Here is a 54,318-nt window from a genome sequence, read left to right as displayed (position 1 = left end):
GAACACAGAAGTTAAGCTCACTTGTGCCGAAGATAGTTCGCTGGAAACGGCGCGTGAAAATAGGTAGTCGCCGACTTGAACAGAAAGCTCTGAGAGAAATCTCAGGGCTTTTTTGTTGCGTTTTGGGGCAGAAAATAGTATCATAAAGAAAAAACTTATACTTTCTACAGATTTTCCTGCTACACTGAACGTATAGAGAAAGGAGATTCCGTATGGATAAACTGACGAAAAAAGGGCTGGACGGTACCCAGCTCAAGACCATTGCACTGGTGCTGATGGTGCTGGACCACATTCATTATTTCTTCGAGTTCACCGGCTGCATCCCGACGGTGTTCAGTATGCTGGGGCGGCTCAGTGCGCCGCTGTTTCTGTTCTGCACGGTGGAGGGCTTTGCCCACACCCATGACCGCAAGAGGTATTTTATCCGCATCTGGGCCATTGGCACTGCCATGGCGGCCCTGGAATTCTTTATGATCTACGCCAAAGCCTTCCGGCGCGGGGATGGCTTCTACCCGCTGAACGCGATTTTTCAGGATCTGATGCTGCTGTGCATCGTCTGGCAGGGCATCGACTGGCTGCGGGAGAAAAAGCTTGCAAAAGGCATTGCTGCCATTGCCGCCGTTTTGTGCTGGCCGTATGTGGTGGTAGTATTTCTGCTGCTCTTCCCCGGGGTACAGGAGATGCCCATTGCTTCAACGATCGTGGCCTTTGTCATTACAAGCCCGCTGCCCATGTGGACAACCATCACGGACGGCGGCTGGAGCTTTTTGCTGGGAGGTGTGCTGCTGTATGCCCTGCGGGGGCATCGCCGCGTACAGCTGACGGCATGGGCCGTGCTCATTTTCCTATGTGATTTTGTGCTGACCTTTGGGATGGCTTGCCGACAGGATGGCTTTGTCTGGACGCAGATGTTCACCGACTACTACGAGTGGTTCGGGGTGGCGGCGGTGCTGCTGATGCTGCTGTACAACGGGCAGCGCGGCAGCGGGCACAAGCAGTGGTTCTATTGGTTCTACCCAGCCCATGTGTATCTGCTTTACGGCGCTTCCTGCCTGCTTTATAACGTGTTGAGGTGATCTTGTGGCAAATATTCTGACGCTGGATGACAATCTGGAGCTCTGCAAGCTGATCCGCACCGCCTTGGAGCGGGACGGACACCGGGTAGAAACGCGGCAGGCAGGCGGGGAACTGACCGAGGCGCTTTGCCGCTGGGCAGACTGCATCCTGCTGGACGTGATGATGCCCGGAGAGGATGGCTTTGCGGTCTGTCGGCGCATCCGCAGCCTGACCGAAGTGCCCATCCTGTTTCTGAGCGCCCGCACCGATGAGGCCGCTGTGCTGGAGGGGCTGGGCATCGGGGCAGACGACTTTTTGTCCAAGCCCTTCCGGGTGGCTGAGCTGCGGGCGCGGGTTGCGGCACATCTGCGGCGGCAGAGCCGCACCCCGGCGCACCGGATGGTGCGCAACGGCGTAGCCTTTGACCTGACCGCTCGGAGCGCGGCGGTGGAGGGGAAGATGCTGCCCTTGACCCGCTCGGAGTATGCCATCTGTGAGTATCTGGCGCTGCACGCAGGGCAGACCTTTACCAAGGAACAAATTTACGAAGCAGTTTTTGGTATTGACGGCACTGCGGACGACACCGCCGTGACCCAGCACATCAAGAATATCCGGGCAAAGCTGCGGGCGGCGGGCGTGCCGGAGCCGGAAAAGCTGCTTAATACCGTATGGGGCGTGGGGTACCGATGGAAAAGCGAAGACTGATTTCTCTGCGCAGCGTGCTGCTGCAATATCTGGTGCGCACGGCGCTGGCCTGTCTGCTGGTCGCGGTGGGGTGGCTGCTGGTGCTGCTGTTGTGGATCCAGAACAGCGGGTTGTTTCTTCCCGCGAATCAAGCTGCACAGGCCTGCCAGAAAGCCGCACAGGACGTTTTGCCGGGCATGACCGCCGCTACTTTTGACGAGACGCAGCTGGACTCCTTGTGCCGTTACGCCCTGTTTGCCGCGCCGGACAGCAGCGAGGTGCTGGCCACCAACATGGATGCCGGGCACTTGCAGCGGGCAATGGAGAACCGGCAGGGGAAAACCCGCTGGCATTTTGGTTACACACAGTATTATATGACGTCGAAATTGCAGGACGGAACGGTTTGCCTGCTGCAATTTGACTATGCCGTGCCCTACTCCGACCCTGCGCTGCGGGGCGTGCTGCCGGATATGCAGACCGTGCACTGCATTCTGGGCATTCTGCTGCTGATAGGGGCAGTGGTGTGGAGCACCCACAGGACAGGGCGCTTCCTGACCCGGGAGACCGAAAAGCTGACCGCCGCAGCACAGGCGGTGGCACGGAAGGATCTGGACAGCGCGGTGTTTTCCGGCGCGAAGGTGCGGGAGTACGAGAGCACTTTGCAGGCGCTGCAAACCATGGGCGATGAACTGACCGGTAGCCTGCAGAAGCAGTGGGACATGGAGCAGCGGCAGCGGGAGCAGATCATTCGGCTGTCCCACAAGCTGAAAACGCCGCTGACCATCATCAAGGGCAACGCGGAGCTGCTGGCGGAGGATGACCTGACTGAGGAACAGCGGGCGCAGGTGGAAGCGATTCTGCAGGGCGCAGAGCAGACCCGCGCCTATCTTGGCAAGATCCGCGCCGAAGTGCAGACACCACTGAAATACAAAACGAAAAAGAATGACAAAACATGCCGAATCGTAGAAAACTGAACGGCAAACGGCAGCCCCGCCCGGAGAATGTTCCGGGCGGGGCTGCTTCGGGATTGCACGATGAGGCAGAATCTGGTATGATGGAAAAAAGCGGAAGAACCGCACGAAAAGGACGTCCCAAATCGTATTCCGAGTGAGGTGAGGAAGATGAAACTGCTTTTTAGACAGCGTGCATTCAGCTGGTTTGACAGCTACGACATCTACGACGAAAACGAAAACACCGTGTATGTGGTCAAGGGGCAGCTGTCCTGGGGGCACTGCCTGAAGATCTACGACCCGGAAGAACAGCAGGAGCTGGGCACCGTCAAGGAAGAGATCCTGACCTGGCTGCCCAAGTTTGAGCTGTACGAGGGCGAGACCTGCATCGGTACCCTGAAAAAGGAGCTGACCTTCTTCAAGCCGAAGTACAACATCGACTTCAACGGCTGGCATGTGGAGGGCGATGTATTCGAGTGGGACTATACCATCACCGGCCCGGACGGCGGCACGGTGGCTGCCGTGTCCAAGGAACCGTTCCACTGGACGGACACCTACGTTCTGGACATCACCGACCCGAAGGATGCGCTTTATGTGCTGATGTTCGTGTTGGCCATCGACGCGGAAAAGTGCTCGCGGAACTGACCCGGATCAACGAAAAAAAGAGGAACGACAGCTGTCGTTCCTCTTTTTGTATAGCAGATTCTTTACTTATTATCAGCCACCATCATCTTGCTGGCCTTGTAGATGTCGCCGCAGCCGAGGGTGATGACCAGATCGCCCTCCCGGGCGTTCTGCTTGACCCACTCGGCGGCCTCCTCCAGACTGTTCACCAGAACAGAGCCGGGAATCTGAGCGGCCAGTTTTGCACTGGTAATGGTGGGATCGTTGGGCTCACGGCTGCCCATGATCGGGGTCAGCACAGTGATATCGGGGATCTTGAGCACATCCACAAAGTCGTTGAACAGCAGCTTGGTGCGGCTGTATGTAAACGGCTGGTGGACGGCGATCAGACGCTTGTAGCCCATCTCCTTGGCAGTGGTCAGGGTAGCGCGCAGCTCGGTGGGATGATGTGCATAATCGTCCACGACCAAAGCGCCGTTACACTCGCCGTAGACCTCAAAGCGGCGGCCGGCACCCTTGAAGTTCAGGGCTGCATCGGCGCACTGCTCCACGGTCAGACCGACGAAGCGGCAGACGGCACACATGGCAAGCGCATTGTAAATGTTGTGGTAGCCGGGCACAGCCAGACGAATATGGCCGGTGACCTTGTTCCACTCCTTCAGGTCGAACTCAAAGAAGCCGGGCTTGTATTCGTTCACGTTCAATGCCTGATAATCGCCGTCGTTCTGGATGCCAAAGGTACGCACGCGGCGGTCTAGCGTGTACATGACATCCATGGTGTTCTTGTCGTCCGCATTGGCAAAGATCATGAACTTGGTCATCAGGGCAAAGCGCTTGAAGGCAAACTTCAGTTCGCCCATGCTGCCGTAGTAATCCAGATGGTCGTTGTCGATGTTCAGCACAACGGACAGATAGGGGGTCAGCTTGAGGAAGGTCTCGGCGAACTCGCAGGACTCAATTACGATATCGTCGCCCTTGCCAGCCTTGCCGTAGCCATTGATCAGCGGAAGCTTGCCGCCGATGACGGCAGACGGGTCGCGGCCTGCCAGCTCCAGCGCAGTGGTGATCATGGAAGTGGTGGTGGTTTTGCCATGGGTGCCGGAGACGCAGATGCTCTGCTTGTACAGGCGGCTCACATAACCCAGCAGAACGCTGCGCTCGATGGTGGGGATGCCGTAGGAGGCAGCGGCATTCAGTTCCACGTTATCTTTGGAAATGGCGGCAGAGTAGACCACCATGTCGGTGCCGATCACATTATCGGCGCTGTGACCCAGGCTGACCTTGACACCCATCTCACGCTCGTAGCGGATGATGCTGCCATCCAGCACATCGCTGCCGGAGATCTCGTAGCCTTTTGCGGCAAGGATCTGGATGAGCGGATACATGCCGCTGCCGCCGCAGCCGATGAAGTGGATCTTTTTTACATTGTCCAGCAGGTGCTGGTTGTAATCGGTGTACATGAACATATAAGGCAACCTCCAAATAAATAACGGCCGCAGAGCAGACCGATTCAATCCATTCTATTAGGATACATCTTATTATATAATTTTTGGCGGACAAAATAAACAGGTAAACCCGAATTTTCGGAAAGAACCATAAATCCAATTCGGAATTTGTGATAAGTGTACAAGAAAACCGAAACCGGGAACTTCTTCATAAAAGATTTACATTTGCCTTTACAAAATACTTAACAACTTTGAATCATCTGTGGTAAAATAGAAAAGGACAATTTTTTAAGGGATCGTCGGTGCAGCCGACAGAGGATGCAGAACGGTTTTATAAAAGGAGAAATAATGTGAGAATCAAGATCACAGCGGACAGCACCTGCGACCTGTCCGAAGAGCTTTTGGCACAGTGGGACATTGCCCTGATGCCCATGCACATTCTGATGGGCGAGGATAGCTATCTGGACGGCGTAACGATCCACCCGGCAGATGTGTTTGCCTATGTGAATGCGGGCGGCAAAATGCCCAAATCCGCCGCCGCAAATCTGGTGGAATATACCGAATTTTTTGAGCCGTTTGCCAAAGAGTGCGATGCGGTGATCCATATTTCGGTCAGCAGCAAGCTTTCGTCCTGCTTCCAGAATGCGAAGCTGGCGGCAGGCGAATTCGAGAATGTCTATGTGGTGGACAGCCAGAATATCTGTACCGGGCAGGGCTATCTGGTGCTGAAAGCGGCCAAGTGGGCTGCAGATGGCCTGACCCCCCGCAACATTACGATGCGGCTGCAGAGCCTTGCCAAACGGGTAGAGCTGAGCTTTGTACTGGACCGGCTGGACTTTATGGCCAAGAGCGGCCGCTGCTCCGGTGTGCTGGCCTTCGGGGCAAACCTGCTGGGCATCAAGCCCGCACTGGAAGTGATCGACGGCGAACTGAAGGTAGTCAAAAAATACCGCGGCAGCCTGCCCATCTGCGTGGGCAAGTACATCACCGACCGTCTGGTGGAACGCGACGACATCGAGGACAGCCTTGTGTTCATCTCCTCCTGCCAGCCGAAGCCCGGCTGCATGGACGCAGTGAAGGCGGGGCTGAAGAAATACGGCAGTTTCAAGGAATGCCACGAGACAAACATCGGCACCACCATCGGCGGCTATTCCGGCCCGGGTACCATTGGCATCGTGTTTGCACGGAAGGAAAAATAAAAAAGTGGCTGTTGCACATGCGACAGCCACTTTTTCTCACTGGGAACGGCGTTTTAAAATTTCATCCAGAATGGCATCGGCCACATCGGCCTTGCTCATCAGCGGCAGCTCACGGGTGCCGTCCGGGGTAATGAGGGTGACTACATTGGTGTCCACACCAAAACCGGCACCGGCCACTTTCAGGTTGTTGGCAACCACCATGTCCAGATTCTTTTTGGCCAGCTTTGCAGAGGAGTTTTCCACAAGATCGCGGGTCTCCATGGAAAAACCGCACAGGAACTGGTGGGTCTTTTTGGGGCCGATGGTGCCCAGAATATCCGGCGTGCGTTCCAGAGGGATGGACATGTCGCCGTCCTTTTTTTTGATCTTGTCGTTTGCCACGGCAGCGGGGCGGTAGTCGGCCACGGCAGCGGCCATAATGAGCACATCCGTAGCATCAAAGCGGCTGGTGACGGCTTCGTACATCTGCTGAGCAGTGGTCACGGGCACATCGGTGGTAAACTTGACCGGCTGCAGGGCAGTCTCGCCGTGGATGAGGGTGACATCCGCGCCGCGCATGGCGGCGGCACGGGCAAGGGCATAGCCCATCTTGCCGGTGGAATGGTTGGTGAGGTAGCGCACCGGGTCCAGCGGCTCCTGCGTGGGGCCGGCGGTGACGGCAATGCGCAGACCGGCAAGATCTTTGGGCCGGGCAATGGCATGCAGGATATACTCGATCAGCACATCTTCCTTAGGCAGACGGCCGCTGCCAACATCCTTGCAGGCCAGCACGCCGCTCTCGGAGGGGATCACCGTGAAGCCGTAGCGTTCCAGCGTGGCGATATTATCCTGCGTGATGGGGTTTTCCAGCATTCCGGTATTCATGGCCGGAGAAACGAGCTTGGGACACTTCGCAGCCAACACTGTGGTGGTGAGCATATCATCAGCGATGCCGTGGGCCATCTTGGCGATGACGTTGGCAGTGGCCGGGGCGACAAGGATCACATCGGCTTTTTTTGCCAGCGAGATGTGGGTGACTTCAAACTTGAAATCCCGGTCAAAGGTATCCACCATGCACTTGTGGCCGGTAAGCGTTTCAAATGTAACAGGGGTGATGAACTGGGTCGCATTTTTGGTCATGATGACCTCCACATCGGCTCCCAGCTTGCGCAGTGCGCTGGCCACGTTGGCCATTTTATAGGCGGCAATGCCGCCGCTTACGCCCAGAAGGACGCATTTTCCGTTCAGATCCATTGGTAAAACCTCCTGCAAAAACGTACTGTTTCCACATTTCTTACCTTAGTATAATGCAAAAGTTCCGCCAGCACAACAAAATCTTTGTACAGGCTTGTAATTGGGGACAAAATGCGGTAAAATACAGCTTGACAAAGAATAGATGAACAACCCGTTAGGGTCGGTGTGCCGGCAGCTTTCTCTTCGGACACGAGTCGGGCCATTCCATCGCCCGCCCTATTGCCTGACGGCAACAGGGTCCCACCCCAGCGGACGGTCCTCAGAGAAACTACCGGCCCGCCGTCTGGATAAGATGCCGGCCTGCCGTTACTCAAACCTTTAAAAAGGAAAACAGAATTATGATCTTAGCCATTGATATAGGCAACACCACCGTCGCCCTTGGGGGCATTCGGGACGGACGTGTATGCTTTGTGGCGCGCATGGACACGGTGCGCACCCGCACGGCTGCAGAATATCGTGTCGAAATGGATAAAATTTTTGCGCACCGCCGCCATCCTGAGCGCCCCATGCGCTTTGAGGGCGCTGTGCTCACCAGCGTGGTGCCCCAGATCACCGGGGCACTGGCCGAGTGCGCCCGCCATTATACGGGCAGGAAGCCGGTCATCGTTTCGCCGGAGATCCGAACCGGACTGACCATGGGCGTGGATGAACCCCACGCTGTGGGCAAGGATCGCCTTGTGGATGCGGCTTATGCGGCGGCAAATTTTCCGCTGCCGGTGGTCACGGTGGACCTTGGCACTGCCACGACCTTTAATGTGGTGGACGAGAACCGCGTGTTCCGGGGCGGTGTCATCTGCCCGGGGCTTTCCACCGGGCTGCGGGCACTGGGCGACCGCTGTGCCCAGCTGCCGCAGGTGCATCTTGGCTCGCCCAAAAGCGCCATTGGCACCAACACCGAAAAATGCATGCTGTCCGGCTCCGTGATGGGCACGGCTGTGCTCATTGACGGCATGGTGCAGCGCATTGAGGAAGAGCTTGGCCGTCCGGCCACTCTGGTGGTAACAGGAGGACTGGCAAAGTATGTGACACCGCTGTGCCGCCACCCGCTGACCTACGACCCGGAGCTGCTGATGAAGGGACTTGCCCTTTTGTACCAGCTCAATGCGTCCCAGCCGCAGCACCACGGTGCGGGCGGCGGCAGGCACTATGGCCGGCAGAACCAGCACGGCCATGCAAAACAGCGCACCTACTCCCAAAAGCGCACCCGCCGCGAGCCGGAAGCGCTGGTAGGCTGACCAACGACAGGATGGGGAGAAAAATCAGATGAAATTAGGCATTCTTGGCACGGGCAAGATCGTGCGGGAATTTTTGCCATGGCTTGCAGAGCACACGCCTTTTACGGTGCAGGCCATCTGCAGCACCGAGCGCAGCGCCGAGCTGGCTCAGAGCCTTTGCGGCCAGTACGGCGTGCCGCAGCACACCACCAATTTTCTGGAACTGCTGCAGTGGGTGGATGTGGTGTACATTGCAGTGCCGAACCTGCAGCATGTGCGCTATGCCCGCGTGGCGCTGGAAGCAGGCAAACATGTTATTGTGGAAAAGCCGCTGGCACCCACGGCGGCCCAGACAGAAGAACTGGTAAATCTGGCACGGCACAAAAAGGTGTTCCTGTTTGAAGCCATCACCACCCAGTACCTTGAAAACTACGCAAAGATCCGGGAGCTGCTGCCCCGCATTGGCACCGTGAAGCTGGTACAGTGCAATTTCAGCCAGTATTCCAGCCGGTACGATGCCTTCTGTGCAGGCGATGTACAGCCTGCCTTTGACCCGGCCTGTGCCGGCGGTGCCCTGATGGATCTTGGCGTATATAATGTAAGCTACATCGTGGGCCTGTTCGGGGAGCCGAATCAGGCCAAATATACCGCCAACATGGAGCGCGGCATCGACACCAGCGGCATCCTGACCATGGATTACAGCGGCTTCAAGGCCGTGAGCATCGCCGCCAAGGACTGCGCGGCCCCGGCCCGGTACATCATTCAGGGCACGAAGGGCTATATCCTGCAGAAGTCCACCGCCAACTGCTGCGGCGGCATCACCTTCCACCCTAACGAGGGCAAGGAAGAGCACTATAACCTGAATGGCGGCAGGCCCCGGCAGGCGGCAGAGTTTGAAGCCTTTGCCCGTGCGCTGGAGAGCGGAGATCAGGAGCTGTGCGGCCGGATGCAGGATACCACCATCGCGGTGAGCCGTGTGCTCACGGTGGCCCGCCGCAATGCGGGCATCCGCTTCCCGTGCGACCACTGAAAAAGCTTTTCCCATTGGAACACGCCCTGACAAAAACGCGCTCCAAATTGTTTGAATATTTACTTTAAAACCCGCATAGAGCGGGCAGGTTTGCGCCGTATCCGACGTATAGGGCGGAACGGCAGCAGGAGGAAAACTGAATATGAAAAATACGAAAACTCTTACCCGTGTGGCGCTGCTGGTTGCCATTGAGCTGGTCATGAAGATGGTGGGTCTGGGCAGTGTGCCTGTGGGCCCGCTGTACATGAGCTTCCTGACCCTTCCCATTGCAGTGGGTGCCATCACCATGGGCCCGGCGGTGGGCGCACTGCTGGGCGGTGTGTTCGGCGCAGTGAGCTTCTATGACGCTATCACTGGTGCTTCCGCCATGACCGGCGCACTGTTTCAGGTGAGCCCCGTCAACACCTTTATCCTGTGTGTGGGCATGCGTGTGCTGATGGGCCTGTGCTGCGGCCTGATCTTCAGCGGCCTGAAGCGCTTTGATAAGCCCGGCACTTGGAGCTACATCCTCAGTGCCATGAGCGCCCCGTTCCTGAACACGGTGTTCTTCATGGGCTGGATCGTGCTGGCCTTCTACGGCTGTGACTACGTGCAGAACCTCGTGTCCGTCAAGGGCGCTGCGAACCCCTTCATGTTCGTGGTGCTGCTGGTCGGCGTGCAGGGCGTGGCCGAGTTCCTTGTCTCCGGCATTCTGGGCGGCATCGTAGCCCGTGCCGTGGCAAAGTTCGTAAAATAAAAGATGTGCCGGATGTCAGGGCGGCGCATTCTATAATCGTGATAAAAAACTCCTCCGGCGAAAGCTGGAGGAGTTTTTTCACAACAAATATTTCTCCTGCATAGGATGGCCCACGAGCAGGCAAAGGGGGATGCGGCATGGAAGCGAAAAAGCTGTTTGCGGTGGTGGGCACCGATGCCCGGCAGGCGGCGGCAGGCCGGGTGCTGGAACGGGCAGGTTATGCGGTGGGCGGAGCCGAGCAGGTTGCACTGGCAGATTATATCCTGCTGCCTCTGCCGCTGGATGCGGCCCGCACCCCGCTGGCAGAGCTGCTGCGGGCCGCAAAACCCGGCGCGGTGGCACTGGGCGGCAGGCTCTCAGTTCAGGCAAAGACCATCGCACAGAAAGCTGGCGTGGAGCTGGTGGATTACTTTGCCCGACCGGAGCTGACGGTGTACAATGCCATCCCTACGGCGGAGGGCTGCATTGGCATCCTGCTGGCCGAGCGCACCCGTACCCTGTGGGGCACAAACCTTCTGCTGCTGGGCTTTGGCCCGGTGGGGCAGGCGCTGGGGGCGCGGCTGGCGGCACTGGGGGCAAATGTGACTGTCTGTGCCCGGCGCGCCGAACAGCGTGCGCTGGCCGAGAGCCTTGGTCTGCGGGGTGCAGAGCTTGCCCGGCTGGCCGCGCTGGCTCCGGCCTTTGATACGGTGGTGAACACCATCCCGGCCCCGGTGCTGACCGAGCCGGTGCTGGCGGCTCTGCGGCCCGGCAGCCTGATCGTAGATCTGGCATCAAAGCCCGGCGGCACCGACTTTGCTGCGGCGCAGCGGCTGGGCTGCAAGGCCATCCATGCGCTCAGCCTGCCCGCCGCCTGTGCGCCGGACACGGCTGGGGAAGCGGTGGCGCGCACCGTGCTGACCATTTTGCGGGAGCGGGAGGAACACACATGAGCACGCAGAAAAAAGGACGCATTGCATTTGCAGTGTGCGGTAGCTTCTGCACACTGGAAGCGGCGCTTGCGGCAGCGCAGCAGCTGACAGAACAGGGCTGGGAGCTGCTGCCCATCATGAGCTTTGCCGCAAAGCAGGATACCCGCTTTGGCACCGGGCAGTTTTGGCAGGAACGGCTGGAAGCCCTTACCAGCCATGTAGTGCTGGACACATTGCAGGCCGTGGAGCCGCTTGGCCCTAAAAAGCTGGTCAGTGCACTGGTGATCGCGCCCTGCACCGGGGCCACGCTGGCACGGCTTGCGGCGGGGCTTTCCGATACGCCGGTGACGCTGGCGGCAAAGAGCCTGCTGCGGGTGGGGTGCCCGGTTCTGGTGGGCGTTTCCACCAACGATGGGCTGGGAGCGTCGGGGGAGAACATCGCTCGACTTTTCCAACGCAAGCATTACTACTTTGTGCCCTACGGGCAGGATGACCCCACCCACAAGCCCAACAGCCTGAAGGCGGACTTTGCCCGTCTGCCCGCTGCACTGGACGATGCGCTGGCCGGGCGGCAGCTGCAGCCCGTTCTGCTGCAAAACAACGTCTGAATGGCTTTTCAGCCGGGGTAAAGTGTGGTATACTATTATCTGATGCTTTGCCGGTGCAGTACGACGGGCAGAAAAACGCTCAATGGAGAAAAACCAGATGAAAAAACTGACCGCAGCGCTGTGTGCTGTGCTGCTTGTGTTCTGTATGTTTGTGCCAGGGGCAGCGGCGGCTGGCCCTGCCCTTGGTGCCACCCGCGCTTACTGCATCATCGATGCAGACACCGGCCTTGTGCTGGCACAGCAGAATATGAACGAAGAGCTGCACCCGGCATCCATCACCAAGGTGATGACGCTGGGCCTTGCCTGCGAAAAGGCGCAGGGAAACTGGGATGATATAAAGCTCACCGTGACCCACGAGGATGTTTACTCGCTGGCAGGCACCGATTCCAGTCACATTGCCCTGCGCGAGGGCGAAGAAGTGCCCCTGACCGATGCACTGTATGCCACCATGATGGCCAGTGCCAACGACGGCGCGAACCTGCTGGCCGAATATGTGGGAGAGGGCACCATCGCGGACGGCGTGGCAAAGATGAATGCGCGGGTAGAAGAGCTGGGCCTTGCGCACACCCACTTTGCAAACCCCCACGGCATCAGCGACGAGGACCACTACACCAGTTGCTACGATATGGCGCAGATCCTGCGCTGGGCACTGGAGCAGCCGGGCTTTGAGCAGGTGTTCACCCGCAATGAGATGTACACCATGGACCCCACCAACATCCAGCCCGTGACCCGCTACTTTTCCCAGCAGGACAAAATGCGCATCGGCTCCAGCCGGTACTACATCTCGTCCATTCTGGGTTCCAAGCTCGGTTATACCAACACGGCCCGCTACAGCTACGCCTGTCTGGCGGAGCAGAACGGCATCCGGCTCATCTGCGTGACCATGCAGAGCGAGCTGAGCACTGATAAATACAACGATATGCGCACCCTGCTGGATTATGCGTTCAGCACCTTTACCGGCTACACCGACCTGCCCGCGCAGGGCATCACAGCACCGTTAAGCGTGGTGGGCGGCGGCGGGAGCCTTGGCACCGTGACCGTCTCCGACCCCGGCGTGCGGCTGCTGCTGGCCAACGGCCTGACTGCCGACGATGTGGAGGTGACACTGGAACTGCCGGAAAGCTATGTCCTTGGCTCCGACCCGGAGGTGTACGCTGTGTACACCGTCCACGGCGGCGAAAAGCAGGAGAGCACCAGCGTGCGTGTGGATGCGGAAATTTCCGGCCTGCCTGAACTGCTGGAAAACAGCACCGGTCAGGAGTTGGAAGCGGCCAAGGCGGTAAAGCCCCAAAGCCATGCATTCTGGCTGCTGGGCATCTCGCTGGGGTCCACCGCAGCGGCAGCGCTGGTGACCTTTCTGGTGGTGCGGTTCATCACTTGGCGGAAGAAACGCCGCAGAACGCGCACGGAACAGGGACAGACCCGCCGTGGCAAATAAGCGCAAAAGCCTGCGTCGAACAGACTTTTCCAGATAAAACAAACATGCTTCACAAAAGAGAGGTACAAAATATGGGCAAGTTTACGTTTACTCAGACCGAGATCCCCGGTGTTGTGGTCATTGAGCCGCAGGTGTTCGGCGACGACCGCGGTTACTTTATGGAGACCTACCAGAAGGATCAGTTTGCCGAAGCCGGCATCGATAAGGAATTCGTGCAGGACAACCAGAGCCGCTCCACCCGCGGCGTGCTGCGCGGCCTGCACTTCCAGAAGAACCACACGCAGGGCAAGCTGGTGCGCGTGACCAAGGGCGAGGTGTTTGACGTGGCCGTGGACTGCCGCCCCCACAGCGCCACCTTCGGCAAGTGGGTGGGCGTGACCCTTTCCGAGGAAAACAAGAAGATGTTCTACATCCCGGAGGGCTTTGCACACGGTTTTCTGGTGCTGAGCGATGTGGCAGAGTTCTGCTACAAGTGCACCGATGTGTATGACCCCACCAGCGAGGGCGGCATCCCCTACGATGACCCCACCGTGAACGTGCAGTGGCCGGACTGCGGCTGCGAGCACAAGACCAGCGCAAAGGACAAGCTGCACGAGCCCTTTGCTGCACAGAAGTTTGAATATTTTGAAAAGTGGTGATCGCCTGTGGCAAAATTCAAAGCAATGTGGAACGGCTTCTGGTGCTACCGCTATCTGCTGTGGAACCTCGTCAGCCGTGACTTCAAGCTCAAATACCGCCGCAGCGTGCTGGGCGTGGTGTGGAGCGTTCTGAACCCGCTGCTCATGTGCCTTGTGTACTGGGCCGTGTTCAGCAGTCTGATGGACATGCGCGGCAGCGGCATCGACAACTTTGCCGTGTTCCTGATGTGCGGCCAGCTGCTGTTCAACTTCTTCAACGAGGCCACCTCCACCGGCATGAGCAGCGTGCTGGGCGCTGCGCCCCTGCTCAAAAAGGTGTATATCCCCAAGTATATCTTCCCGCTGGAAAAGTGCTGCTTTGCCATGGTGAACTGCGTGTTCAGCTTTGTGGCGCTGCTGCTGGTCATGATCTTTACCGGTGCACCCTTCCACCTGACCCTCATCGAGGCGGTCTACCCGCTGGTGACGCTGTTCTTCTTCAGTCTGGGCGTGGGCCTGCTTCTGGCAGCGGCTACCGTGTTCTTCCGGGATATCATGCACATCTGGAGTGTGTTCATCACCGCATTGCTGTATTTTTCCGCCATTTTCTACGACCCCACCCAGATGACCTTTTCCATCGGCGGGTTCAACATGCAGCAGATCATCAAGCTGAACCCCATGTACTGGTACATCACAGGCTTCCGCCGTACCGTGATGTGGGGCATCCCGCTGGATTTCAACATGTTCGCGGTGTGCGGCTGCTGCGCCGTGCTCTCCATGCTGGTGGGCGTGTGGGTGTTCCGCAAAACGCAGGACCGCTTTGTGCTGCATATTTAAGGAGGAAGAACAATGGAACCGATCATCAAAGTGGACAATGTTTCCATGTGCTTCAACCTCTCCAAGGAAAAGCATGAGAGCCTGAAGGAATACTTCCTTGCCATGGTGCAGGGCCGCCTGCAGTACGATGAATTCTACGCCCTGAAGGACGTGAGTCTGGACATCATGCCCGGCGATTTCTACGGCCTTGTGGGCCTGAACGGCTCGGGCAAGTCCACCCTGCTCAAGACCATTGCGGGCGTGTACAAGCCCAGCAAGGGCAAGGTGACGGTCCGCGGCTCCATCGCCCCGCTCATCGAGCTGGGCGCGGGCTTTGATATGGACCTGACTGCCCGCGAGAACATCTATCTGAACGGCACGGTGCTGGGCTTCTCGCCCAAGTATCTGGACGAAAAGTTTGATGAGATCGTGGAGTTCAGCGAGCTGCAGAACTTTCTGGATGTGCCGCTCAAGAACTACTCCTCCGGCATGGTGGCCCGCATCGGCTTTGCCATTGCCACCATCACCAAGCCCGATATCCTCATTGCGGACGAGGTGCTTTCGGTGGGCGATTTCCTGTTCCAGCAGAAGTGCGAAAAGCGGATGCAGGAGCTGATGGCGGGCGGCACCACGGTCATTCTGGTGTCTCACTCCATTGAGCAGATCGAGCGCATGTGCAGCAAGGTGGCATGGCTGAGCCACGGCCACCTGAAAATGAATGGCGATACGGCAACGGTCTGCGCGGCCTACAAGGCAACGCAGCGCGGCGAGGCCTGATATGAATGTACGACTGAAACGTGCCAGAGAACTGGCAGGCTATGCGGTGCAGCTGACGAAGGACGAGGGACTGCCCACTATGCTCAAACGGGGCGCGGGCTTTGTCAAGCGCCGCTGCTTTGGCAAGCGTGCCCGCTATCTGCCCGCCAAAAAGGTGCTGGAAGCCCAGCGGGCTGAAATGGCCGGCAAAACGGCGGCAGACTGCGGCCTGCCCACCATCAGCATCCTGACCCCGCTGTATAATACACCGGAAAAATACATGCGGGAATTTCTGGATTCCTTTGTGAACCAGACGGCCCCCAACGGTCAGCTCTGCCTTGCGGATGCTTCCGATGCAGAACATGCCGATGTGAAGCGCATCGTGGAGGAATATCAGACAAAGAATCAACGCATCGTATACCAAAAGATCGAAAACAAAGGCATTGCGGCCAACACCAATGCTGCGGCAGAGCTTGCCACAGGGGAATATCTGGCCCTTGCCGACCACGATGATATCCTTGCGCCCCACGCCATGTACACCATGGGCAAAGCCATTCTGCAGCTGCGGGCGCAGGGCGAGCCGGACGGCTTCCTCTACAGCGATGAAGCACTCTTTTCCAAGAGCATCCAGCGGCCCATGGTGGCCCACTTCAAGCCGGATTACGCCCCGGACTATCTGCTGTGCTGCAACTACATCTGCCACTTGGCGGTGTTCCAAAAGGCGCTGTGGGATGAGATTGGCGGGGAGCGGCCGGAGTGCGACGGCAGTCAAGACCACGACCTGTTCCTGCGCCTTGTGGAAAAGACCAGCGGCGCGGCCCATGTGCCGCAGGTGCTGTACTACTGGCGGGTGCACGCAGGCTCCACCTCTGGCGGCACCGATGCCAAGCCCTATGTGGCGGCAGCAGCCAAAAAGGCGCTGGCCGACCATCTGGCCCGCACCGGACGCACTGGCACCGTGGAGGATGGCCTGTTCCCCAGTACCTACCGGGTGAAGTGGGATATCGTGGGCGACCCGAAGGTGAGCATCCTCATCCCGAACAAGGACCACACCGACGATCTGGAAAAGTGCCTGCACAGCATCTGGACCAAAACCAGCTGGGAGAACTTTGAGGTCATCGTCATCGAGAACAACTCCACCGACCCGGCCACCTTTACCTATTATAAGGAAGCCCGGCAGCGCTACGACGGCCTGCAGGTGGTCAGCTACCCGCAGAAGGGCTTCAACTTTTCCGGCATCAACAACTTTGGCCGGCAGTACGCCAGCGGGGATTACCTGCTGCTGCTGAACAACGACGTGGAGGTGCGCAATGCGGATTGGCTCACGGAGCTTTTGCGGCAGTGTGCTCACCCCGGCGGCGCGGCCATCTGCGGTGCAGAGCTGCTTTACCCGGACGAGACGTTGCAGCATGCGGGCGTTGTGACCGGCCTTGGCGGCTACGCGGGCCACAGCCACAAATACCGCAAGGCGGGCGGCAGCGGCTACATGTTCCGCGCTGCAACGGTGCAGGACTTTTCCGCCGTCACCGGTGCCTGCCTGCTGGTAAAGACCAGCGTGTGGGACGAAGTGGGCGGTCTGGACGAAGCCTTTGCGGTGGCCTTCAACGATGTGGATTTCTGCCTGCGGGTGCGGGATGCAGGATACCGCATTGCGTGGACACCCTATGCTCAGCTGACCCATTACGAGAGCAAGAGCCGCGGCGGCGATGAAAAAGACCCGGTGAAAGCCCGGCGCTTTGCCGCCGAGCAGCAGCGGCTGTATGCCGTGCACGGCAAGGCGAACATCCTGCACGACCCCTACTACAACCCCAACCTGACCATGGACCGGGAGGATTTTTCCGAAGGCAATGATCTGCGCGGGCTGAAAGAGGGACGTATCACGGTGCAGTGGAGGGGATGAACCCTCTCAGGCGCTATCGCGCCAGCTCCCCCGAAGGGGGAGCTTTATGCGCTGTGGAGGAAAAGAAAACCTTCTGTTTGCAGGAAAAACTTGCCGATTCGCAGGGAAAAAGCTCCCCCTTCGGGGGAGCTGACATCGCGCAGCGATGGCTGAGAGGGTTATTAGGAGGAGCACCAAATGAACATCAAGGGCCATTTTGAGACCATCACCCGGCACAAGCTGCTGGTGATGAAATACTGCTTTGCCTGCGGGCTCTATGAGCAGGGCCTTGCCCACGACCTGAGCAAGTACAGCCCTACCGAGTTCATTCCGGGCTGCATCTATTATCAGGGTGACCACAGCCCCAACGAAGCGGAGCGCGCGGCACGGGGCTATTCCTCCGCGTGGCTGCACCACAAGGGCCGCAACAAGCACCATCTGGAATACTGGATCGATTACAGCACCCGGAAGGTGGGCCTTGCCGGCATGAAGATGCCCCTGCGCTATGTGTGCGAAATGGTGTGCGACCGCGTGGCTGCCAGCCAGATCTATCTGGGCGACAAGTACACGGACGCTTCCCCGTGGGAATACTACGAGCGCAGCAAGACCCACTACCTGCTCCACCCGGAGACCCGCGCTCTGCTGGAAGAACTGCTGAAAATGGTGCGTGACCTTGGGCATGACCGCACCTTTGAGCACATGAAATACCTGCTGGGCTGCGAAAAAGATTACTAAAAGGAATATTTTGCTTAAAAACACCGCTGAGGGAGACACGGCGGTGTTTTTTGTATGCCATAAAACAACACATCCCCCAGCCCGTGCGGCGCTGCCGTTCAGGCTGGGGGATGCTTTTTGTGCAAGACGGGTGTTACTGCTCGTTCTCGTAGATCTGGATATAACGGGGTGCATTCTTATCCTGAATGAACAGCAGCGCGGCGGTCAGGGCCACCGCCAGAGCAGTGAGGACGGCGAGCAGTGCTTTGAGAACCTTCATCGTTTCAAGCCTCCTTGGTAAGTCTGGCGCGGAGCGGGGGACGTTCCGCAGTTTTTGGTTGCCCTTAGTATAGCATAATCCGCATACAAAGGCAAACACCGGATACAGGAAGAAAAATACGGTGGTTAGTTGTATATAACCACGAAAAAATGAAAAGAAAGTTCAGGAAAATACATCATTTTTGTGCCATTGTCGTTGACTTCCCACGCCAAAATGATACAATAAACATGTTAAGCAGCTGCTGCCCCTGTACCAGTGCGCCTGCATGGGCGTGGGGGCGGCAATTCAAGCAGAATGGGGGATTTGAATTCCATGTTGAACAAGCTGAAACGTGCGGCGCTTGGCGCGCATACGCCGCATGACAAGGCAACTGCTGCAAGCAAACCGGTCCCGATGCCTCTGCCCGCGCAGGTACGCATCCTCATGAGCCAGCATATCGGCGCTCCCGCCAAAGCTCTGGTCAAAAAGGGCGACGAGGTATTCGTTGGCACTAAGATCGGCGAGGCTGGCGGCTTCGTCTCTGCAAACATCCACTCCAGTGTCTCCGGCACGGTTGCCGCAGTGGAGCCCTTCCGTCTGTCCAATGGCCGCATGTGCGACTCTGTCGTCATCAAGACCGATGGCAAACAGACCGTGGACCCGGCTGTCAAGGCACCGGAAGTGACCGATAAGGCCAGTTTCCTCAAGGCTGTGCGTGAGTGCGGCCTGGTCGGTCTGGGCGGCGCAGGCTTCCCGACCGACGTAAAGCTGCAGCCCAAGCAGCAGGTGGATACCCTGCTGATCAACGCTTCCGAGTGCGAAGTGTGGCTGACCAGCGATACGCAGGAGATGCTGAACTGCAGCGATGATATCATCCGCGGCATCAAGGCCGTGCTGCAGTACACCGGCATCCCGAAGTGCGTCATCGGCATTGAGAACAACAAGCCCGAGTGCATCGACCTGCTGTGCAAAAAGACCAATGGCGACAGCACCATCGAGGTCAAGCCCCTGCCCAGTGTCTACGGCACCGGCGCAGAGCTGATCCTTATTGAAAAGTGTCTGGGCCGCGAAGTGCCCCACGGCGGTCTGCCCGCAGATGCCGGTGCCATCGTCATGAACGTGACCAGCGTTTCCACCCTTGGCAAGTATCTGGCTACCGGTATGCCGGTGGTCGAGCGCACCATCACCGTGGACGGTGATGCCTGTGCAAAGCCCCAGAACATCGTTGTCCCCGTGGGCACTGCCTATCAGGACATCATTGATTTTGCGGGTGTCAAGGGCGAGCTGGGCAAAGTGGTTGCCGGCGGTGCCATGATGGGCCCCGCTGTGGAGAACCTGAGCTACCCCACCACCAAGACCACCTCCGGCCTGATCTTCCTGAGCAAGGCCGCTGCAGAGCCTGCACCGGTGAATCCCTGCATCCGCTGCGGCCGCTGCGTGGAGTACTGCCCCATGGGTCTGGAGCCTGTGGAGGTCAATCAGGCATACGCTGCACGCGATGTGCAGGAGCTGGGCAAGCTGCATGCAGACTACTGCTTCAACTGCGGCAGCTGCTCTTTCGTCTGCCCGGCAAAGCGCCCTGTTACCCAGATGATGAGTCTGGCAAAGGCGTTCTACCTTGGTGAAATCAAAAAAGGAGGCAATAAGTAATGGATACGAAGCTTATTGTTTCGGCTTCCCCGCATGTGCGCAGCGAAGAGACCACCCAGAGCCTGATGGCCAACGTGATCGTCGCCCTGTGCCCCTGCGTGGTGGCCTCTGCCATCATTTTTGGTATGCGCGCACTGCTGGTAACAGCCGTGTCCGTGGTGGCCTGCGTGGCCTTTGAGTGGCTGTACTGCAAGCTGCTCAAGAAGACCAACCCCATCAGCGACCTGTCCGCCGTCGTCACCGGCATCATTCTGGCCATGAACGTGCCCGTGGGCATGCCCATCGGCCAGCTCATCATCGGTGATCTGGTGGCCATCGTCATCGTCAAGCAGCTGTTCGGCGGCATCGGCATGAACTTTGCAAACCCCGCTCTGGTGGGCCGTATCGTGCTGTTCATCAGCTTTGCCGGTTCCATGAACAAGTGGGTGTTCCCGGATGCAGCGGTGGACCAGCTGTCCAGCGCTACCCCGCTGGCTGTGGCCGATAAGTCCAAGCTGAGCCTGCTGGATCTGTTCATGGGCATCCACGGCGGTGTGCTGGGCGAGACCTGCGCACTGGCCATCGTGCTGGGCCTGATTTATCTGGTGGCCACCAAGACCATCAGCATCGCCATCCCGGCTTCTTACGTCGGCAGCATGTTCGTGTTCTACCTCATTGCTACCCACAGTGTGCACGAGGCTCTGGTTGCCGTGCTGAGCGGCGGCCTGCTGTTCGGTGCCGTGTTCATGGCTACCGACTACGTTACCAGCCCCTTCACCCTGAAGGGCAAGCTGGTGTACGGCGTGGCACTGGGCATCGTCACCTTTGCCATCCGTTACTGGGGCAGCTACACCGAGGGCGTGTCCTTCGCACTGCTGTTCATGAACCTGTGGGTTCCCTACATCAACGATCTGACCCGTCAGACCCCGTATGGCTACATCAAGCCTGCAAAGAAAGCAAAGGAGGGTGCTGGCAAATGAGTAAGTCTTCCAACTGGGAGAGCACCATCAAGCCCATCGTTGTGCTGAGCGTTATCTCCCTGATCGCCAGCCTGCTGCTGGCACTGGTGAACGGCATGACCGCCCCGGTCATTGCCGAGAACACCAAGCGCACCACTCTGGCCGCTTATGTCGGCGTGCTGCCCTCCGTTTCGGATGCCAGCGAGCTGGAAGAAGTGACCGATTACACCACCGCCGGCATCACCGGCGTGGTCAAGGCTCCGGACGGCAGCACTGCCATCAAGGCCGAGGAAAAGGGCTTTGACGGCGGCATCCTGACCGTCATCATGGGCTTTGATGCCAACGGCGCCGAGACCGGCATGTGGGTAGACGCTTCCACCCAGACCAAGGGCATCGGCTCCAACGTGAGCAGTGACGACTTCCTGGCGCAGTTCGACGGCATGGATGGCACCCAGAACATTGTGATGAATCAGGATTACGATGCCTACAGCGGCGCAACCATTTCGTCCACCGCTCTGTTTGCTGCCATCAATGACTGTGTCAACTGCTACAACGAGCTGGCGTAAAGGAGGTTGGTAAGAAATGGCACAAGAAAATAAGTCCAAGGTAAGCATCCTTACCAACGGCATTATCAAAGAAAACCCCGTTCTGCGTCTGGTTCTGGGTACCTGCTCCATTCTGGCAGTTACCACTGCAGTTTCCAGCGCTCTGGGCATGGGTGCCGCCTTCACCTTCGTGCTGGTGTGCTCCAATATCATGATCTCCCTGCTGCGCAAGGTGATCCCCGGCAAGGTGCATCTGCCCTGCTACATCGTCATTATCGCAAGCTTCGTGACCATCGTTCAGATGTTCATGCAGGCTTACATGGAAAGCCTGTACAACGCTCTGGGTGTGTTCCTGCCCCTGATCGTTGTCAACTGTATCATTCTGGGCCGTGCCGAGATGTTCGCCTGCAAGAACAGCATCGTGGACTCCGCACTGGACGGCGTGGGCATGGGCGTTGGCTACACCCTCACCGCTACCCTGATGGCATCCATCCGTGAGATCCTGGGCAGTGGCACATGGCTGGGCTTCCAGGTGATCCCGGAAAGCGTTGCCAAGGTCTCCATCATGACGCAGGCTCCCGGCGCATTCTTCTGCTTTGGCCTGTTGATGGCCGGCTGTGTGTGGCTGGAAGGCAAGCTGGATGCCCGCATCGAGCGCAAGAGCTGCTGCGACCTTGATAACCTGAAGAAGGAGGCAGAATAAGATGTTAGTAAAACTCGCTGCGATCTTCTTCAGCATGATCCTGGTCAACAACTACGTGCTGGTGAAGTTCTACGGTATCTGCCCGTTCCTGGGCGTTTCCAAAAAGCTGGATTCTGCGGTTGGTATGTCCGGCGCCGTCATCTTCGTCATGTTCATGGCAACGGCCGTTACCTTCCCCATCCAGATCTTCATTCTGGACCCGGCTGGTCTGAGCTACCTGCAGACCATCGTGTTCATTCTGGTCATTGCTGTTCTGGTGCAGTTCATCGAGATCTTCCTCAAGAAGTACGTGGTTGCACTGTATAACTCTCTGGGCGTTTATCTGCCCCTGATCACCACCAACTGCTGTGTTCTGGCGGTCACCATTCTGGTCGTGGGCGACTACGGCGCAGATGTGGCTGCTATGGGCTTCGGTGTTGCTTACATTGAGGCTCTGGTCTGTGCCATCGGCGCAGGCTGCGGCTTCATGCTGGCCATGGTCATGTTCAGCGGCGTGCGCAAGCGCGTGGAAGCCTGCGATCCCCCGGCACCCTTCAAGGGCCTGCCCATCACCCTGATCGCAGCAGCAATCACCAGCCTGTCCTTCATGGGCTTCGGCGGCATCGTCGAAAACCTGTTCAATGTCACGCTGTAAGGGAGGAACAGGATTATGAATATTGTATCTGCTGTTATCCTGTGTACCATCGTGGGCGCAGTCGGCGCGATCGTTCTGGTCGCAGCGTCCAAGTTCATGGCGGTGGAGGAAGACCCCCGCATTGAAGAAGTTACCAACTGCCTTGCCGGTGCAAATTGCGGCGGCTGCGGCTACGCAGGCTGTGCGGACTACGCAAAGGCTGTGGTCATGGACGGCGTGCCCTGCGACAAGTGCGCACCCGGCGGCCCCAAGGCTGCCGCTGCCATTGCCAAGATCATGGGCGGCACGGCCAGCGCTGTGGAAAAGAAGGCGGTTGTCCAGTGTCAGGGCAATTCCGAGCACTGCAAGCCTGCTTATGATTACAAGGGCATCCAGACCTGTGCAGCCGCTGCTGCACTGTACGGCGGCCCCAAGACCTGCTCCTTTGCCTGCATTGGTCTGGGCGACTGCACCAAGGTGTGTAAGTTCGATGCTATCCACATTGTGGACGGTGTTGCCAAGGTGGACAAGGACAAGTGCACCGGCTGCGGTGCCTGCGCAAACATCTGCCCCAAGCAGGTCATCATGATCGACGTGGGCGGCCCGCGCAAGCCGGTGGTCATGTGCTCCAACAAGGACAAGGGTCCTGTGGCCATGAAGGCCTGCACCACCTCCTGCATTGCCTGCGGTATGTGCGAGCGCACCTGTAAGTTCGACGCTATCCACGTGGTGGACGGCGTGGCCCGCATCGACTATGACAAGTGCAAGGGCTGCGGCATGTGTGCCCAGAAGTGCCCCAAGCACATCATCCTCTTCCCGCTGAAGGATGACCCCAATCCCCCGAAGCCCGTGGTGAAGCCCGCCGCTCCCGCTGCTGCCCCCGCAGCAAAGCCGGAAGCCAAGGCTGAGGCAAAGCCCGAGACCAAGGCAGAGTAAACTGTAAAAACCAAAGCCCGCCGTGCAGAAATGTCCGGCGGGCTTTTTGCAACTTTTTGTAAGAAAATCCGGTTGCAATGATGCGGAATTATGGTTAAATAGAAGGAGGATATTTTCACAGAAAGAGGACGATTATGGAACAACAGTCTGCACGCCTGCGGAATACAGGCTTTCTTACTTTCTTCTTCAGTGGCATCTGTGCCATCAGTGCGGGCGTGGTGGTCAGCCTGCTGCAGGAGCGCTACGGCTTTGCCTACGGCATGACCGGCACCCTGCTCTCACTTATGAGTGTGGGTAATCTGCTGGCAGGCCTGCTCATTGGTATGCTGCCCAGTGTACTGGGCATGAAGCCCAGTGTGCTGCTGCTCACCATCGGCTATGCGGTGGGCTACGGCATCATGGGCCTGACCGGTGTAGAGATCCTGCTGGCAGTGGCTTTCTTTGTGGTGGGCATTGCCAAGGGCAGTGTTATCAACACCTGCACCATTCTGGTCAGCGATCACTCTGCCGACCGCACCCGCGGCATGAACCTGATGCACAGCTGCTACGCCTGCGGTGCGCTGCTGTGCCCCTTCCTCATTGCGGCAGCGGCGAAGGTGAGCACTGAGCTGGCGGTGTTCCTGCTGGCGGCACTGGGACTTGTGCTGTGGCTGGTATATGCCTTTACCCCGCTGGGCGGCGGCAAGACCAAGAATGCCAAGGAAAAGCAGGCCATTGACTGGAGCTTTCTGCGTTCGGCACGATTCTGGATGCTGACCGGCCTTTTGTTCTTCCAGAACGCTGCAGAGCAGAGCGTCAACGGCTGGATGGTCACTTACTTCAAGGGCAGCGGCATCATTGTGGGCACACTGGCGGCTTACACCGTCACGGTCATGTGGGGTGCCACGCTGGTGGCCCGTCTGCTGATCGCATTCGTGTTCCCGTTCAAGAGCCCGCGCAAGGCCATGGTGGGCATGAGCGTGCTGTGTACGATCTTTTATGTGCTGCTGGTCATGGCCCACACGCAGGGCATGGCCATCGTGCTGCTGTTTGCGTTTGCGTTCTCCATGGCGGGCCTGAACCCCACCGCTGTGGCCAGCGCGGGCCGCATGACCAGCGTGACCAGCATGGGCATCATGCTGCCGGTGGCATCCAGCGGTGCCATCCTCATGCCGTGGATCATTGGCATCGTAGCCGAAAAGGCTGGCCTTGCCGCCGGTATGGCTTCCAACATCGTGCCCTGCGTGGGCCTGATCGTGTTCACCCTGCTGGTGGCTAGATTGCCGGAGGAATAAACCCTCTCAGGCGCTATCGCGCCAGCTCCCCCGAAGGGGGGGAGCTTTATGCGCTAAAACCGTTTGGTATTCTCTTTTCAGTAAAGAAAATAACCGTTGGGAAGTAGAAAAAGCTCCCCTCTCGGGGGAGCTGGCATTGCACAGCAATGACTGAGAGGGTTATTTCTCAATGCCACGTGCTTTCGCGCTGAACTCGCACCCGCAGTAATCCTGCCGGTACAGGCCGTATTCCTCCGAAAGCTGCAGGCTGCGCAGATAGCCGTTGTGCTTTTTGAAGTCCGAAGGCAGATGCTTTACGCCGAACTCGGCTTCCAGCTCCTGCCCGATGGCATTGATGCGCTTGGCATCTTTATGCGGGCTGATGGACAGTGTGGTGGTGAACCAGTCGAAGCCGTTCTCACTGGCGTATTGCGCCGCCCGGCGCATCCGCAGCCGGTAGCAGATCGTGCACCGGCTGCCCCGCTCCGGCTCGTTTTCAAGGCCGGTGACAGCAGAGTAGAACTCCTGCGGGTCGTAGTGGTCCTCCACCACGGTCACGCCCAGAGGATGGGCTGCTGCCACGAACTTCTTCAGCTCTTCGCCGCGACGGTGGTATTCCTCTGCAGGCCATGTGTTGGGGTTATAGTAAAGCACTGTGATCTCAAAATACTGGCACAGCTGTTCCAGCACTGCGCTGGAGCAGGGGCCGCAGCAGGCGTGGAGCAAAAGGCGCGGCCGGGTGCCGTCCAGCGTTTTGAGCACGGCATCCATCTGCTGTGCAAAATTCAATTGAGTTGCCATTTTTATCATCCTTTGCTATACTGATTGAGAAAATTCCTTAAAAAGCTCGCCCTTTCGGGGGAGCTGGCATTGCACAGCAATGACTGAGAGGGTTTGCTTTCTTATTATAACATATTCCGCTTGAAAATACAGGAGGCACCATGACACAGGAAAAGATCGCCCGCATCAACGAGCTGGCAAAAAAGAGCAAGACCACCGGCTTGACCGAGGCCGAAAAGGCAGAGCAGCAGGCCCTGCGCCGCGAATACATCGACGACATGAAGGCCAGCCTGCGCGCGCAGCTGGCCAACACCTCCATTCAGGAGCCGGACGGCACCATCCACAAGGTGACCCGCCGTGCCGACCTTGAGAACCCCCGCAGCTGAACGCACAATTTTGCGCACACTTTTTTGGAGGAAAACGCAGCCAAAAGCTGTGTTTTCCTCTTTTTTTGCACGGCGATCTGTGCTATACTATACTTGCATTGGTATGTGTTTTGTGTATGCCTGCTGATGTGTTTTCCCAAGGTGGCGTATCCCGGGCAAGGTGCACGGAAAAGGCTGTCTTTTGAAAAAATGATAAAGAGGTCATTTATTATGCTTACTGCAATTACGGGTATCAACTGGGGCGATGAAGGCAAGGGCCGCATGGTCGACCTCATCAGCCAGGAGTATGACATCGTTGCACGTTATCAGGGCGGCAACAACGCCGGTCACACGGTCAAGAACGAGCGCGGCAAGTTCGTGCTGAATCTGCTGCCCTCCGGCATCCTGCGTCCGAACGTGGTCTGCGTTATGGGCAACGGCATGGTCATCGACCCGCATCATCTGGACGGCGAGATCAACAAGCTGCGGGAGCAGGGTGTTGAGATCAGCCCGGCAAACCTGAAGATCTCCGACCGTGCAACCATCACCATGCCCTACCATGTGGAGCAGGACGGTCTGGAAGAAGCACGTCTGTCCAAAACCGGCGCACAGTTCGGCTCCACCAAGCGCGGCATTGCCTACGCTTACGGCGACAAGTACATGAAGAAGACCCTGCGCATGGGCGACCTGCTGCATCTGGACGACGCTGTGAAGAAGCGCCTCGTCACCATGGTGGATTCCAAGAATCTGGTCATGGAGGGCAGCTACAACGCCGCTCCCATCAGCGTGGATGAGATGTGGGCATGGCTCGAAAAGTATGCCGCCATCTTCAAGGATTACATCTGCGATGTGGGCCAGTATCTGGCCGATGCAGACGCTGCAGGCAAGAAGGTCCTGTTCGAGGCTCAGCTGGGCGCTCTGCGCGACATCGATTTCGGCATTTACCCCTATACCACCTCTTCCAACGTCATCGGTGCTTACGCCCCCATCGGCGCAGGCATCCCGGGCCACAAGCTGCACAACTCCATCGGCGTGATGAAGGCTTACTCCTCCTGCGTGGGTGACGGCCCCTTCACTGCCGAGCTGGCTATGACCGAAGAGGAAAAGCACGACCTGCGTGAGGCTGGCCACGAGTACGGTGCAGCCACCGGCCGTCCCCGCCGCGTTGGCCCCATCGATCTGGTGGCAAGCCGCTACGGCGTGTTCTGCCAGGGCTGCGATGAAGTTGCTCTGACCCTGCTGGACGTGCTGGACTACATGGAAAAGATCCCCATGGTCACTGCCTACAAGCTGACCGATGGCAGCACCACCACCCGCTTCCCCATGGGCGAAGCTCTGGACACCGCACAGCCCGTGGTGGAGTACCTGCCCGGCTGGCACTGTGATATCACCGCAGCCCGCAAGTGGGAAGACCTGCCCAAGGAAGCACGCGATTACGTGGAATATCTGGAAAAGGCTGTCGGCTGCAAGATCACCTACATCTCTGTGGGTGCCGAGCGTGAGGCTTATATCCACCACGTATGATCCCCTGCAAAGCTCCTGAATGATTCAGAAAAGGAAGCGTCACAGATGTTTGATATCATTACCGACAGCGCATGCGACCTGACGCTGGACACTGCCAAACAGCTCCAAATCGAGGTCGTGCCCTTCTATGTCTCGCTGGACGGCGAGCACTACCGCAAAGAAGGCAAGGAGATCGCCGTGCGGGACTTCTACCAGTTCATGGTGGACAACCCTTCGGCCTACCCCAAAACCAGCCTTGCTTCCATTGAGGACTTTGAGCAGGCATTCCGTGCCCATGCTGCTGCTGGCCGGGATGTGCTGTGTCTGGTGTTCACCAGCAAGATGAGCGGCTGTGTGGGTAGCGCCCGCAATGCCCGGGATCTGGTGCTGGAAGATTTCCCCGATGCCCGCATTGAGGTCATTGACAGCGCGGCGGCTACCGTTACCGAGTCCACCATGGTGGAAAACGCCGTGGCCATGCGGGACGCAGGCTGCACGCTGGACGAGACCGTGACATGGCTGGAAGCAGAGAAAGCTACCAACCAGATCTTCTTCACGGTAGGCAATCTGGACTATCTCATTAAGGGCGGCCGCATTGGCAAGGTGACGGGCCGTGCAGCCAACATGCTGGGCATCAAGCCGATGATCCTGTTCAAGGATGGCGAGATCTTCTCCGGCGGCGTGGCCCGCGGCCGACAGAAGAGCTTTGAAAAAGCGCTGGAACAGCTGATGAACTATCTGGATGCCCACGGCGGCACCCCGGACGACTACCGCATCACCGTAGGCTACGGCTACGACGAAGAGGAAGGCAAGCGCCTGTGGATGCAGACCCGCGCGGCCCTGCGTGCAAAGTACCCCGGCGCACAGTGCGAAGTGGGCCTGCTGCAGATCGGCTGCACCATTGCCGTGCACACCGGCCCCTATGCGCTTGGCATGGGCGTGATGCGCCGCTGGAAAAAGCAGGGCTGAACGTAAAGCCTTGACAAATTTATAAAAAGTAACTATACTAGAAATAGAAAAGGCACTGCGACAAGCGGTCAGCCCTTTTGGGTTATAGTTCTAAAACGAACCGTCACCGGCCAGGGTGGCGGTTCATCTTTTACCTTAAGTTGCAAGGATGCACTACACGGCTGAAAAAGCTGTGTGGTGCTTTTTTTGCTGAAAAAACTGTGATTTGCAAACTTTTTATGAACCCTATTGACAAAGTGGGAAAACAGGAGTATAGTTTTAGCAGTCGAACAGATAGAGTGCTAAAACAAGTAAAACCAGTTCGGCAGGAGGTGCTTGAAACCGTGAAACAACTGAAGAATAGCCGCTGCTTCCCGTTCGGCAGCATCTCTGCACCGGGCTTTTAGCAGATGACTATCGTGTCCGCTAAAATAAACCTTCCGGTATGAATGGAGGCTTGACTTTATGAATACCAATCAATATACACAGAAAACGCTGGAGGCTCTGCAGGCAGCGCAGCAGCTGGCTGTGGAGTACCAGCACAATCAATTGGAACCTGAACATCTGCTGCACGCCCTCGCTTCGCAGGAGCAGGGCCTGATCCCGCAGCTGCTGCAGAAGCTGAATGTTGACCCCGGCAGCTTTTCTGCCGCCGTGGCCGAAAAGCTTTCGGCTCTGCCCCGGGTCTCCGGCTCCGGCCGTGACCCCGACAAGGTCTATATCTCGCAGGCTGCCGATAAGGTGCTCAGCGCCGCCGCCCGAGAAGCCAAGGCCATGAAGGACGACTATATCAGCGTGGAGCATGTGTTCCTTGGTCTGCTGGACGAGCAGACCCAGAACACCACCGAGTTGTTCCGTGCGTTCAGCATCACGAAAGATAAGTTCCTGCAGCAGCTCACAGCAGTGCGCGGCAACCAGCGTGTGACCAACGACAATCCCGAGGAGACCTACAACGCCCTGCAGAAGTATGGTCAGGATCTGGTAGACCTTGCCCGCAAGCAGAAGCTGGACCCCGTCATCGGCCGTGATCAGGAGATCCGCAACGTGATCCGCATCCTGTCCCGTAAGACCAAGAACAACCCCTGCCTGATCGGTGAGCCCGGCGTTGGCAAGACCGCCATTGCAGAGGGCCTTGCACAGCGTATCGTGCGCGGCGATGTGCCTGAAAACCTGAAGGACCGCATCGTGTTCAGTCTGGACATGGGCGCTCTGGTGGCCGGTGCAAAGTACCGCGGCGAGTTCGAGGAGCGCCTGAAGAGCGTGCTGAACGAGGTGAAGAAGAGCGAGGGCAAGATCATCCTCTTCATCGATGAGCTGCACACCATCGTGGGTGCCGGCAAGACCGATGGTGCCATGGATGCAGGCAACCTGCTCAAGCCCATGCTGGCCCGGGGCGAGCTGCACTGCATCGGTGCCACCACGCTGGACGAGTATCGCCAGTATATCGAGAAAGACCCCGCTCTGGAGCGCCGCTTCCAGCCGGTACAGGTGGATGAGCCCACCGTGGAGGACACGATCTCCATCCTGCGCGGCCTGAAGGAACGCTACGAGGTGTTCCACGGCGTGAAGATCAACGACAGCGCCCTGATCGCCGCTGCCACCCTTTCCGACCGCTATATCACGGATCGTTTCCTGCCGGATAAGGCTATCGACCTTGTGGATGAAGCCTGCGCCATGATCAAGACCGAGATGGACAGCATGCCCAGCGAGATGGACGATCTGGCCCACCGCATCACCCAGCTGCAGATCGAGCAGGTGAGCCTGAAAAAGGAGACCGATGCCCTGAGCCAGAGCCGCCTGAAGGATCTGGAAAAGGAGCTGGCCGAGCTGCAGGACAAGTTCCGCAGCATGAAGGCAAAGTGGGAGAACGAGAAGAACGCCATCGGCAAGGTGCAATCCCTGCGTGAGCAGATCGAGCAGACCAATGCCGACATTGAAAAGGCTCAGCGCGAGTACGACCTGAACAAGGCCGCTGAGCTGAAATATGGCAAGCTGCCCCAGCTGCAGAAACAGTTGGAAGAGGAAGAGAAGATCGCCGCAGCCAAGAAGGAGGACAGCCTGCTGCGTGACCGTGTGACCGACGAGGAGATCGCCCGCATCGTGGCCCGCTGGACCGGCATCCCGGTGGAGAAACTGGTGGAGGGTGAGCGCGAGAAGCTGCTGCATCTGGACGATGTGCTGCACCAGCGGGTCATCGGTCAGGACGAGGCTGTGACCAAGGTGAGCGAGGCCATCCTGCGCAGCCGCGCCGGTATCGCCAACCCCAACCGCCCCATCGGCAGCTTCCTGTTCCTCGGCCCCACCGGCGTGGGCAAGACTGAGCTGGCCAAGGCACTGGCACAGGCCTTGTTTGACGACGAGCGCAACATGGTGCGAATCGATATGACCGAGTATATGGAGAAGTTCAGCGTCAGCCGTCTGATCGGCGCGCCTCCGGGATACGTCGGTTACGAAGAGGGCGGCCAGCTGACCGAGGCTGTGCGCCGCAAGCCCTACAGCGTGGTGCTGTTCGATGAGGTGGAAAAAGCCCACCCCGATGTGTTCAACATCCTGCTGCAGGTGCTGGACGATGGCCGCATCACCGACAGTCAGGGCCGCACCGTGGACTTCAAGAACACGGTCATCATCCTCACCTCCAATCTGGGCAGCGACATCATCCTGAACGATTTGGAGCAGCGCCGTGCCAACGGCTCTAACGAGCTGAGCGAGGAAGCAAAGCACCAGATCGACCAGCTGCTGAAGAGCAAGTTCCGCCCCGAATTTCTGAACCGTCTGGATGAGATCGTCTACTACAAGAGCCTGACCAAGGACGAGATGCGCAGGATCGTGGATCTGCAGCTGCAGGATCTGCGCAAGCGCATGGACGAGGGCAAGCACCTCAAGCTGGAGGTCACCACCGCTGCCAAGGACTTCATCATCGATTCTGCTTACGACAGCGTCTATGGCGCACGTCCCATCAAGCGGTTCATCCAGAGCCGCGTGGAGACCCTGATCGCCAAGGCCATCATTCAGGGCAGCTATACCGAGGGCAACACCCTGACGGTAGACTGCGAGAATGGCGCTTTGACCCTGCGATAATGTAAATTTTACCTGTTCTGTACGGACTTTGCGGCAAGAAAGCTTGCACCACCGTACAGAATATGGTATGATTACAAATAACATTGATGTGCTTTTCATCGCGGAACAGCAACGATGGGGAGCACATTTTTGTATACGGAAAGAACTCCTTCCGTCATCGCGCGGCAAGGCTCCCTCTTTGAGGGAGCTGGTTGCGAAGCAGACTGAGGGAGTCTGTTCTTTAATAAAAACAGAAAGTTGAGTGTGATTTCCCTTTTTATGGACGATGGCAGTATTACGCTTTTGGCGGCGCTGATCATTCTGGTGGCATTTTCCGCCTTTTTCTCCGCCTCTGAGACCGCATTTTCTTCCCTGAACCAGATCCGCCTGAAAAGCCGCGCCGAGGACGGCGATTCGGCAGCAGCCCGCGTGCTGGCTATGTCGGAAAAGTACGACAAGCTGCTCTCCACCATCCTCATCGGCAACAATATCGTCAACATTGCCGCAGCATCCATTGGCACAGTGCTGTTCACCCGCCTGCTGGACCCGGAGCGGGGCGCGACGGTGTCCACCTTCGTGCTGACCATTGTGGTTCTGATCTTTGGCGAGGTGACCCCCAAGAGCCTTGCAAAGGAGATGCCGGAGACGGTTGCCACGGCGGTTTCGCCCTTTTTGAACCTGCTCATGATCCTGTTCACCCCGCTGACCTGGCTGTTCAGCCAGTGGAAGCGCCTGCTGGGGCATTTCATCCGCAGCACCGAGGAGGACACCATCACTGAGGGTGAGCTGATGACCATGGTCAGCGAGGCCGAGAACGACGGCGAGCTGACCGACCGGGAAAGCCAGCTCATCCGCAGCGCCATTGAGTTCGACGATGTGGAGGTGGAGGAGATCCTCACGCCCCGCGTGGATGTGATCGCGGTGGAGGACGATCTCTCGCTGGATGAGGTGGCCGATACCTTTGCGGAATCGGGATATTCCCGTCTGCCCGTCTACCACGGCACCATTGACAACATCATCGGTGTGGTACATGAAAAGGACTTTTACCTTGGCCGTCTGCGCAAGGATACCACGCTGGAAGACCTTGTGAAGCCCACCCTTTATACCACCGGCTCCACCCAGATCTCCCAGCTGCTGCGCACCCTGCGCGAGCAGCACCATCACATGGCGGTGGTGGTGGACGAGTACGGCGGTACCGAGGGCATCATCACGCTGGAAGACATTCTGGAAGAGCTGGTAGGCGAGATCTGGGATGAGCACGACGAAGCGACCGAGGACTTCCGCAGGCAGTCGGACGGCAGCTGGATCGTGCTGGGCAGTGCCGGTGTGGACGACCTGTATGAGAGGCTGGGCCTGCCGGAGGATGAAGACATCGATTCCAATACGGTGAACGGTCTGGTGCAGGAAAAAACCTGCCATCTGCCCAAGGTGGGCGACCGGTTCACGCTGGGCGAGTACGACGGTGTCGTTACCCGCACGGCCAAGCGCCGCGTGACCGAGGTGCGCCTGACCCCGGCGGAAAAGCCGGAACCGAAGAAGGAAGAAGACGAAAAGCCGCACTTCAACCGGCTGACCAATAAGTAAATCTAAGGGAGGATGCCGTTTTCCAATACGGCTCTATCCTGTGAAAAAGCAAACTCCGGCAGACCGCAGTCTGCCGGAGTTTGCTTTGTAAAAATAATTGTTCCGCTGAATATGGCTAGAGCGAAGCGGAAGCCATTAAATGGTTTTGCTTTCCGCCTGCAGATAGATATACAATGCTCCCACCTGATTGGCTTCGCTGCTGAAATGGCAGGGCACGATCTCGCAGCGGGGCAGACCGATCATGTAAGGTGATTCCCCACGGGAAGCAAACAGCCCGGCATATACCCGGCGCAGACTGTCCAGCAGCAGCGGCTGCTTGCTGATGCCGCCGCCGATGGCTACCTTTTCCACATCCAGCAATACGGTCAGGTTGTAGATCTGCACGGCCACCATCCTGCAGAACCGTTCCAGCACTTCCAGCGCTTCCGGCTCGGCGGCATTGGCGGCATCAAAAAAGAGTTTACCGTTCATGGGGGCATCGGCAGGCAGGCCCTTGCGGGCGCGATACCACTTGAGCAGGTATTTGGTGCTGCACTGGCAGGCCATGGTTTTTTCGGCATTCTCCCACTCGTCGGCGTTGGTGTTCACAAAGCTGTACTCTCCGGCGGTAAAGTGCACGCCGCGCACCAGCTGGCCATTGGCAATGATGCCGCCGCCCACGCCGGTGCCGATGATAAACACTGCCGCATTGCAGCAGCCCTGCAAGGCACCGGCCCGCAGCTCTGCAATGGCTGCAGCCTTGCCGTCGTTTTCCAGCGTGACACGGCAGCCGCATCTTTCGCGCACCAGCTGCCCTACCTGCGTGCTGGTGTTGTACAGAAGTGCCCCGCCGTTGGAGACATAGCCGGTGTTGGCATCCACAAAGCCGGGCAGCGCCATGGCGATACCGTCCACTTCATCCTTATGCGGTGCATACAGAGCGTATATTGTGTCGAGAAAATGCTCCTGCGTATCCTGCGGCGTGGGTACGGAACCGGCATCGAAACGGTTCATCTGCTCGTCCATGACCGAATATTTGATCTCGGTGCCTCCTACGTCAAAAACCATGACCTTCATTGCTGTTCCCTCCGCAAAGCTGATCGTCTTCCTTATTATGGCAAATGCGTGCAAAAAAGTAAAGCCATCCGCAACATGCCGCGAATAGCTTTACTTTAATTTAGAGCTTGCTCAGCTGCGGGCCCTGTGCGGTATCCTTGACCGCCCAGCCCAGTTCGGTCAGCTGTGCACGGATGGCATCGGCAGTGGCCCAGTCCTTGGCCTTCTTGGCGGCGGCACGCTTCTCTACCAGCTCAGTTACCTCGGCGGGCACCTCGTCCTTCTTGCGGTTGTACAGCAGACCCAGTACGCCGGTGATCTCGTCGAACGCAGCGGCGGCGGTCTGCAGGGCATCCTTGGAGGAAACAGCCGACAGCGTATTGATCTCCTTGACCAGATCGAACACGGCAGCCAGTGCATCCGGGGTGTTCAGGTCATCGTCCATGGCAGTGCAGAACTTGGTGCGGGCCTCGGCAGCCTTTTCCTTCAGAGTCTCGTCGGTGCCAAAGGCATCCTTGGTCAGGGCAAAGTCCAGATTTTCGCGGCAGGTGTACAGGCGCTCGAGACTGTTTTTGCAGCTCTCGATGAGATCCACGGTGTAGTTCAGCGGCATCCGGTAGCCTGCGGTCAGCATGAAATAGCGGATGGGTTCGTAGCCGTAGACGTCCGCCACGTCCCGCACGGTGAAGAAGTTGTGCAGGCTCTTGGACATCTTCTGATTGTCCACGTTGATGAAGCCGTTGTGCATCCAGTAGCGGGCGAACTCGCAGCCGTTGGCACACTCGCTCTGGGCGATCTCGTTCTCGTGGTGAGGGAAGATCAGATCCTGACCGCCGCAGTGCAGATCGATGGTCTTGCCCAGATGGGTGCGGCTCATGGCGCTGCACTCGATATGCCAGCCCGGACGGCCCATGCCGTAGGGGCTCTCCCATGCAGGTTCACCGGGCTTTGCGGCCTTCCACACGGCAAAGTCTGCGGGGTCCTCCTTCAGGTCGTCGTCCATCTGGCTGCGCAGCTCACGGTTGCCGCTCTCCAGATCGTCCAGCTTCAGGTGGCTCAGCTTGCCGTACTCGGGATCGCTCTTCACCCGGAAGTACACATCGCCGTTCTTGGCAACATAAGCGTGGCCGGAGTCGATCAGATCCTTCACGATATCCAGGATCTGCTGGATGTGCTCGGTAGCCCGGGGCTGGACGGTGGGCTTTTTGCAGTTGAGGCCGGCGGCATCCTTGAGGTACTCGGCCTCAAAGCGCTGAGCGACCTCCTTCATGGAGGTGCCCTCTTCCTGTCCCTTCTTAATGAGCTTGTCGTCGATATCGGTGATGTTGGAAACATAGAACACCTTGTTGCCGCGGTACTCAAGGTAGCGGCGCAGGGTATCGAACACGATCAGCGGGCGGGCGTTGCCGATGTGGATATAGTTATAAACGGTAGGGCCGCAGACATAGATGCGGTATTCACCGGGCACCTGCGGCACGAATTCTTCTTTCTGGCGGGTCAGCGTATTGAAAATCTGCATGGCTGTTTCTCCTTTTTTACTTTTTTCATTATAACGGTGTACAGAAGGGAAGTCAAGAAAAAACGACCGCTCCCGGCGCATTCTGCACACCGGAAACGGTCGTTTTTCAAATCAGGAGCTTAGCCGGGATAACGGCTCACTTCCAGCAGCTCTTCTGCACGCTTCACCTGCTCCGCTGTGGGCGGCACGGCGTCCGGCAGTGGATAAGGGATGCCCAGCTTCTGCCACTTGAACAGGCCCAGCGTGTGGTAGGGCAGTACCTCCACCCGCTGCACCGTTTTCAGGCTGCGGATAAAGTCTGCGGTCCTGCGCAGGCCCTCCTCGTCGTCGGTCAGGCCGGGCACCAGCACATGCCGGATCCACAGCGGGATGCCGAGGTCAGAAATATGCCGCGCCATCGCAAGGATGTTGGCATTGTCTTTGCCGGTGAGCTGCCGGTGGCGTTCCGGATCGATCTCCTTCAGGTCGAGAATGACCAGACTGGTGGACTTCATCAGCCGGTCGAAACCGGCCAGATAATCCGGGTCATCGGGCCGGAAGGGCTGCCCGGCGGTATCCAGAGCCGTGTGCACGCCTTTGGAGCGGGCCAGCTCGAAGAATGCCGTCAGGAACTCCATCTGGCGCAGCGGCTCGCCGCCGCTGACCGTGATGCCGCCCTTTTTGCCCCAGTAGTTGCGGTAGCGGTAGACCCGCTGGAACAGCTTTTCTGCCGTCCATTCCTCGCCGCCCTCCGCAGCCCACGTTTCCGGGTTGTGGCAGTATTTGCACCGCAGGGCACACCCCTGCAAAAACACCACAAAGCGCACACCGGGGCCGTCCACAGAGCCGAAGGATTCCAGCGAGTGGACATAGCCGATGGGGTTACAGGGCTGCATGGCAGGTGCGGGAGATAACGTCCATCTGCTGCTCGCGGGTCAGGTCGATGAACTTGACGGCGTAGCCGGAGACGCGGATGGTGAAGTTGGCGTACTCCTCCTTCTCGGGGTGCTCCATGGCATCCAGCAGCTTCTCCTTGCCAAAGACGTTCACGTTCAGGTGGTGTGCGCCCTGATCGAAGTAGCCGTCCATGACCTGTACCAGATTCTCCACCCGCTCGCCTTCGCTGTGACCCAGAGCGTCCGGGTTGATGGTCTGGGTGTTGGAGATGCCGTCCAGTGCCCAGTGGTAGGGCAGCTTTGCCACCGAGTTCAGGGAAGCCAGCAGGCCGTTCTGCTCTGCGCCGTAGCTGGGGTTTGCACCGGGAGCAAACGGGGTGAAGGCGGCACGGCCGTCGGGCAGAGCGCCGGTGTACTTGCCGTACACCACGTTAGAGGTGATGGTCAGGATAGAGGTGGTAGCCTCAGAGTTGCGGTAGGTGTGGCGCTTCTTGATCATCTCCAGGAAGGTGCGCAGCAGCCACACGCCGATCTCGTCGGCGCGGTCATCATCGTTGCCGTACTTGGGGAAGTCGCCCTCGGTCTCAAAGCCGGTGGCAAGGCCGCACTCGTCACGCACTACCTTCACCTTGGCGTACTTGATGGCGCTCAGGGAGTCGATGACGTGGGAGAAGCCTGCAATGCCGGTGGCAAAGGTGCGGCGCACGTCGGTGTCGATGAGGGCCATCTCGGCTTCCTCATAGTAGTATTTGTCATGCATATACTGGATCAGGTTCAGCACATTGACGTACAGGCCAGCCAGCCAGTCCAGCATCTGGACATACTTGGGCAGTACCTCGTCGTAGTTCAGGTACTCGCTGGTGATGGGGGCATAGTTGGGGCCGCACTGCTCGTGGCTCTTCTCGTCCACACCGCCGTTGATGGCGTACAGCAGGCACTTGGCAAGGTTGGCGCGGGCACCGAAGAACTGCATCTCCTTGCCGGTCTGGGTGGCAGACACGCAGCAGCAGATGGAGTAATCATCGCCCCACACGGGCTTCATCACGTCGTCGTTCTCGTACTGGACAGAGCTGGTATCGATGGACACCTTGGCGGCATATTTCTTGAAGCTCTCCGGCAGGGCGGAGGAGTACAGAACGGTCAGGTTCGGCTCCGGTGCGGGGCCCATGTTTTCCAGCGTGTGCAGGAAGCGGTAGCAGTTCTTGGTGACCATGCTGCGGCCATCCATGCCGATGCCGCCCACTTCCAGCGTTGCCCACACAGGGTCGCCGGAGAACAGCTGGTTGTAGCTGGGGATGCGGGCAAACTTGACCATGCGGAACTTCATGACCATGTGGTCGATCAGCTCCTGAGCCTGGGTCTCGGTCAGGGTGCCGTTGTCCAGATCGCGCTGGATGTAGATATCCAGGAAGGTGGAGATGCGGCCCACGCTCATGGCAGCGCCGTTCTGGGTCTTGATGGCGGCCAGATACCCGAAATACAGCCACTGGCAGGCCTCCTTGGCGTTCTTTGCAGGCTGAGAGATATCATAGCCGTAGGCCTCGGCCATCTTCTTCATGCCCTTCAGGGCGCTGATCTGGCGGGCGATCTCCTCGCGCAGGCGGATCACGTCGTCGGTCATGGTGCCGTCGCCGCAGTTGGCGAAGTCCTCCTGCTTGAACTTGATCAGTGCATCGATGCCGTACAGGGCCACGCGGCGGTAGTCGCCCACGATGCGGCCGCGGCCGTAGGTGTCCGGCAGGCCGGTGATGATGTGGGTGTGGCGGGCCGCCTTCATCTCAGGGGTGTAGGCATCAAACACAGCCTGATTGTGGGTGCGGGTATAATCGGTAAAGATCTTGTGCAGCTCCTCGCTGGGCTGGTAGCCGTAGGTGGTGCAAGCCTGCTCTGCCATCTTGATGCCGCCGTAGGGCATGAAGGCGCGCTTGAGGGGCTTGTCGGTCTGCAGACCCACGATCTGCTCCAGATCCTTCAGGCTTTCGTCGATATAGCCGGGGCCGTAAGCGGTCAGGCTGCTGACCACTTCGGTCTCCATATCCAGCACGCCGCCCTTGGCGCGCTCGGCCTTCTGCAGCTTCTGCAGGGCACCCCACAGCTTGTCGGTTGCCTCGGTGGGGCCGGCCAGAAAGCTTTCGTCGCCGTCATACGGGGTGTAGTTCTTCTGGATGAAGTCGCGCACATTGACTTCTTCTTTCCAGATGCGGCCCTCAAAGCCTTCCCACTGTTCAAAATTGATCATTGGAACCTCCTTGCTCCATTACGCAGTTAGCGTTTTCTAACTAATGAGCCTTTGAAAAACCGCTCTGTATGGCGGCTTTCTGGGGGCAAAACGGTCTTGAACTGCCGGTTACAGCAGCCCCAACTACAAGGTGTAGACAAAAATGAAAACCTGCCCACAAAATCTTGCGTTATTATAATAGCAAGAACCCCTTTAAAAAGCAATAGATAACAAGTGGGTTTTCTTCCAAAGCAAAGGGCTTTCTTTGGGCAGAATGTAGAAAAAGCGCTGAAATCCCGGCGGTGCACCTATTTTGCGAAAAAAATCGAAAAATAAGGGTTGACAAGACTAACCGGCTGTGGTATTCTGTTCTCGCAACGAGGTTAGACGAATCTAACCACGTTGCACCAGAAAAGCAGAAGCCTCTGCAAGGGCTTCTGCGAAAACCGGATCCGCCATGGCAGAGCTGCGGAGCTGTGTCAGGTGATCCCCAAGTTTGTCGTGGCGAGGCCACTCCATCTTGCTTACGCAAGACCGCTTTGTGGCTTAAAAGCCCCACTGGGGCTTTCATTGCTGCGCAAACGCCAATTCCTCCATTCCATTCTCTTTTTTCAAGTGAGCTGTGGTTTTAGTTTGCTCCCACGGCTCGATGCGCGGCATTCGGTGTGATTGGTACCGCACCAAGTGCAAAAGAAAAACAAAAACGGGACATGCAGCTTGACCACCTGCGTGCCCCGATTTTTGTTTTTATAAGGGAAACGACCCTCTCAGCCGCCTGCGGCGGCAGCTCTCCCGAAGGGCGAGCTTCATGCGCAAGTACGGAAAGATACTACTTTTGGTTTGAAGGAAAACGTTTAAGCCAGATGCAAAGAAGCTCCCCCTTTCGGGGGAGCTGGCATCGCTCAGCGATGCCTGAGAGGGTTTACTTCACGATCTCCGCCAGCTTTTGATACACTTCCTCCGCGCCGCCCTTGGGTTCTTTGATCTTTACGAACTGGCTGTTGACAATGGCGGTGCCATCGGAGTAGACGGTGAACAGGAGGTTATTGTTCTCGGCATCATCGTAGTAGCTCACAGTGACGGAATCCACCGGGTATTCGTGGCTGTAGGAGGAATACTGCTGGTTGAACCGCCTGACACAGGTAAGGCCGGAGAGCACATTTGCGATCTGCTGATAGGCCGGATCGTCGGCAGAGAGCAGCTGAACGTCCATCTCTGCGGAGCGGGCAAAGTTCTGAATGTGCTCCACCCGGACACTGGCCTGTGTGCTGGCCTCAATGCTGGATGCAAGGTCGATCCGGGCAGAGGGAAGGATGAGCACCAGCGCCAGCAGGATGAGCAAAACGATGCTGAACCGGGACAGAATGCCTTTTTCCTTCATAAGAGTCATGCCTCCTTTGGCAGCTCCGCTCCCATTTGGCCCAGATGCCGCTGAGCGATGAAGAAGCCCACGGCGCTGGCGGCGAACACCACATAATAGCTGGCGATGCGGTAGAGCATCATCACGCTCATCACCTCGCCGCGCTCCAGAAAGCTGCCGAACACCAGCAGGAATGCCGTCTCGATGGAGCCCATGCCGGCCACATTGGGCAGGGCGTTGGACAAAAACAGCATCAGGCTGGTGAGCAGCTGCACCTGCAAAAAGCTCAGAGGGGAAAGCCCCATGAACCGGATGCACAGGTAGGGCAGGCAGAACAGCCCGAACAGCTTGACCGCCTGCAATGCCAGAATTTCAGCGCAGCGGGGCTTATCTGCCAGCAGACGGCGGCTCTCCTCGCCCAGAACATCCAGCTGCTGCTGCCAGTCGGCGCGGCGCTGCTGCCATTTTTCCGTTTTGGGCAGCAGACGCATCAGCCAGCGGGCAAGATCCTGCACCAGCGGCGATACGCACACCAGCACCAGCACCACAATGATGGCCGCCACTACAGCGTATGCCATGGGCAGATAATTCATCACACCGGTGGTGTTGGCGGCAAGCCATCTGTGCTGAAACAGCAGCATCACCGTGGCATACAGCAGCACGGTGGTTTTGTGGAACACGTACTGCAGGGTCATCAGGCCCACGCCCGGGCCAACCGGCAGGCCGCAGCGGTGCAGATACCATGTCTGCACCGGCACTGCACCTGCGCCCAGCGTGACCACATTGCCAAAGGTGCCGCACCACGCGGTATCGATGCCCTGCCAGAGCCTGAAGCCCGGGATGCGGCTGCGCACGATGACCCACGCCACGCACCCCTCCAGCAGCGGGTAGCTGAGGCCGATGGCCAGCACCACCAGCACCTGCCATGCGGACAGCTGCGAAAGCGCTGCGGTGATCTCGGCCCAGTTGTCCTTGAACAGCAGCACGATGATGCCGGTAAGTGCGGCGAGCACCAGCAGCGAGATCACTGTCTTTTTGCGGGAAGGTGCGGCAGAGGCGGGTTGGCTCATAGAGAGAACAGGCTCCTTTCAGGCGGAATGATTTGATAAAAGTATAACACACGCGGCCTGTGTCTTTGTGAACGGAACTGGAATTTTCTTGTGCAATTTTGATGGAATGATAAAAAGGCAAGGGCAGATGCACGCATCGACCCTTGCCTTTATCTTGTTTTTAGTCTGTTGATTCGTTCACCAGCCGTGTCAGGGTGGCAACATAGGCTTCGTTGGAATAATATTTCTCGTACATTTTCCGGCAGTCAGCTTTCATGGCGGCCAGCTGTTCCGGATGCAGAATAGCATGCTCCAGCACCTTTGCCAGCTGATCCGGGTCGTCGTCTTTGTACACAAAGCCGTCCACGCCCTCGGTGATCAGCCCGGCGGTGCCGGTGTGCTCCGACACGATGGAGGGCTTGCCGAAGATCAGGCCCTCGGTGACGAAGGTTGGCATGGGATCATCGCGGGAAGCGCATACCACGCAGGCGCACTGATCCATCAGGGATTTAATCTCGGGCCGTTCCAGACGCTTGCGGTAGAAAACGGTGTCCGGGTAGTCCTCCACCAGTGCATCCACGGCGTTCTTCAGGCTCTTGTCCGCCGCCTTGCCCACGAACAGGAAAGCAGCCTTCTGGCGCACCTCGGGCTTTAGCAGGCGGATGGCGTTGCAGAAAATATCCTGACCCTTGCGCGGCTCAAAGGAACCTACGGTCACGAACAGCGGCCTGCCGCCGGCATAGCTGATATCGTAGGGCGGGAAGCTTTCCTGCGCATAGTCCGGCAGACCGTAGATCAGCTGTTCAATGCTGAAGTCCGGCCGCACCGAGTGCATGGCGGCAGTGGCGTGGGAGCCTACGGCGCACACATGCACATTGGAGCCCAGTGTTTTGGGAATCTTGTGCGCAATGAACGGGTAGCCTGCAAAGGCATCGTGCAGCCACCACAGCACCGGCACGAAGGAGCCGTTCAGGGTGCTCACGGCGGCAGCCTCTACCACGGTGTTGGCCAGCACAAAATCGGCACTGGTGGCAAGGCCCCACAGCGACGAGTTCATCACGCAGTCGCTGCGGGTCACTACGGCGGCACCGGCATCCAGAAACAGCGGCAGCGAGCCGTCGTCCGCAGGGCCAAGCACCACCACTTCAAAGCCCATGCTGCGCAGCACCGGCACGGCACTTGTCAGCACGATGGGCGCACCGGTCATGGTCAGCTCGTGGCTCAGGATCAAAGCACGCTTTCCGTCTGCAGAGAACACATCGTCGGCACACAACTCCCGCCGGAAGTGCAGCAAAGACTGCGGGATGCGGTGGCAGTTTTCCGCCATGGCGGTGGCAAGGCGCAGCAGCTCGGTCACGCTGTCCCTGCCGCGCGCAGCGGCGCGCACCCGGTCCAGAAGCTTCCGCGATACCATGGCGCAACGGCTGCACGGGATGTGCTGGGTGCTCAGATAAAGGGCGGTGGAGCCATCGAAGCCAAAGGCGGCATCACACACCACAAAATCGGCACCGGTGCGCAGGGCGGCGGCAAAATAGGTCAGGGCGGTGGAGGTGCACTCCAGATCTTCACTGACCAGCAGCACGCCCTCCACCGAGTCGGTCAGGGCGGGGGCCAGCTCCGTCACCAGCCGGAACTTGCGGTGCAGCTGGTTTTCCAGTGCGTGCTCCAGCGCCTGATGACGGCCCGGTGCATACACCAGCAGATAGGTACTCTGGGTATCGGTATAAACCTGCTTCGTCAGCTGCTTACGCTGCAGGGTGCTGTAACTGCTGTACATGTTGACAACTCCTTTAGCGATCCGATTCAGCCGCGCAGCAGGCGGCGCAAAGCACGCAGCGGTGCGGTAAGCCGCCAGCTGCTGCTCTCGTACAGGTTTTCCAGCGAATCTTCATAGGCAGCACGGCTGTTCTGCAGTTCTGTCAGCTGATTGTTCAGCCGGGTGTTCTCGGCAAGGGCGGCCTGCAGCTGTTCCAGAACATTGTTCTTTTCGGCCTCAGCCTGCAGCTTGATGGTATTCAACGCGCTGAGCAGGGCCTTGCCGGGCTGCTCGTGCTGGAAGCGGCCCAGCGGATAGTAATGATAGGTCACGGCAAACTTCATCCCGGCCGCAAAGGGCACGGTGCTGCACACGGTCAGGTTGGGGTCCACATCCAAAAACAGCAGGCAGTCTTCCTGCAGCTGGATGCCGTTCATGGCGCGGCATTCCAGCCGCTCGTCCGAAATGCTCAGGTCAGTCACGCAGCAGGCCAGCTCACCGGGGTCCAGCCGCAGCGCACGGGCATCCGTGGGCAGGGTGAACACCGCAGAGACCTCGTGGGTCAGTTCGTCGTAGGCATCCTCGGCAACGGTCAGGCATTCCCGCGGGGAATAGCCGGAGCCGGAATCGTAGAACAGCTGCGGCAGGGTCAGGGCGGCAGGCTCGTTGTCGCTGCCGTGCCTTGCCAGTGCGGCCTGATAGTTCAGCACCTGTTGTTCCAGCTCCAGACACCGCTGTGCCAGCCGGGATACACCTTCGTCAGAGAGCTTGAGCTGCTGTTCCAAGTCAGCAGCGCGGCTGCGGGCCGCAGCAAGGGTCTCGGGGACATCGTTGTTCATAACCGGATTCTCCTCTTACTTTTATGATGGCTGCACCGCAGCAGCCGGAAAAACATGTCAGTGCCGGGAGGTATAGTGCACGGCGGGCGTTCTGCGCTGTGCCGGGAAAAATCGGATGATGAGTGCGCGGCGTACACGCAGCAGCTCACACACCAGCCAGATAGAGCCCAGAGCGATGGCATATTGCAGCCACATGCCCAGCACCGGCTGCGCAGAGAACTTTGCTACCATCAGATACCACGGAATAGCGATGATCTCCACGGTATGTACGCAGAAAATGTTCAGCGAACGGCGGCCCACCGCTTCCAGAAAGTGCACGATGGGGCCATGGCCGCGGCTGAGCCGCATGAACAGCCGGATGAAAAGCAGGCCTGCAGCACCGTCCAGAAAGATGCTCAGCGGCCCCAGTGACCACTCGGCCAGCGAGATGCAGTCGGTGGTGCGGGTAGCAAGAGCGCCTACGGCAATGAGTGCTGTGGCGGCCAGCAGCCCGGCAAAGACTTTGGGCGGCAGGGGCTCGTCCAGCAGATGCTTCTTTTTGGCAAGGAAGCCGATATAGAGGTAGGGCACCACCACGGCACCCTGGATCAGGCAGAAGGGCAGCTCCCACACAAGGCTCGCGCCCCAGCCCAGCAGGACGCAGCCTGCCACAGCCCATGGAACATAGCGCTCCGGGAAGATGTTCAGGATCACATCCAGCAGCACCCAGCCTACCATCAGCGCCAGCAGATACCACATCGGCCCGCAGGAGAAGAACTCCTGCCCGAAATACTTGGCCGTGTGGGGCAGGCCCAGCAGAAAGCCGCCGGTGACCTTGATAGACTCGCCGATGGTGCCGGGCAGGTACTGGAACGTCTTATAATGGATGATAAAGTGCAGCACGCAGGTGAACAGTGCCGTGTAAGCATAGGGTTTGAGCAGGCTTTTGAGCTGCTGGTGGATGCACTTGTGGATAGAGCGCTTGCGGAAGCCGTAGCCGCTGGCAATAAAAAAGGCGGACATCAGCGCTTCGCGGTAGATGAACGGGAAAAACGCGGTCAGGGACAGGCCGCTGACCGCCTGCATGGGATAAAGCTCGGCGGTATGCGCAAAAACGATGGTCAGCATACCGGCACCCTTGAGCATGTCGAACATGCCGATGGAGCTGGCGGTGCGGGGCTTGGTTCCTTCCATGGAGGTTCCTTCCTTGCGCGGGACATTCCATCAGAGCCGGACGCCGCACAATGCGTAGATTTTGAATGAAAAAGATAAAATTTTGTATGGATATGAACCCAGTATAATGCTTTTTGCACAGACTGTCAATTTTGAATTGCGGTCCGGCGGGCGGGGACACATTGCAGCCTGCAATAAAAGCATAGCACAGGCAGGGCGGCTTCGCAACGAAAGGCAGAATTTACATCTGGAAACGACATGATATGCAATATTTTATTGTCAATGTTTGGAATTAAATGTTGCAAAACTCTTGCATTGACACAGGCCTTATTGTATACTGGGCACAGTTGGAAATGACTGGAAGGATCTGTGTTGGCCTACACAGGAGCGCCGGATCGGATGATAAAAATGGAGGCAGAAAAATGATTACATCGCTGTATCAGTCACTTTGCAATATGGAAACCAACATTGCAGACCGTGTGGCTCTGCGCTGGTATGATGAAAAAAAGCAGGGCGTGGCCGAGGTGCACTACGCACAGTATGCCCAGGATCTGCGCCGGTTCGTGGCGTTCCTGCGTGCAGAGTATGGCGATGTGCGCGGCAAGCGTGTGGCGATCCTGGCCCGCAACAGCTACCAGTATGTCATCTGCATGTACGGCACGGTCATTGCCGGAGCCGTGGCTGTGCCGCTGAACCTTGGCAAGGACTGGGATGCCATCTCCTATGAGCTGGGCCTCACCGAGCCGGTGTGCATCCTGCAGGATGGCGAGTTCGCGGAGCGGGAGCCTGCCCTCGCTGAGACCTACGGCAGCATCCTGAAGCCCATGGATGTCTTTGCGGCCTATGAGCCTGCCGAGGACGTGACCGAGGTGGAGGACCTCTCTGTTCTGGCCTTTATCATGTTCACCTCCGGCACCACCGGCCGCAGCAAGGGCGTTATGCTGAGCCAGAAGAACCTGTTCAGCGCCATGCCGGCTTTTCTGGACCCCTTTGACGATGTGAAGAAGTACATGGGCTGGAACACCGATGAGTTCTCGTCCCTGTCCACCCTGCCCATGTTCCACATCTCCGCCATGACCAGCCTTGTTTCGTGGAGCATCACCGGCCACTCCATCAACCTGTGCAACAACCTGAAGTATTTCTACCGTGATCTGGGTGCCATGCACAGCGAGGTGATGGCGGTGGTGCCGGTGCTGCTGAAGAGCATCTACAGCGATGTGATGAAGGGCCGCCGCGACCGCCTGAACGGCCTGTGCGTGCTGACCTGCGGCGCTGCCATGTTCGACCCCAAGATTCTGAGTGATATGATGGAGAAGGGCTTCTTTGTGGCCCAGATGTACGGCCTGACCGAGACCTGCGGCGACGGTGCATGGAACTCCTCACAGGAGGCAAAGTACCTGACCAGCGTGGGCCATGTGGACCTCAGCTGTGAATACAAGCTGGACGACGGCGAGCTGTGCATGCGGGGCGACCCCATCATGCTGGGCTACTACAAGGACCCGGAAGGCACTGCAGAAGTCATCGATGCAGACGGCTGGTTCCACACCGGCGACATTGCCCGGGTGGAAGAGGACGGCTACATGTACCTGACCGGCCGCAAGAAGAACGTGATCATTCTGGACAGCGGCGAGAACGTGAATCCCGAGGAGCTGGAAAAGCTGCTGGTGCCCTGTGCGGACATTCAGGAGTGCATCGTGAAGGAAAAGAACAAAAAGATCTGTGCCCTCATCTACTGTGACCCTGCAAAGCAGGAAACTGTGAAGGAGTTCGTCACTGGGGTCAACCGCGGCCTGCCGCTGTACAAGCGCATGGTGACGGAGTTCAGTGCACAGCCGCTGCCCCGCAACGCCATGGGAAAACTGCTGCGCTGAACACAGGAGGAAACAGAACAATGAGTAAGATCAGAGTGCTGGATAATGTCTACGACCTTATCACCATCAACATGGAAGACCGCTTCAAGGATAATGTGGCCTTCCGCTTCTACGACACCGCAAACGATGCCGTGACCACCATCCTCTATAAGGATTATGTGCAGGATATCCGCAAGGCGGTGAATTACTTCCAGTCCACCATCCCGGAGATCAAGGGCAAAAAGATCTGCCTGCTCACCAAGAACAGCTACGAGTATGCCGTGAACACCTTTGGCGTGGTGGCGGCCGGTGCGGTGCTGGTGCTGCTGAACCAGCGCAAGAGCTGGGACGAGCTGAGCTACGAGCTGGGCCTTGTGGAGCCGGATGCCATCCTGACCGACGGCGACGACTACGGCTTCAACGACCAGCTCAAGGCTGCCTACGGCGAGATCCTCCGCCCCATGGATGGCTTCCGGAGCTATGAGCCTGCGCAGCTGACCCGCTGCATCGACCACGAAGCCCTGATGGTCCTGATGTTCACCTCCGGTACCACGGGCCGCAGCAAGGGCGTGATGCTGAGCGAGAAGAATTTCTTCTCGGTGATGCGTGCCCACACCCAGATCGGTGAGCACATGATGGCGTATAAGCACGAACCGAACCTCGTCATGAGCCAGTACACCGTGCTGCCCATGTTCCATCTGGGCGCGTTCATCTGCCTGTTCTCCTGGGCCCACGCAGGCTGGGCGCTGAACGTCAGCAGCGACATCCGCAACTTCTATAAAGAGGTAAAGCGGATGCCCAGTCAGGCCATGGCGGTGGTGCCGGTCATTATGAACTCGCTCCACCACGATGTGATGCGCGGCCGCAAGGACCGTCTGGGGGAGCTGTGGGTGCCCATCTGCTCCTCTGCCATGTTCGACCCGCAGGTGATGCTGGATATGGCGGAACACGGCATGTTCGTGGTGCAGACCTACGGCAGCACCGAGACCTGCGGCGACGGCATCATCAACTACGCACAGGACGCAAAGCACATCGGCGCTGTGGGTCAGGGCAACGATTATCTGGACTACAAGATCGCCGAGGACGGCGAGCTGTGCATGCACGGCGACAGCATCATGCTGGGCTACTACAAGGACCCGGAGGCCACCGCCGAGGTCATTGACGCGGACGGCTGGTTCCACACTGGCGATCTGGCCCGCAAGGACGAGGACGGCTACTATTTCCTGACCGGCCGCAAGAAGAACCTCATCATTCTGGACAGCGGCGAGAACATCAGCCCCGAAGAGCTGGAAGGCATCGTGGGCAAGTGCGAAGCCGTGAAGGAATGTGTTGTAAAAGAAATGGGCAAGAAGATCGGCGTGGTGGTCTATTGCGACGAGGACAAACAGCAGCAGGTGCGGGACTTTATCACCGAGGCAAACCGCACCCTGCCGCTGTACAAGCGTATGAGTGCAGTGGAGTTCAGCACCGAGCCGCTGCCGCGCAACGGTGCAGGCAAGCTGCTGCGCCAGTGATACAGATGCGATCGAATGCCCGGATGCATAAATGGGCCGGCAGACCGGCAGACTGAAAACAGGAGTTCCGACAAAAAACAAAGCTTTGTTGCCGGAACCCTTGCGCACAGGAGAGAATCAGGGTATTATTATGGAAAGGCATAGGAGATTGTGCCTATTATCCGTCACGGAAAGGAAGAAAATTTCTATGGAACGAGCAGAGATCATTTCCCAGATCCTGGCCATCCTGGAGGATGTTGCCGAGGTTTCTCCCGAAGATGTGAATGAGAACAGCGTCCTGATGGACGATCTGGATCTGTCCTCAATGGAGATCCTGACCATTGTGGCAGACCTCGAGGAGACCTTCGGCCTGCGCATCCCTGAAAAGGAGCTGCGCAACTTTGTGACCATAGGGGATCTGGTGGATTATCTGGCGGCAAACGCGGGGTAACAGTTCATGAATGAGTCGCAGCGCTCGACGGAGTACATCTTTCAGGGAACGATGTACTTCTTCCGTCGGGAGAAAATCCTGTGTCGGTACCAGTTTGCGCTGCAGGATGCGGTGGAACCCGCTCTTTTGCAGCGCGCACTGGAGGCGGCGCTTTCGGCCGCACCGTACTATCGGGTACAGCTGGTGCAGGAAAAGCGGAGCTTTTTTCTGGAGCCGAACCCGAACCCCTGCCTTGTGTATCAGGGCAGTGCACAGCGCGATATCCCGGAGGAAACGAACGGCTATCTTTTCAGCGTGAGCTGTGAGGGGGACACCGTCTATTTTGACTGGTATCATTTCCTCATGGACGGCCACGGGGTGTCGCCCTTCCTCACCCGCATTCTGGAACAGTACTGCAACCTGCGCTATGGCACGGCGTTTGAAAACACGCCCATCCTGTGCAGCCCGGCCTATGACATCGAGGCCATGATGGAAAAATATCCACCCCACACAGCCACCGAGAGCACGATGCAGAGGGATGTGGTGCAGACCTACGAGGGCAGGATGCGCCGCACCCGGGTGCGGCTGACCAAGCAGAGCCTTGTGGACCGGGCAGTGGAGAACGGCGTCAAGCCCTTTACAGCGCTGGCCGGTCTGCTGAGCCTTGCGCTGCGCAGCTATCTGGGCAAAGACGAGATCCAGTATTCCTACTCGGCAGATACCCGCAGGGAAGCGGGCGTGCCGGATGCCCTTTACAACTGCGTGTGCTCCTTCCAGAGCAGCGTGAAGCTGAACGAGGACACCCGCCTTGCGGACATCGTGCCGGAAATGGATGCCGAGGTGCTCCGCACCCTGCAGCCGGAGGCAAAGCTGCAGCGCATGGCCGAGCAGATGAGCTGGGTGTACAAGGTAGACCAGCAGAAAGCGCCCCTGCGCATCAAGCAGAGGGTGTTCCAGATGGGCGAGTACATCAGCGGTGTCCTGGCGGATTTCTGGCTCAGCTATCTGGGAAATCCGCTGCTGCCGGCCACGCAGGAGCTTCAGAAGTACACCAAAGACTTCAACGTCTGGGTCCCGCCGGATGGCGGCTCCATGGGCGTGGAAGCCTCCAGCCTGAACGGCATTATCACCCTGTGCATCGAGAACAAGGCCGAAATGCCAGGCCTTGCCGGGATGATCCGCACCGCCTTTGAAAAAGAGGACATCACGGTGCTGGAAGCCGTGGATCTGGATACATAAGTACAGAACATAAAAAGCACTCTTTCCGGGCAGGAAAGGGTGCTTTTTTGCGTCTTATTCGGTCCGTGCAGGCCGTGTGGTCACCTCGCCGCAGCGCAGAGCCTCCTGCCGGCCGTTCTCCCGCTGGATGACCAGCCGCCCTTCCTCGTCGATGGCAAGGGCCTTTGCGGCGTAGGTCTCGGTCTCGGCACACACCGTCACCCAGTGGCCGGGCACAAAGCACCGGGCACGGTACTCATCCAGACAGTCAAACGCCGGGCAGAGGGCCAGCAGCTCCCGGGCAATGGCCCCGGCCAGTGCGGCCCGGCTCACCGGGGCAGGCCCGCCGGGGTACAGGCTCCCGGCTTTGCGGGCCAGCTCCTCCGGCCAGTCGGCAGCGGTGGAGGTAAGGTTCAGCCCGATGCCGACCACCAGCCATTCCAGCTGTCCGCTCTCGAGGTCGGTCCCCGCTTCGGTCAGGATGCCGCAGACCTTTCTGCCCTGATAGTACAGGTCGTTGACCCACTTGACGGCAAGCTCCAGCCCGCAGAGCTTTTTCACGGCACGGCAGACCGCTACCGCGGCGCTGATGGTAGCGGTCTGGGCATTGGCGGCGGGCATTTCCGGGCGCAGCAGCACCGAGCAGTAAACGCCCTTGCCTGCCGGGCTTTCAAATCTCCGGCCCAGCCTGCCGCGTCCGGCGCTCTGGTGGGCGGTGAGCACCAGCGTGCCATGGGGTGCACCATCCAGCGCCAGCAGCTTTGCCGTGCGGTTGGAGCTCTCCAGCGTGTCATATAAATAGATGGGTGCAGGGTAGTCCCCGATGGCTTCGGCGCAGAACGGGTCGCCGCCTGCCAGCCGGTAGCCCCGGCGGGGCGCAGCTTCCAGCGCGTACCCTTGGGCCGTGAGGGCCGCAGCGGCCTTGTGCACGGCAGCGCGGCTCACGCCGAGGGTCTCGGCCAGCTGCTGGCCGGAAACGTAGCTGCCCCCGGCAGCGGAAAGTGCCTGCAAAAGTGCCTGACGGGTACTGACAGCCATGGCCGAATGCCTCCTTTTGTGCTATACTACTTCTATTGTATCATAAAAATAAAAGTTTTTGCAGGATTTTGAACGGCTGTTTCGTATGAATGTGCAGAAGGGCAGCGCAGGGGCTGCACTTCGTCGGACCGGGACGAAACTGAAAGGAGGTGGGCAGGCCGTTGACAACCTTGGAATTCAGCGCGATGGTGCAGAAATACCAGTCGCTCGTATATACGGTCTGCCACCAGCTGGTGCCGGATGCCGGCGATGCGCAGGACCTGACGCAGGAGACCTTTCTGGCGGCATGGCGGGCCATTGACCGCTGCCCGTCCGGGTTTGAAAAACAGTGGCTGGCACGCATCGCTGCCAACAAGTCAAAGGACTATCTGCGCAGCGCATGGGTGCGCAGGGTGAACATTCCCGGCGACGATGTGCTGGCGCTGGAAGGTGCGCCGCCCGGCACCCAGCCGGAACAGCAGGTGCTGGATGCTCTGGGCGAGGAAGAGCTCACCGTCATGATCCTGGATCTGCGGGAGCCCTACAGAACGCCTTGCCGTCTGGTGCTGCTGGAACAGCACACCATGGCCGAGGCGGCACAGCTGTGCGGCCGCCCGCCCAAGACGGTGGAAGCACAGATCTACCGGGCAAAAAAGATGCTGGCACAGCAGATACTACAGCGTGAAAACGATGGAAAGGAGTGCGTACATGGAACTGTTTGACAAAAACGGCTGCCTGACCGACGAAGGCCTACAGGCCCTGCAGGCAGGCGGGCTGGATGAGCTGGGCCGGCTGGAGACCGCCGAGCATTTATCCTACTGCGATAAATGCATGGACCGCTACACCGCTCTGCTGACGGCAGATGCGCTGGAAACGCCGCCGCACTCCGCGCACAAGGCGGTGATGGCCGCTATCTGGGTGCGGCTGATGCAGAACACATGGGGCCGTGCCGCAGTGGCCGGTGTGGCGGCGGTGCTGGCCTTTACCATGTGGCGCTCCGGCACCATAGACCAGCTGCTGAATTTCCGGCAGGAGCTGCACACATGGACACCGGAGACCAGCCAGAGCCAGACCGAAGAGCCTGCACAGCTGGGCAAGCCGGTGGAAGATGGCCGACCGTCCGCCCAGCCGGAAATACTGGGAAAGCCAATGGACGACGACAAGCCGAAGCAGCAGGCTTCGCTGGCAAAAGCACTCAATGACCTGCTGTTCGGAGCCGGCGGCCCTGCAGCAGAAAAATACAAAAATTCGCCACTTGCAGATCAAACGAAATAAGGAGATCGATTATGATGAAAAACGGAATCCTGACCTTCCTCTTCGCCTTTTGCCCGGGCGCAGGCCAGATGTATCAGGGCTACATGAAGCGCGGCCTTTCGCTCATTACGATGTTCTGCGTGGCCTTTGGTGCGGGAACTCTGCTGGGAGTTTTGTATGTAGCCATGCCCATTGTGTGGATGTACAGCTTCTTTGACACCTTCAATCTCCGGGCGCAGATCGGCGCAGGCACCGCCCCGCAGGACGATTATCTGGTGCACATCAACTGGCACGACCAGCGCATGGAACAGTTCATGCTGGACAGCCACAAGCTGCTGGGTTGGGGCCTGATCGCGCTGGGCGCGCTGGTGGCCTACCAGAACATCCTTATGAACACGCTGGGGGATATCGTGTGGCGCTGGGGCCAGAGCCGCCCTTTCTTCCGCGCACTTTACCTGATGATGGATCAGCTGCCGGAGGTGGTGGTGTGCGTGGCCCTGATCATCTGCGGTGCATGGCTGGTGCGCGGCCCCAAGGGCAGAAAGCAGAAGCCGCAGAACGATGCCGAAGATGAAGATTTTACCGAGTATACTGCACAGGATGCGCAGGCGGAGCCGAAAGCAAAGGGCTTTGCCATGCCCAAGCTCTCGGCTCTGCTGGGCAAGCCCGTGACCCCGGACGATGAGACGGAGGATGCCGACGATGGACGAGACGAGAAATGATGCGCCGCTGACCGGTGAAGCACCGCAGACTGCAAAACCGCAGCCGCTGCGCCGGGTGGGCAGCTTCACGCTGGGCGTATGCCTGATCGCAGCGGGCATCTTCTTTCTGTTTGCCTATTTCGTGCCGGGCTTTGACTGGAAGCTGACGCTCAAGATCGCCCCAGCGGCAGGGCTGATCCTGCTGGGCGGCGAGGTGCTCTTTTTTGCCGCCCGCCCGGGCCGCTGGAAATACGATTTCTGGTCGGTGCTGATCTGCCTTGTGCTCATGGGCGGATGCTTCTGTCTGTCGCTGCTGCCGGTCGTGTGGGATGAACTCGGCCCGGAGCGGAATCAGGCAAGCATGAAGCTGGGGCAGGAATATACGACAGAAGCCTATGACAAGATCAAACAAACAGCCCCGGATATCCGTGTGAAGAATATCAGCGGAAACGCCTACCTGTACAGCAGTGAGGCGAAAACGCTGCGGGATGTGAATGCCGGAAACGGCTATCTGAGCCTGACCGTGGAGCTGTTTGGCGGCTATGACAGCGTACAGGCCTTTGCGCAGGACTGCCGCAGCGTGACCGATGCCGTGCAGCAGTGCAGTGCACAGCCGGATGAGCTGCGCATTACATGGTCGCCGGAGAACGACCCGGGCCAGAGTCTTGCCTCCGGCAGCCTGCAGAATGTGGAGCAGTACACGCTGGAACTGGAAGGCATCGCACAGCTGGACTGGACAGCAGAGCAGATGGCAAAGCAGACCGAGGTGCAGTACCTGCTGGATGAAGAAAACGAAGAAACGGCAGAGTCCGAAGCTTTTTCCGAGGAAAGCGCGGAGCTGAGTGAGTGAAACAAAAAATGCTTCCGTGCGCCGCACGGAAGCATTTTTTTGTACGTTTATACGATCGATCTTACAGCTTTTTGCCGGTGAGCAGCTCGTAGGCCTCCAGATACTTGGCAATGGTCTTGTCAATGACATCCTGAGGCAGGTCGTAGTTGCTGTCGGGATTGGCCTTGAGCCAGTCGCGCACGAACTGCTTGTCGAAGGAAGGCTGGCTGTGGCCCGGCTCGTAGCCTTCCAGCGGCCAGAAGCGGGAGGAATCCGGGGTAAGCATCTCGTCGCCCAGCACCACGTTGCCGTTCTCATCCAGACCAAACTCAAACTTGGTGTCGGCAATGATGATGCCGCGGGAGAGCGCATATTCAGCACACTTCTTATACAGGGCAATGGTGTAGTCGCGCAGCTTGGTGGCGTACTCCTCGCCGTGGCCGGGGAACTGCTTTTCCAGCACCTCGATGCTCTTTTCGTAGGAGATGTTCTCGTCGTGGTCGCCGATCTCGGCCTTGGTGGAGGGAGTGTAGATAGGCTCGGGCAGTTTGTCGGACTCCTTCAGGCCCTCGGGCAGCTGGATGCCGCACACCTTGCCGGTCTTCTGGTAGCTGGCCCAGCCGCTGCCGGTGATGTAGCCGCGCACGATGCACTCGATGGGCAGCATGGTCAGCTTACG

The 54,318-nt window shown here is 58.5% G+C and carries 51 protein-coding genes (1 of these 51 only partly in view); 36 read left to right on the top strand and 15 right to left on the bottom strand.

From position 1 onward, the window contains the following. Window positions 1–212: 212 nt before the first annotated feature. The 4 genes from GKG34_RS02785 to GKG34_RS02770 all read left to right on the top strand — a co-directional run bounded on the left by GKG34_RS02785 (window position 213) and on the right by GKG34_RS02770 (window position 3,335). Window positions 213–1,076 carry a TraX family protein gene (locus GKG34_RS02785; RefSeq protein WP_005943830.1) on the top strand — a complete coding sequence of 288 codons (864 nt, stop codon included), beginning with the start codon at window positions 213–215 and terminating at the stop codon, window positions 1,074–1,076. Between the two features lie 4 nt (window positions 1,077–1,080). After that, window positions 1,081–1,761: a response regulator transcription factor gene (locus GKG34_RS02780; RefSeq protein ID WP_347563416.1), complete on the top strand. Its 681-nt coding sequence runs from the start codon at window positions 1,081–1,083 to the stop codon at window positions 1,759–1,761. Next, window positions 1,743–2,714 carry a histidine kinase dimerization/phospho-acceptor domain-containing protein gene (locus tag GKG34_RS02775; protein WP_154255543.1) on the top strand — a complete coding sequence of 324 codons (972 nt, stop codon included), beginning with the start codon at window positions 1,743–1,745 and terminating at the stop codon, window positions 2,712–2,714. Before GKG34_RS02780 ends, GKG34_RS02775 begins: the two co-directional genes overlap by 19 nt. A 147-nt stretch (window positions 2,715–2,861) precedes the next feature. Further along, window positions 2,862–3,335 carry an LURP-one-related family protein gene (locus GKG34_RS02770; protein ID WP_005943839.1) on the top strand — a complete coding sequence of 158 codons (474 nt, stop codon included), beginning with the start codon at window positions 2,862–2,864 and terminating at the stop codon, window positions 3,333–3,335. A gap of 62 nt (window positions 3,336–3,397) precedes the next feature. Here GKG34_RS02770 and murC read toward each other — a convergent pair whose 3' ends face one another. Continuing rightward, on the bottom strand, window positions 3,398–4,780 hold the full coding sequence (murC, locus tag GKG34_RS02765; RefSeq protein ID WP_097781310.1) for a UDP-N-acetylmuramate--L-alanine ligase: 1,383 nt from the start codon (window positions 4,778–4,780) through the stop codon (window positions 3,398–3,400). 329 nt (window positions 4,781–5,109) lie between these two features. Between murC and GKG34_RS02760 the strand changes: the two genes are divergently transcribed. Further along, a complete protein-coding gene (locus GKG34_RS02760; protein ID WP_097774289.1) occupies window positions 5,110–5,958 on the top strand; it encodes a DegV family protein in 849 nt (282 codons plus the stop codon). Between the two features lie 36 nt (window positions 5,959–5,994). Here GKG34_RS02760 and coaBC read toward each other — a convergent pair whose 3' ends face one another. Next, complete coding sequence (gene coaBC / locus GKG34_RS02755) at window positions 5,995–7,191, bottom strand: bifunctional phosphopantothenoylcysteine decarboxylase/phosphopantothenate--cysteine ligase CoaBC (protein ID WP_154255542.1); 1,197 nt, start codon at window positions 7,189–7,191, stop codon at window positions 5,995–5,997. 338 nt (window positions 7,192–7,529) lie between these two features. Here coaBC and GKG34_RS02750 point away from each other — a divergent pair, with 338 nt between their 5' ends. The 11 genes from GKG34_RS02750 to GKG34_RS02700 all read left to right on the top strand — a co-directional run bounded on the left by GKG34_RS02750 (window position 7,530) and on the right by GKG34_RS02700 (window position 17,931). After that, window positions 7,530–8,426 carry a type III pantothenate kinase gene (locus tag GKG34_RS02750; RefSeq protein WP_154255541.1) on the top strand — a complete coding sequence of 299 codons (897 nt, stop codon included), beginning with the start codon at window positions 7,530–7,532 and terminating at the stop codon, window positions 8,424–8,426. Between the two features lie 28 nt (window positions 8,427–8,454). Continuing rightward, window positions 8,455–9,435, top strand: coding sequence for a Gfo/Idh/MocA family oxidoreductase (locus GKG34_RS02745; protein ID WP_005943855.1), 981 nt, complete (start codon window positions 8,455–8,457; stop codon window positions 9,433–9,435). Window positions 9,436–9,577: 142 nt separating this feature from the next. Next, a complete protein-coding gene (locus GKG34_RS02740; protein ID WP_005943857.1) occupies window positions 9,578–10,171 on the top strand; it encodes an ECF transporter S component in 594 nt (197 codons plus the stop codon). A 137-nt stretch (window positions 10,172–10,308) separates the two neighbouring features. Beyond that, window positions 10,309–11,103 (top strand): NAD(P)-dependent oxidoreductase, encoded by a 795-nt coding sequence (locus tag GKG34_RS02735; protein WP_005943859.1) that lies wholly within the window; start codon window positions 10,309–10,311, stop codon window positions 11,101–11,103. Beyond that, the gene (locus GKG34_RS02730; RefSeq protein WP_154255540.1) at window positions 11,100–11,690 is read left to right on the top strand and encodes a dipicolinate synthase subunit B; all 591 of its coding nucleotides are present in this window, start codon (window positions 11,100–11,102) and stop codon (window positions 11,688–11,690) included. Before GKG34_RS02735 ends, GKG34_RS02730 begins: the two co-directional genes overlap by 4 nt. A 97-nt stretch (window positions 11,691–11,787) precedes the next feature. Then, a complete protein-coding gene (locus GKG34_RS02725) occupies window positions 11,788–13,128 on the top strand; it encodes a serine hydrolase (protein WP_154255539.1) in 1,341 nt (446 codons plus the stop codon). Between the two features lie 71 nt (window positions 13,129–13,199). Next, entirely contained in the window at window positions 13,200–13,766 is a 567-nt protein-coding gene (rfbC, locus tag GKG34_RS02720; protein ID WP_044953950.1) for a dTDP-4-dehydrorhamnose 3,5-epimerase, read from the top strand. Between the two features lie 6 nt (window positions 13,767–13,772). Further along, entirely contained in the window at window positions 13,773–14,582 is an 810-nt protein-coding gene (locus GKG34_RS02715; RefSeq protein ID WP_223388262.1) for an ABC transporter permease, read from the top strand. Between the two features lie 12 nt (window positions 14,583–14,594). Further along, window positions 14,595–15,338, top strand: a complete 744-nt coding sequence (locus GKG34_RS02710; RefSeq protein WP_005943870.1) for an ABC transporter ATP-binding protein — start codon at window positions 14,595–14,597, stop codon at window positions 15,336–15,338. A gap of 1 nt (window position 15,339) precedes the next feature. Then, the gene (locus GKG34_RS02705; protein ID WP_154255538.1) at window positions 15,340–17,217 is read left to right on the top strand and encodes a glycosyltransferase family 2 protein; all 1,878 of its coding nucleotides are present in this window, start codon (window positions 15,340–15,342) and stop codon (window positions 17,215–17,217) included. Window positions 17,218–17,394: 177 nt separating this feature from the next. Further along, a complete protein-coding gene (locus GKG34_RS02700) occupies window positions 17,395–17,931 on the top strand; it encodes a DUF5662 family protein (RefSeq protein ID WP_005943876.1) in 537 nt (178 codons plus the stop codon). Window positions 17,932–18,064: 133 nt separating this feature from the next. On the opposite strand, the gene GKG34_RS16020 is transcribed toward GKG34_RS02700, so the two are convergent. Continuing rightward, window positions 18,065–18,190, bottom strand: coding sequence for a hypothetical protein (locus GKG34_RS16020; protein WP_005943878.1), 126 nt, complete (start codon window positions 18,188–18,190; stop codon window positions 18,065–18,067). A gap of 294 nt (window positions 18,191–18,484) precedes the next feature. On the opposite strand from GKG34_RS16020, the gene rsxC reads away from it, so the two are divergent. From rsxC to GKG34_RS02665, 7 genes are all read left to right on the top strand, one after another. Continuing rightward, the gene (gene rsxC / locus GKG34_RS02695; RefSeq protein ID WP_005943880.1) at window positions 18,485–19,819 is read left to right on the top strand and encodes an electron transport complex subunit RsxC; all 1,335 of its coding nucleotides are present in this window, start codon (window positions 18,485–18,487) and stop codon (window positions 19,817–19,819) included. Next, complete coding sequence (locus tag GKG34_RS02690; RefSeq protein WP_005943882.1) at window positions 19,819–20,778, top strand: RnfABCDGE type electron transport complex subunit D; 960 nt, start codon at window positions 19,819–19,821, stop codon at window positions 20,776–20,778. The genes rsxC and GKG34_RS02690 overlap by 1 nt, the downstream gene beginning before the upstream one ends. Further along, window positions 20,775–21,323, top strand: a complete 549-nt coding sequence (locus GKG34_RS02685) for an FMN-binding protein (protein ID WP_005943884.1) — start codon at window positions 20,775–20,777, stop codon at window positions 21,321–21,323. The genes GKG34_RS02690 and GKG34_RS02685 overlap by 4 nt, the downstream gene beginning before the upstream one ends. 16 nt (window positions 21,324–21,339) lie before the next feature. Continuing rightward, window positions 21,340–22,005 carry an electron transport complex subunit E gene (locus tag GKG34_RS02680; RefSeq protein WP_005943886.1) on the top strand — a complete coding sequence of 222 codons (666 nt, stop codon included), beginning with the start codon at window positions 21,340–21,342 and terminating at the stop codon, window positions 22,003–22,005. A 1-nt stretch (window position 22,006) separates the two neighbouring features. After that, window positions 22,007–22,639, top strand: a complete 633-nt coding sequence (locus GKG34_RS02675) for an Rnf-Nqr domain containing protein (protein ID WP_005943888.1) — start codon at window positions 22,007–22,009, stop codon at window positions 22,637–22,639. 15 nt (window positions 22,640–22,654) lie between these two features. Then, window positions 22,655–23,554 carry an RnfABCDGE type electron transport complex subunit B gene (locus GKG34_RS02670; RefSeq protein ID WP_154255537.1) on the top strand — a complete coding sequence of 300 codons (900 nt, stop codon included), beginning with the start codon at window positions 22,655–22,657 and terminating at the stop codon, window positions 23,552–23,554. A 134-nt stretch (window positions 23,555–23,688) separates the two neighbouring features. Continuing rightward, entirely contained in the window at window positions 23,689–24,828 is a 1,140-nt protein-coding gene (locus GKG34_RS02665) for an MFS transporter (protein ID WP_154255536.1), read from the top strand. Between the two features lie 159 nt (window positions 24,829–24,987). Here GKG34_RS02665 and GKG34_RS02660 read toward each other — a convergent pair whose 3' ends face one another. Continuing rightward, complete coding sequence (locus GKG34_RS02660; RefSeq protein WP_005943897.1) at window positions 24,988–25,617, bottom strand: epoxyqueuosine reductase QueH; 630 nt, start codon at window positions 25,615–25,617, stop codon at window positions 24,988–24,990. A 131-nt stretch (window positions 25,618–25,748) separates the two neighbouring features. On the opposite strand from GKG34_RS02660, the gene GKG34_RS02655 reads away from it, so the two are divergent. From GKG34_RS02655 to GKG34_RS02635, 5 genes are all read left to right on the top strand, one after another. Beyond that, window positions 25,749–25,973, top strand: coding sequence for a DUF896 domain-containing protein (locus GKG34_RS02655; RefSeq protein WP_005943900.1), 225 nt, complete (start codon window positions 25,749–25,751; stop codon window positions 25,971–25,973). 210 nt (window positions 25,974–26,183) lie between these two features. Then, window positions 26,184–27,476, top strand: a complete 1,293-nt coding sequence (locus tag GKG34_RS02650) for an adenylosuccinate synthase (protein WP_044953951.1) — start codon at window positions 26,184–26,186, stop codon at window positions 27,474–27,476. A 45-nt stretch (window positions 27,477–27,521) separates the two neighbouring features. Further along, window positions 27,522–28,424 (top strand): DegV family protein, encoded by a 903-nt coding sequence (locus GKG34_RS02645; RefSeq protein ID WP_005943906.1) that lies wholly within the window; start codon window positions 27,522–27,524, stop codon window positions 28,422–28,424. Between the two features lie 444 nt (window positions 28,425–28,868). Next, window positions 28,869–31,481, top strand: coding sequence for an ATP-dependent chaperone ClpB (gene clpB, locus GKG34_RS02640; RefSeq protein ID WP_005943912.1), 2,613 nt, complete (start codon window positions 28,869–28,871; stop codon window positions 31,479–31,481). A 258-nt stretch (window positions 31,482–31,739) separates the two neighbouring features. After that, window positions 31,740–33,044 carry a hemolysin family protein gene (locus GKG34_RS02635; protein ID WP_005943918.1) on the top strand — a complete coding sequence of 435 codons (1,305 nt, stop codon included), beginning with the start codon at window positions 31,740–31,742 and terminating at the stop codon, window positions 33,042–33,044. A 135-nt stretch (window positions 33,045–33,179) separates the two neighbouring features. Here the strand turns inward: GKG34_RS02635 and GKG34_RS02630 are convergent, their stop codons facing one another. The 9 genes from GKG34_RS02630 to GKG34_RS02590 form a co-directional block, all read right to left on the bottom strand. Next, window positions 33,180–34,100, bottom strand: a complete 921-nt coding sequence (locus GKG34_RS02630) for an ROK family protein (RefSeq protein WP_154255535.1) — start codon at window positions 34,098–34,100, stop codon at window positions 33,180–33,182. A gap of 100 nt (window positions 34,101–34,200) precedes the next feature. After that, complete coding sequence (gene cysS / locus GKG34_RS02625; RefSeq protein WP_005943925.1) at window positions 34,201–35,598, bottom strand: cysteine--tRNA ligase; 1,398 nt, start codon at window positions 35,596–35,598, stop codon at window positions 34,201–34,203. A gap of 119 nt (window positions 35,599–35,717) precedes the next feature. After that, window positions 35,718–36,473, bottom strand: coding sequence for a pyruvate formate-lyase-activating protein (pflA, locus tag GKG34_RS02620; protein ID WP_005943928.1), 756 nt, complete (start codon window positions 36,471–36,473; stop codon window positions 35,718–35,720). Next, on the bottom strand, window positions 36,460–38,712 hold the full coding sequence (pflB, locus tag GKG34_RS02615; RefSeq protein WP_154255534.1) for a formate C-acetyltransferase: 2,253 nt from the start codon (window positions 38,710–38,712) through the stop codon (window positions 36,460–36,462). The genes pflA and pflB overlap by 14 nt, the downstream gene beginning before the upstream one ends. Before the next feature lie 901 nt (window positions 38,713–39,613). Beyond that, entirely contained in the window at window positions 39,614–40,072 is a 459-nt protein-coding gene (locus tag GKG34_RS02610; RefSeq protein ID WP_154255533.1) for a hypothetical protein, read from the bottom strand. A gap of 5 nt (window positions 40,073–40,077) precedes the next feature. Continuing rightward, window positions 40,078–41,121 (bottom strand): lysylphosphatidylglycerol synthase transmembrane domain-containing protein, encoded by a 1,044-nt coding sequence (locus GKG34_RS02605; protein ID WP_154255532.1) that lies wholly within the window; start codon window positions 41,119–41,121, stop codon window positions 40,078–40,080. A gap of 160 nt (window positions 41,122–41,281) precedes the next feature. Then, the gene (locus tag GKG34_RS02600) at window positions 41,282–42,877 is read right to left on the bottom strand and encodes a glycosyltransferase family 4 protein (RefSeq protein ID WP_154255531.1); all 1,596 of its coding nucleotides are present in this window, start codon (window positions 42,875–42,877) and stop codon (window positions 41,282–41,284) included. 26 nt (window positions 42,878–42,903) lie between these two features. Then, complete coding sequence (locus tag GKG34_RS02595) at window positions 42,904–43,695, bottom strand: hypothetical protein (RefSeq protein ID WP_154255530.1); 792 nt, start codon at window positions 43,693–43,695, stop codon at window positions 42,904–42,906. Window positions 43,696–43,752: 57 nt separating this feature from the next. Further along, entirely contained in the window at window positions 43,753–44,868 is a 1,116-nt protein-coding gene (locus tag GKG34_RS02590; protein WP_005943949.1) for an acyltransferase, read from the bottom strand. Window positions 44,869–45,269: 401 nt separating this feature from the next. Between GKG34_RS02590 and GKG34_RS02585 the strand changes: the two genes are divergently transcribed. The 4 genes from GKG34_RS02585 (at window position 45,270) to GKG34_RS02570 (ending at window position 49,859) form a co-directional block, all read left to right on the top strand. Then, a complete protein-coding gene (locus GKG34_RS02585) occupies window positions 45,270–46,718 on the top strand; it encodes a class I adenylate-forming enzyme family protein (RefSeq protein WP_243139195.1) in 1,449 nt (482 codons plus the stop codon). Window positions 46,719–46,738: 20 nt separating this feature from the next. Further along, window positions 46,739–48,211, top strand: coding sequence for a class I adenylate-forming enzyme family protein (locus GKG34_RS02580; RefSeq protein ID WP_154255529.1), 1,473 nt, complete (start codon window positions 46,739–46,741; stop codon window positions 48,209–48,211). A 187-nt stretch (window positions 48,212–48,398) separates the two neighbouring features. Further along, window positions 48,399–48,641: an acyl carrier protein gene (locus tag GKG34_RS02575; protein ID WP_044953961.1), complete on the top strand. Its 243-nt coding sequence runs from the start codon at window positions 48,399–48,401 to the stop codon at window positions 48,639–48,641. Window positions 48,642–48,647: 6 nt separating this feature from the next. Beyond that, the gene (locus GKG34_RS02570; RefSeq protein WP_005943967.1) at window positions 48,648–49,859 is read left to right on the top strand and encodes a hypothetical protein; all 1,212 of its coding nucleotides are present in this window, start codon (window positions 48,648–48,650) and stop codon (window positions 49,857–49,859) included. Between the two features lie 54 nt (window positions 49,860–49,913). On the opposite strand, the gene GKG34_RS02565 is transcribed toward GKG34_RS02570, so the two are convergent. Next, the gene (locus tag GKG34_RS02565; RefSeq protein WP_005943969.1) at window positions 49,914–50,876 is read right to left on the bottom strand and encodes a biotin--[acetyl-CoA-carboxylase] ligase; all 963 of its coding nucleotides are present in this window, start codon (window positions 50,874–50,876) and stop codon (window positions 49,914–49,916) included. 161 nt (window positions 50,877–51,037) lie between these two features. Between GKG34_RS02565 and GKG34_RS02560 the strand changes: the two genes are divergently transcribed. The 4 genes from GKG34_RS02560 to GKG34_RS02545 are packed head-to-tail and all read left to right on the top strand — an operon-like array spanning window position 51,038 to window position 53,660. Further along, complete coding sequence (locus GKG34_RS02560) at window positions 51,038–51,577, top strand: RNA polymerase sigma factor (RefSeq protein WP_242821957.1); 540 nt, start codon at window positions 51,038–51,040, stop codon at window positions 51,575–51,577. After that, window positions 51,564–52,130, top strand: coding sequence for a hypothetical protein (locus GKG34_RS15750; protein WP_005943977.1), 567 nt, complete (start codon window positions 51,564–51,566; stop codon window positions 52,128–52,130). The genes GKG34_RS02560 and GKG34_RS15750 overlap by 14 nt, the downstream gene beginning before the upstream one ends. An 11-nt stretch (window positions 52,131–52,141) precedes the next feature. Continuing rightward, a complete protein-coding gene (locus GKG34_RS02550) occupies window positions 52,142–52,831 on the top strand; it encodes a hypothetical protein (RefSeq protein WP_005943979.1) in 690 nt (229 codons plus the stop codon). Then, on the top strand, window positions 52,812–53,660 hold the full coding sequence (locus GKG34_RS02545; RefSeq protein WP_005943981.1) for a hypothetical protein: 849 nt from the start codon (window positions 52,812–52,814) through the stop codon (window positions 53,658–53,660). Before GKG34_RS02550 ends, GKG34_RS02545 begins: the two co-directional genes overlap by 20 nt. 61 nt (window positions 53,661–53,721) lie before the next feature. Here GKG34_RS02545 and GKG34_RS02540 read toward each other — a convergent pair whose 3' ends face one another. Beyond that, window positions 53,722–54,318, bottom strand: the 3' portion of a protein-coding gene (locus GKG34_RS02540; RefSeq protein WP_044953963.1) for a phosphoribosylaminoimidazolesuccinocarboxamide synthase. 273 nt of this gene lie beyond the right edge of the window; the window shows 597 of its 870 coding nt (coding positions 274–870); its start codon lies beyond the right edge, outside the window; its stop codon occupies window positions 53,722–53,724.

Source organism: Faecalibacterium sp. BIOML-A4 (assembly GCF_009679665.1).
GTDB classification, from domain to species: Bacteria; Bacillota; Clostridia; order Oscillospirales; family Ruminococcaceae; genus Faecalibacterium; species Faecalibacterium taiwanense.
Note: the sequence above shows the minus strand (reverse complement) of the source record. Positions and strands in the feature narration are given on the sequence as shown.

What these genes read in the sequence shown, in the direction of transcription:
- GKG34_RS02610 (WP_154255533.1), bottom strand. Translation starts at nt 40,072, where the DNA reads ATGAAGGAAAAAGGCATTCTGTCCCGGTTCAGCATCGTTTTGCTCATC.
- GKG34_RS02590 (WP_005943949.1), bottom strand. Translation starts at nt 44,868, where the DNA reads ATGGAAGGAACCAAGCCCCGCACCGCCAGCTCCATCGGCATGTTCGAC.
- GKG34_RS02745 (WP_005943855.1), top strand. Translation starts at nt 8,455, where the DNA reads ATGAAATTAGGCATTCTTGGCACGGGCAAGATCGTGCGGGAATTTTTG.
- GKG34_RS02585 (WP_243139195.1), top strand. Translation starts at nt 45,270, where the DNA reads ATGATTACATCGCTGTATCAGTCACTTTGCAATATGGAAACCAACATT.
- GKG34_RS02600 (WP_154255531.1), bottom strand. Translation starts at nt 42,877, where the DNA reads ATGTACAGCAGTTACAGCACCCTGCAGCGTAAGCAGCTGACGAAGCAG.
- GKG34_RS02575 (WP_044953961.1), top strand. Translation starts at nt 48,399, where the DNA reads ATGGAACGAGCAGAGATCATTTCCCAGATCCTGGCCATCCTGGAGGAT.
- GKG34_RS02735 (WP_005943859.1), top strand. Translation starts at nt 10,309, where the DNA reads ATGGAAGCGAAAAAGCTGTTTGCGGTGGTGGGCACCGATGCCCGGCAG.
- GKG34_RS16020 (WP_005943878.1), bottom strand. Translation starts at nt 18,190, where the DNA reads ATGAAGGTTCTCAAAGCACTGCTCGCCGTCCTCACTGCTCTGGCGGTG.
- murC (WP_097781310.1), bottom strand. Translation starts at nt 4,780, where the DNA reads ATGTTCATGTACACCGATTACAACCAGCACCTGCTGGACAATGTAAAA.
- GKG34_RS02630 (WP_154255535.1), bottom strand. Translation starts at nt 34,100, where the DNA reads ATGAAGGTCATGGTTTTTGACGTAGGAGGCACCGAGATCAAATATTCG.
- GKG34_RS15750 (WP_005943977.1), top strand. Translation starts at nt 51,564, where the DNA reads ATGGAACTGTTTGACAAAAACGGCTGCCTGACCGACGAAGGCCTACAG.
- GKG34_RS02725 (WP_154255539.1), top strand. Translation starts at nt 11,788, where the DNA reads ATGAAAAAACTGACCGCAGCGCTGTGTGCTGTGCTGCTTGTGTTCTGT.
- GKG34_RS02705 (WP_154255538.1), top strand. Translation starts at nt 15,340, where the DNA reads ATGAATGTACGACTGAAACGTGCCAGAGAACTGGCAGGCTATGCGGTG.
- clpB (WP_005943912.1), top strand. Translation starts at nt 28,869, where the DNA reads ATGAATACCAATCAATATACACAGAAAACGCTGGAGGCTCTGCAGGCA.
- GKG34_RS02670 (WP_154255537.1), top strand. Translation starts at nt 22,655, where the DNA reads ATGAATATTGTATCTGCTGTTATCCTGTGTACCATCGTGGGCGCAGTC.
- GKG34_RS02645 (WP_005943906.1), top strand. Translation starts at nt 27,522, where the DNA reads ATGTTTGATATCATTACCGACAGCGCATGCGACCTGACGCTGGACACT.
- GKG34_RS02580 (WP_154255529.1), top strand. Translation starts at nt 46,739, where the DNA reads ATGAGTAAGATCAGAGTGCTGGATAATGTCTACGACCTTATCACCATC.
- GKG34_RS02750 (WP_154255541.1), top strand. Translation starts at nt 7,530, where the DNA reads ATGATCTTAGCCATTGATATAGGCAACACCACCGTCGCCCTTGGGGGC.
- GKG34_RS02650 (WP_044953951.1), top strand. Translation starts at nt 26,184, where the DNA reads ATGCTTACTGCAATTACGGGTATCAACTGGGGCGATGAAGGCAAGGGC.
- GKG34_RS02690 (WP_005943882.1), top strand. Translation starts at nt 19,819, where the DNA reads ATGGATACGAAGCTTATTGTTTCGGCTTCCCCGCATGTGCGCAGCGAA.
- coaBC (WP_154255542.1), bottom strand. Translation starts at nt 7,191, where the DNA reads ATGGATCTGAACGGAAAATGCGTCCTTCTGGGCGTAAGCGGCGGCATT.
- GKG34_RS02785 (WP_005943830.1), top strand. Translation starts at nt 213, where the DNA reads ATGGATAAACTGACGAAAAAAGGGCTGGACGGTACCCAGCTCAAGACC.
- GKG34_RS02545 (WP_005943981.1), top strand. Translation starts at nt 52,812, where the DNA reads ATGGACGAGACGAGAAATGATGCGCCGCTGACCGGTGAAGCACCGCAG.
- GKG34_RS02775 (WP_154255543.1), top strand. Translation starts at nt 1,743, where the DNA reads ATGGAAAAGCGAAGACTGATTTCTCTGCGCAGCGTGCTGCTGCAATAT.
- GKG34_RS02740 (WP_005943857.1), top strand. Translation starts at nt 9,578, where the DNA reads ATGAAAAATACGAAAACTCTTACCCGTGTGGCGCTGCTGGTTGCCATT.
- pflB (WP_154255534.1), bottom strand. Translation starts at nt 38,712, where the DNA reads ATGATCAATTTTGAACAGTGGGAAGGCTTTGAGGGCCGCATCTGGAAA.
- rsxC (WP_005943880.1), top strand. Translation starts at nt 18,485, where the DNA reads ATGGGGGATTTGAATTCCATGTTGAACAAGCTGAAACGTGCGGCGCTT.
- GKG34_RS02550 (WP_005943979.1), top strand. Translation starts at nt 52,142, where the DNA reads ATGATGAAAAACGGAATCCTGACCTTCCTCTTCGCCTTTTGCCCGGGC.
- GKG34_RS02685 (WP_005943884.1), top strand. Translation starts at nt 20,775, where the DNA reads ATGAGTAAGTCTTCCAACTGGGAGAGCACCATCAAGCCCATCGTTGTG.
- GKG34_RS02655 (WP_005943900.1), top strand. Translation starts at nt 25,749, where the DNA reads ATGACACAGGAAAAGATCGCCCGCATCAACGAGCTGGCAAAAAAGAGC.
- GKG34_RS02605 (WP_154255532.1), bottom strand. Translation starts at nt 41,121, where the DNA reads ATGAGCCAACCCGCCTCTGCCGCACCTTCCCGCAAAAAGACAGTGATC.
- GKG34_RS02665 (WP_154255536.1), top strand. Translation starts at nt 23,689, where the DNA reads ATGGAACAACAGTCTGCACGCCTGCGGAATACAGGCTTTCTTACTTTC.
- GKG34_RS02680 (WP_005943886.1), top strand. Translation starts at nt 21,340, where the DNA reads ATGGCACAAGAAAATAAGTCCAAGGTAAGCATCCTTACCAACGGCATT.
- cysS (WP_005943925.1), bottom strand. Translation starts at nt 35,598, where the DNA reads ATGCAGATTTTCAATACGCTGACCCGCCAGAAAGAAGAATTCGTGCCG.
- GKG34_RS02770 (WP_005943839.1), top strand. Translation starts at nt 2,862, where the DNA reads ATGAAACTGCTTTTTAGACAGCGTGCATTCAGCTGGTTTGACAGCTAC.
- rfbC (WP_044953950.1), top strand. Translation starts at nt 13,200, where the DNA reads ATGGGCAAGTTTACGTTTACTCAGACCGAGATCCCCGGTGTTGTGGTC.
- GKG34_RS02565 (WP_005943969.1), bottom strand. Translation starts at nt 50,876, where the DNA reads ATGGCTGTCAGTACCCGTCAGGCACTTTTGCAGGCACTTTCCGCTGCC.
- GKG34_RS02635 (WP_005943918.1), top strand. Translation starts at nt 31,740, where the DNA reads ATGGACGATGGCAGTATTACGCTTTTGGCGGCGCTGATCATTCTGGTG.
- pflA (WP_005943928.1), bottom strand. Translation starts at nt 36,473, where the DNA reads ATGCAGCCCTGTAACCCCATCGGCTATGTCCACTCGCTGGAATCCTTC.
- GKG34_RS02710 (WP_005943870.1), top strand. Translation starts at nt 14,595, where the DNA reads ATGGAACCGATCATCAAAGTGGACAATGTTTCCATGTGCTTCAACCTC.
- GKG34_RS02675 (WP_005943888.1), top strand. Translation starts at nt 22,007, where the DNA reads ATGTTAGTAAAACTCGCTGCGATCTTCTTCAGCATGATCCTGGTCAAC.
- GKG34_RS02700 (WP_005943876.1), top strand. Translation starts at nt 17,395, where the DNA reads ATGAACATCAAGGGCCATTTTGAGACCATCACCCGGCACAAGCTGCTG.
- GKG34_RS02595 (WP_154255530.1), bottom strand. Translation starts at nt 43,695, where the DNA reads ATGAACAACGATGTCCCCGAGACCCTTGCTGCGGCCCGCAGCCGCGCT.
- GKG34_RS02730 (WP_154255540.1), top strand. Translation starts at nt 11,100, where the DNA reads ATGAGCACGCAGAAAAAAGGACGCATTGCATTTGCAGTGTGCGGTAGC.
- GKG34_RS02660 (WP_005943897.1), bottom strand. Translation starts at nt 25,617, where the DNA reads ATGATAAAAATGGCAACTCAATTGAATTTTGCACAGCAGATGGATGCC.
- GKG34_RS02570 (WP_005943967.1), top strand. Translation starts at nt 48,648, where the DNA reads ATGAATGAGTCGCAGCGCTCGACGGAGTACATCTTTCAGGGAACGATG.